At 70.7% G+C, this 56,324-nt stretch carries 50 protein-coding genes (2 of these 50 running past the window's edge); 23 read left to right on the top strand and 27 right to left on the bottom strand.

Translation table 11 applies throughout. The annotated features are described in order from the left end of the window. Positions 1 to 60 carry the final stretch of an SGNH/GDSL hydrolase family protein gene (locus tag ACZ6S6_RS18745; protein WP_469706267.1) on the top strand. It extends 837 nt beyond the left edge of the window, so 60 of the gene's 897 nt are visible here — the last part of the coding sequence; the start codon falls outside the window, past its left edge; its stop codon occupies positions 58 to 60. A gap of 154 nt (positions 61 to 214) precedes the next feature. On the opposite strand, the gene ACZ6S6_RS18740 is transcribed toward ACZ6S6_RS18745, so the two are convergent. After that, positions 215 to 1,876, bottom strand: coding sequence for a serine/threonine-protein kinase (locus ACZ6S6_RS18740; protein WP_469706266.1), 1,662 nt, complete (start codon positions 1,874 to 1,876; stop codon positions 215 to 217). Positions 1,877 to 2,694: 818 nt separating this feature from the next. Between ACZ6S6_RS18740 and ACZ6S6_RS18735 the strand changes: the two genes are divergently transcribed. The 3 genes from ACZ6S6_RS18735 (at position 2,695) to ACZ6S6_RS18725 (ending at position 6,158) form a co-directional block, all read left to right on the top strand. Beyond that, entirely contained in the window at positions 2,695 to 4,128 is a 1,434-nt protein-coding gene (locus ACZ6S6_RS18735) for a hypothetical protein (RefSeq protein ID WP_469706265.1), read from the top strand. Positions 4,129 to 4,488: 360 nt separating this feature from the next. After that, the gene (locus tag ACZ6S6_RS18730; protein WP_362958525.1) at positions 4,489 to 5,658 is read left to right on the top strand and encodes a hypothetical protein; all 1,170 of its coding nucleotides are present in this window, start codon (positions 4,489 to 4,491) and stop codon (positions 5,656 to 5,658) included. Beyond that, entirely contained in the window at positions 5,655 to 6,158 is a 504-nt protein-coding gene (locus tag ACZ6S6_RS18725) for a hypothetical protein (protein WP_469706264.1), read from the top strand. Before ACZ6S6_RS18730 ends, ACZ6S6_RS18725 begins: the two co-directional genes overlap by 4 nt. Positions 6,159 to 6,233: 75 nt before the next feature. On the opposite strand, the gene ACZ6S6_RS18720 is transcribed toward ACZ6S6_RS18725, so the two are convergent. Further along, complete coding sequence (locus tag ACZ6S6_RS18720; RefSeq protein WP_469706263.1) at positions 6,234 to 8,270, bottom strand: tetratricopeptide repeat protein; 2,037 nt, start codon at positions 8,268 to 8,270, stop codon at positions 6,234 to 6,236. A 274-nt stretch (positions 8,271 to 8,544) separates the two neighbouring features. On the opposite strand from ACZ6S6_RS18720, the gene ACZ6S6_RS18715 reads away from it, so the two are divergent. Then, complete coding sequence (locus ACZ6S6_RS18715) at positions 8,545 to 11,886, top strand: AfsR/SARP family transcriptional regulator (protein WP_469706262.1); 3,342 nt, start codon at positions 8,545 to 8,547, stop codon at positions 11,884 to 11,886. A gap of 147 nt (positions 11,887 to 12,033) precedes the next feature. Here ACZ6S6_RS18715 and ACZ6S6_RS18710 read toward each other — a convergent pair whose 3' ends face one another. Beyond that, positions 12,034 to 12,669 (bottom strand): TetR/AcrR family transcriptional regulator, encoded by a 636-nt coding sequence (locus tag ACZ6S6_RS18710; RefSeq protein WP_469706261.1) that lies wholly within the window; start codon positions 12,667 to 12,669, stop codon positions 12,034 to 12,036. 115 nt (positions 12,670 to 12,784) lie between these two features. On the opposite strand from ACZ6S6_RS18710, the gene ACZ6S6_RS18705 reads away from it, so the two are divergent. Beyond that, positions 12,785 to 13,705, top strand: coding sequence for an alpha/beta fold hydrolase (locus ACZ6S6_RS18705; protein WP_469706260.1), 921 nt, complete (start codon positions 12,785 to 12,787; stop codon positions 13,703 to 13,705). Here the strand turns inward: ACZ6S6_RS18705 and ACZ6S6_RS18700 are convergent. Beyond that, a complete protein-coding gene (locus ACZ6S6_RS18700; RefSeq protein WP_469706259.1) occupies positions 13,702 to 14,685 on the bottom strand; it encodes a hypothetical protein in 984 nt (327 codons plus the stop codon). The two genes, ACZ6S6_RS18705 and ACZ6S6_RS18700, sit on opposite strands and share 4 nt — an antisense overlap. A gap of 185 nt (positions 14,686 to 14,870) precedes the next feature. After that, the gene (locus ACZ6S6_RS18695) at positions 14,871 to 16,640 is read right to left on the bottom strand and encodes an FG-GAP repeat domain-containing protein (protein ID WP_469706297.1); all 1,770 of its coding nucleotides are present in this window, start codon (positions 16,638 to 16,640) and stop codon (positions 14,871 to 14,873) included. A 983-nt stretch (positions 16,641 to 17,623) separates the two neighbouring features. Between ACZ6S6_RS18695 and ACZ6S6_RS18690 the strand changes: the two genes are divergently transcribed. Then, on the top strand, positions 17,624 to 18,004 hold the full coding sequence (locus ACZ6S6_RS18690) for a DUF4259 domain-containing protein (RefSeq protein ID WP_469706296.1): 381 nt from the start codon (positions 17,624 to 17,626) through the stop codon (positions 18,002 to 18,004). Between the two features lie 188 nt (positions 18,005 to 18,192). On the opposite strand, the gene ACZ6S6_RS18685 is transcribed toward ACZ6S6_RS18690, so the two are convergent. From ACZ6S6_RS18685 to ACZ6S6_RS18675, 3 genes are all read right to left on the bottom strand, one after another. Further along, the gene (locus ACZ6S6_RS18685; RefSeq protein ID WP_469706258.1) at positions 18,193 to 18,975 is read right to left on the bottom strand and encodes a polysaccharide deacetylase family protein; all 783 of its coding nucleotides are present in this window, start codon (positions 18,973 to 18,975) and stop codon (positions 18,193 to 18,195) included. Positions 18,976 to 19,215: 240 nt separating this feature from the next. Next, on the bottom strand, positions 19,216 to 19,632 hold the full coding sequence (locus tag ACZ6S6_RS18680) for a hypothetical protein (RefSeq protein WP_469706257.1): 417 nt from the start codon (positions 19,630 to 19,632) through the stop codon (positions 19,216 to 19,218). A 309-nt stretch (positions 19,633 to 19,941) separates the two neighbouring features. After that, complete coding sequence (locus ACZ6S6_RS18675) at positions 19,942 to 20,322, bottom strand: MerR family transcriptional regulator (RefSeq protein WP_469706256.1); 381 nt, start codon at positions 20,320 to 20,322, stop codon at positions 19,942 to 19,944. A gap of 147 nt (positions 20,323 to 20,469) precedes the next feature. Here ACZ6S6_RS18675 and ACZ6S6_RS18670 point away from each other — a divergent pair, with 147 nt between their 5' ends. Both ACZ6S6_RS18670 and ACZ6S6_RS18665 read left to right on the top strand, forming a co-directional pair. Then, on the top strand, positions 20,470 to 20,628 hold the full coding sequence (locus ACZ6S6_RS18670; protein ID WP_469706255.1) for a hypothetical protein: 159 nt from the start codon (positions 20,470 to 20,472) through the stop codon (positions 20,626 to 20,628). A gap of 15 nt (positions 20,629 to 20,643) precedes the next feature. Further along, on the top strand, positions 20,644 to 21,600 hold the full coding sequence (locus ACZ6S6_RS18665) for an alpha/beta hydrolase family protein (RefSeq protein WP_469706254.1): 957 nt from the start codon (positions 20,644 to 20,646) through the stop codon (positions 21,598 to 21,600). Between the two features lie 87 nt (positions 21,601 to 21,687). On the opposite strand, the gene ACZ6S6_RS18660 is transcribed toward ACZ6S6_RS18665, so the two are convergent. The 3 genes from ACZ6S6_RS18660 to ACZ6S6_RS18650 all read right to left on the bottom strand — a co-directional run bounded on the left by ACZ6S6_RS18660 (position 21,688) and on the right by ACZ6S6_RS18650 (position 25,029). Further along, positions 21,688 to 22,389: a hypothetical protein gene (locus tag ACZ6S6_RS18660; protein WP_469706253.1), complete on the bottom strand. Its 702-nt coding sequence runs from the start codon at positions 22,387 to 22,389 to the stop codon at positions 21,688 to 21,690. Positions 22,390 to 22,455: 66 nt separating this feature from the next. Next, the gene (locus ACZ6S6_RS18655; protein WP_469706252.1) at positions 22,456 to 23,736 is read right to left on the bottom strand and encodes a family 16 glycosylhydrolase; all 1,281 of its coding nucleotides are present in this window, start codon (positions 23,734 to 23,736) and stop codon (positions 22,456 to 22,458) included. 144 nt (positions 23,737 to 23,880) lie between these two features. Then, positions 23,881 to 25,029, bottom strand: a complete 1,149-nt coding sequence (locus ACZ6S6_RS18650) for an ROK family transcriptional regulator (protein ID WP_362958408.1) — start codon at positions 25,027 to 25,029, stop codon at positions 23,881 to 23,883. Positions 25,030 to 25,188: 159 nt separating this feature from the next. On the opposite strand from ACZ6S6_RS18650, the gene ACZ6S6_RS18645 reads away from it, so the two are divergent. From ACZ6S6_RS18645 to ACZ6S6_RS18630, 4 genes are read left to right on the top strand one after another with little or no spacing between them, the layout of a single operon-like run. Continuing rightward, entirely contained in the window at positions 25,189 to 26,490 is a 1,302-nt protein-coding gene (locus ACZ6S6_RS18645; RefSeq protein ID WP_469706251.1) for an ABC transporter substrate-binding protein, read from the top strand. Continuing rightward, positions 26,483 to 27,427: a carbohydrate ABC transporter permease gene (locus ACZ6S6_RS18640; protein ID WP_362958403.1), complete on the top strand. Its 945-nt coding sequence runs from the start codon at positions 26,483 to 26,485 to the stop codon at positions 27,425 to 27,427. The genes ACZ6S6_RS18645 and ACZ6S6_RS18640 overlap by 8 nt, the downstream gene beginning before the upstream one ends. A gap of 1 nt (position 27,428) precedes the next feature. After that, a complete protein-coding gene (locus tag ACZ6S6_RS18635) occupies positions 27,429 to 28,235 on the top strand; it encodes a carbohydrate ABC transporter permease (RefSeq protein WP_469706250.1) in 807 nt (268 codons plus the stop codon). Between the two features lie 13 nt (positions 28,236 to 28,248). Further along, entirely contained in the window at positions 28,249 to 29,514 is a 1,266-nt protein-coding gene (locus ACZ6S6_RS18630; protein ID WP_362958397.1) for a Gfo/Idh/MocA family protein, read from the top strand. Positions 29,515 to 29,826: 312 nt separating this feature from the next. Here the strand turns inward: ACZ6S6_RS18630 and ACZ6S6_RS18625 are convergent, their stop codons facing one another. Then, on the bottom strand, positions 29,827 to 32,919 hold the full coding sequence (locus tag ACZ6S6_RS18625; protein WP_469706249.1) for an FG-GAP repeat domain-containing protein: 3,093 nt from the start codon (positions 32,917 to 32,919) through the stop codon (positions 29,827 to 29,829). A 290-nt stretch (positions 32,920 to 33,209) separates the two neighbouring features. Here ACZ6S6_RS18625 and ACZ6S6_RS18620 point away from each other — a divergent pair, with 290 nt between their 5' ends. Both ACZ6S6_RS18620 and ACZ6S6_RS18615 read left to right on the top strand, forming a co-directional pair. Beyond that, positions 33,210 to 34,328, top strand: coding sequence for an NADH:flavin oxidoreductase (locus tag ACZ6S6_RS18620; RefSeq protein ID WP_469706248.1), 1,119 nt, complete (start codon positions 33,210 to 33,212; stop codon positions 34,326 to 34,328). A 169-nt stretch (positions 34,329 to 34,497) separates the two neighbouring features. Beyond that, positions 34,498 to 36,051 (top strand): hypothetical protein, encoded by a 1,554-nt coding sequence (locus ACZ6S6_RS18615; protein ID WP_362958516.1) that lies wholly within the window; start codon positions 34,498 to 34,500, stop codon positions 36,049 to 36,051. Between the two features lie 15 nt (positions 36,052 to 36,066). On the opposite strand, the gene ACZ6S6_RS18610 is transcribed toward ACZ6S6_RS18615, so the two are convergent. From ACZ6S6_RS18610 to ACZ6S6_RS18600, 3 genes are all read right to left on the bottom strand, one after another. After that, positions 36,067 to 36,303, bottom strand: a complete 237-nt coding sequence (locus ACZ6S6_RS18610; RefSeq protein ID WP_362958389.1) for a helix-turn-helix domain-containing protein — start codon at positions 36,301 to 36,303, stop codon at positions 36,067 to 36,069. Next, positions 36,303 to 36,890: a DUF2975 domain-containing protein gene (locus tag ACZ6S6_RS18605; RefSeq protein WP_362958386.1), complete on the bottom strand. Its 588-nt coding sequence runs from the start codon at positions 36,888 to 36,890 to the stop codon at positions 36,303 to 36,305. Before ACZ6S6_RS18605 ends, ACZ6S6_RS18610 begins: the two co-directional genes overlap by 1 nt. 81 nt (positions 36,891 to 36,971) lie before the next feature. Continuing rightward, positions 36,972 to 37,415, bottom strand: coding sequence for an ATP-binding protein (locus ACZ6S6_RS18600; protein ID WP_362958383.1), 444 nt, complete (start codon positions 37,413 to 37,415; stop codon positions 36,972 to 36,974). Between the two features lie 243 nt (positions 37,416 to 37,658). Between ACZ6S6_RS18600 and ACZ6S6_RS18595 the strand changes: the two genes are divergently transcribed. After that, positions 37,659 to 38,522, top strand: coding sequence for a helix-turn-helix domain-containing protein (locus ACZ6S6_RS18595; protein ID WP_469706295.1), 864 nt, complete (start codon positions 37,659 to 37,661; stop codon positions 38,520 to 38,522). Beyond that, positions 38,519 to 38,740, top strand: coding sequence for a DUF397 domain-containing protein (locus tag ACZ6S6_RS18590; protein WP_469706247.1), 222 nt, complete (start codon positions 38,519 to 38,521; stop codon positions 38,738 to 38,740). Before ACZ6S6_RS18595 ends, ACZ6S6_RS18590 begins: the two co-directional genes overlap by 4 nt. A gap of 81 nt (positions 38,741 to 38,821) precedes the next feature. Here the strand turns inward: ACZ6S6_RS18590 and ACZ6S6_RS18585 are convergent, their stop codons facing one another. The 3 genes from ACZ6S6_RS18585 to ACZ6S6_RS18575 form a co-directional block, all read right to left on the bottom strand. Next, positions 38,822 to 39,415, bottom strand: a complete 594-nt coding sequence (locus tag ACZ6S6_RS18585; RefSeq protein WP_469706246.1) for a GNAT family N-acetyltransferase — start codon at positions 39,413 to 39,415, stop codon at positions 38,822 to 38,824. Positions 39,416 to 39,498: 83 nt separating this feature from the next. Next, positions 39,499 to 40,239: a peptidoglycan recognition protein family protein gene (locus tag ACZ6S6_RS18580; protein ID WP_469706245.1), complete on the bottom strand. Its 741-nt coding sequence runs from the start codon at positions 40,237 to 40,239 to the stop codon at positions 39,499 to 39,501. A gap of 67 nt (positions 40,240 to 40,306) precedes the next feature. Further along, positions 40,307 to 41,050: a polyprenol monophosphomannose synthase gene (locus ACZ6S6_RS18575; protein ID WP_362958371.1), complete on the bottom strand. Its 744-nt coding sequence runs from the start codon at positions 41,048 to 41,050 to the stop codon at positions 40,307 to 40,309. A 282-nt stretch (positions 41,051 to 41,332) separates the two neighbouring features. Between ACZ6S6_RS18575 and crcB (ACZ6S6_RS18570) the strand changes: the two genes are divergently transcribed. Genes crcB (ACZ6S6_RS18570) through crcB (ACZ6S6_RS18560) form a run of 3 tightly spaced genes read left to right on the top strand, consistent with a single transcriptional unit; the run spans position 41,333 to position 42,467 of the window. Further along, the gene (gene crcB, locus ACZ6S6_RS18570) at positions 41,333 to 41,749 is read left to right on the top strand and encodes a fluoride efflux transporter CrcB (RefSeq protein ID WP_469706244.1); all 417 of its coding nucleotides are present in this window, start codon (positions 41,333 to 41,335) and stop codon (positions 41,747 to 41,749) included. Then, positions 41,746 to 42,096: a DUF190 domain-containing protein gene (locus ACZ6S6_RS18565; protein ID WP_469706243.1), complete on the top strand. Its 351-nt coding sequence runs from the start codon at positions 41,746 to 41,748 to the stop codon at positions 42,094 to 42,096. The genes crcB (ACZ6S6_RS18570) and ACZ6S6_RS18565 overlap by 4 nt, the downstream gene beginning before the upstream one ends. Next, positions 42,093 to 42,467, top strand: coding sequence for a fluoride efflux transporter CrcB (crcB, locus tag ACZ6S6_RS18560; RefSeq protein WP_362958362.1), 375 nt, complete (start codon positions 42,093 to 42,095; stop codon positions 42,465 to 42,467). Before ACZ6S6_RS18565 ends, crcB (ACZ6S6_RS18560) begins: the two co-directional genes overlap by 4 nt. Before the next feature lie 76 nt (positions 42,468 to 42,543). On the opposite strand, the gene ACZ6S6_RS18555 is transcribed toward crcB (ACZ6S6_RS18560), so the two are convergent. From ACZ6S6_RS18555 to ACZ6S6_RS18520, 8 genes are all read right to left on the bottom strand, one after another. Next, positions 42,544 to 42,855, bottom strand: a complete 312-nt coding sequence (locus ACZ6S6_RS18555) for an SCO5918 family protein (RefSeq protein ID WP_207317954.1) — start codon at positions 42,853 to 42,855, stop codon at positions 42,544 to 42,546. Between the two features lie 50 nt (positions 42,856 to 42,905). Beyond that, the gene (locus ACZ6S6_RS18550; protein ID WP_362958356.1) at positions 42,906 to 44,483 is read right to left on the bottom strand and encodes a DEAD/DEAH box helicase; all 1,578 of its coding nucleotides are present in this window, start codon (positions 44,481 to 44,483) and stop codon (positions 42,906 to 42,908) included. 431 nt (positions 44,484 to 44,914) lie between these two features. Next, a complete protein-coding gene (locus ACZ6S6_RS18545) occupies positions 44,915 to 45,118 on the bottom strand; it encodes a cold-shock protein (protein WP_015609674.1) in 204 nt (67 codons plus the stop codon). Between the two features lie 406 nt (positions 45,119 to 45,524). Beyond that, positions 45,525 to 48,554, bottom strand: a complete 3,030-nt coding sequence (locus ACZ6S6_RS18540; RefSeq protein ID WP_469706242.1) for an alpha-mannosidase — start codon at positions 48,552 to 48,554, stop codon at positions 45,525 to 45,527. Positions 48,555 to 48,676: 122 nt separating this feature from the next. Then, positions 48,677 to 49,930 (bottom strand): glycoside hydrolase 5 family protein, encoded by a 1,254-nt coding sequence (locus ACZ6S6_RS18535; protein WP_469706241.1) that lies wholly within the window; start codon positions 49,928 to 49,930, stop codon positions 48,677 to 48,679. 77 nt (positions 49,931 to 50,007) lie between these two features. Next, positions 50,008 to 50,868, bottom strand: a complete 861-nt coding sequence (locus tag ACZ6S6_RS18530) for a carbohydrate ABC transporter permease (RefSeq protein ID WP_362958347.1) — start codon at positions 50,866 to 50,868, stop codon at positions 50,008 to 50,010. Next, entirely contained in the window at positions 50,865 to 51,779 is a 915-nt protein-coding gene (locus tag ACZ6S6_RS18525; RefSeq protein ID WP_469706240.1) for a carbohydrate ABC transporter permease, read from the bottom strand. Before ACZ6S6_RS18525 ends, ACZ6S6_RS18530 begins: the two co-directional genes overlap by 4 nt. A 6-nt stretch (positions 51,780 to 51,785) precedes the next feature. After that, positions 51,786 to 53,072 carry an extracellular solute-binding protein gene (locus ACZ6S6_RS18520; RefSeq protein ID WP_362958342.1) on the bottom strand — a complete coding sequence of 429 codons (1,287 nt, stop codon included), beginning with the start codon at positions 53,070 to 53,072 and terminating at the stop codon, positions 51,786 to 51,788. A gap of 410 nt (positions 53,073 to 53,482) precedes the next feature. Here ACZ6S6_RS18520 and ACZ6S6_RS18515 point away from each other — a divergent pair, with 410 nt between their 5' ends. After that, the gene (locus tag ACZ6S6_RS18515; RefSeq protein WP_469706239.1) at positions 53,483 to 54,547 is read left to right on the top strand and encodes a LacI family DNA-binding transcriptional regulator; all 1,065 of its coding nucleotides are present in this window, start codon (positions 53,483 to 53,485) and stop codon (positions 54,545 to 54,547) included. A 31-nt stretch (positions 54,548 to 54,578) separates the two neighbouring features. On the opposite strand, the gene ACZ6S6_RS18510 is transcribed toward ACZ6S6_RS18515, so the two are convergent. Next, positions 54,579 to 54,908, bottom strand: a complete 330-nt coding sequence (locus ACZ6S6_RS18510; protein WP_362958337.1) for a MerR family transcriptional regulator — start codon at positions 54,906 to 54,908, stop codon at positions 54,579 to 54,581. A gap of 655 nt (positions 54,909 to 55,563) precedes the next feature. Here ACZ6S6_RS18510 and ACZ6S6_RS18505 point away from each other — a divergent pair. Beyond that, positions 55,564 to 56,010: a hypothetical protein gene (locus ACZ6S6_RS18505; protein ID WP_362958510.1), complete on the top strand. Its 447-nt coding sequence runs from the start codon at positions 55,564 to 55,566 to the stop codon at positions 56,008 to 56,010. 4 nt (positions 56,011 to 56,014) lie between these two features. Beyond that, positions 56,015 to 56,324 carry the 5' portion of a toxin gene (locus tag ACZ6S6_RS18500; protein ID WP_362958335.1) on the top strand. The gene runs 251 nt beyond the window's last position, so only the first 310 of its 561 coding nucleotides appear in the window; its start codon is at positions 56,015 to 56,017; the stop codon falls past the right edge of the window.

The following is a 56,324-nucleotide window of genomic DNA, read 5'->3' as shown; positions in this document are numbered from 1 at the left end:
CCGAACAGGTGGGGCCAGTACGCGATGGCCTACGGCGCCTACAACCAGCTCCGCAACTAGGACACGGGCTCCGCGCACTTCGAAGGGCGGAGGTCTCTGTCTCGTCACCCGCTCCAACGGCAGAGCCCCGGGCCACTGGCCCGGGCTCTGCCGTTCTCCACGCACCTCCCGGCTTCCCGCGCCCGCTGGTGGACGGGGTCGATCGGGCACCTGCCTAGGCCGCTCCCCGCCAGATCGTCAGGTCGCCCTGGAGGAAGGCCATTTCAGGTACCGCGGTCGACTTCGTCGTGATCACGAACAGCGCGATGTCCCCCGTGGGGCCCTTGATGCAGATTTCGCTGCCGTTCGCCGAGCCGGCGAGCAGGACGCGGTGGTTCTTTCCGTGCTTGAGCAGCCGGCGGCACTCCTCGACGGTGCCGCCCAGCTTGCCGTACAGGGGGACGAACACGCTCGTGTCGCTATCCAGTTGGCAACCGGCCGACTGGCAGCCGAAACGGATGTCCCCCGTGCGGCCCTTCGCCTCCGCGTCCGGGTCTTTGAGGTTCACCGAGTTCTTCGCGTCCAGCGTTACCAGGGTGTACGGCTCGGGCCTCGGCTCCCGGGGCGAGGCCGACGACGACGATGAAGTCCCGGCCTCAAGGCCACCGGCGCCCGAGTCCGAGGAGCCTGAGGAGTCGGAGGAGTCGGAGGAGTCCGGCGAGGACCGCCGTGTGGAATCCGGCGACCGTGCGGCCGGTCCCGTGGCGGACACCGACGGGCCGGCCGTGTCCCGGTGATCGCCCCGGCTCCTCGCGTCCATGACGCGCCAGGCCAGGGCCGTCAGCAGTAGCGCGCCGCCCGCCAAACCGACGACCATGATCCGCGCGGCGCGCCGCCTGCGAACCTCCCCCTCCGCCCGCATCGGCCGCAGCACCCCGGTCGGGGATTGCGGATACGCGATCAGCGGCTGCGGCTGCGCCGGGGTGGGGTCGGGCACCGGTGGCGGGACCACGACCTCAGGACCGCTGACCTCCCGCCACACGGCCGGCGCCCCGCCCGCGTCGGCCTCCGCTCCCAGCCGCTGCCGACACCACTCCACGACCTCCGCCGGAGTGGCCCGCTCCGCCGGATCGGCGGCCAGGCAACGGGCGAACAGGGGCCGCAAGGGTTCGGGCAACAGGGACAGTTCGGGTTCGGAGTGCACAATCCGGTACAGCACGTAGACACCTGGGCCGTCGCCGTAGAGCGGCCTGCCCAGCGCCGCGAACGCCGCCGTCTGGGCAAGGGCGAAGACATCGGTCGCCGCCGTGACCTCTTGGCCGGACGCCTGCTCCGGGGCCATGTACGCGGGCGTGCCGACCGTTTGTCCCGTCGCCGTGTACGAAGTTCCGTCGGCGGCCAGCGCGATGCCGAAGTCGATCACGCGCGGCCCGTCTGCGGCCAGCAGCACGTTCGCCGGCTTGAGGTCCCGGTGCACGATGCCCTCGGCATGGATGGCCTGCAACGCCTCGGCCATCCCCGCCATCAGCCACAGCACGGCGGTCACCGACAGCGGACCGCGGCGGGCCACGGCCTCCGACAGGGACGGCCCGGGTACGTACAACGTGGCCAGCCAGGGCGGGACGCCATCCGCGTCGGCGTCGATCAACTCGGCGGTGTACGCCCCTCGGACCCGCTGGGCCGCCCTGATCTCCCGGCCGAACCGCCGCCGGAAGTCCGGATCGTCCGCCAGTTCCGGCCGCACGACCTTGATCGCCACGGGCCGGCCGCCCGGGGTGTGCGAGAGGTAGACCCGGCCCATGCCTCCCGCCCCCAGCCGGGCGGCGAGCCGGTAGCCCGCCACCATGGACGGGTCGGCCGCCTGAAGCGGCTGGAAGACATCCGTCACATCATTCATCGGCCCGCTCCCCCACTTTGCTGCATTGGCCAACGGCAGCAGCCTAAGGGGCGGGGCAGGGACATGACCTTGTGGATTCGGGGCGGGGGCCGGGATGGTGGTGATCCGGCGGTATGTCCCCGAGGCGACGGGTGGCCCCTGAGATGTAGTGGCGGGAGCGCGGCCGTCCCCGCCGCGGAGACCGCCCAGCACGACAAGGACGTCGCGATCAGCCCGCGCGCATGGCCGCTTCGGCCCCCGCCTGTCGCTGCTTGTGTCCGCGATGGGTTCCGGACGGCGTCCTTCCAGGTCCCCGAACGCCTTGCCGCCGCCCGCCGTGGGCGGTACTCCGAACTCGACGAGTGGTCACCGTTGAAGGACCGCGAGATGAACGGTCCGGCCCAGTCGTTGCTGCAACGTCCGCAGCACTGCCCCCAGTACGACGGAGTCCTCGGGCAGCACTCGCGCGGCCATCGCCTGCAACCGTCAACCGTCCACCGGCGGGGTGACGGTGGCCAACGCCGTCGACTGGCTGACGGCGGGCGCCTTCACGGCCAGTGTGGGCAGCGACCTCTACCGGGGCCGCCGGTATCGGGGCCAACGTCGCGCGCCTGCGCGCGGCCCTCGACGACCAGGAGGCCCTGTCCGGCGGATGACCGGGACTGTACAGCTTCCCGCAGGGCTTCGATCGCGTGCGTGTCAGCACACCGGCCGGTCCGGGAGTGGACCAGTTCTCCCGGAAGGGTGGTGCCGGGGGCACGGCGCCGGGACGATGGGGCCGCGGGTATCCCCCGCCACGCTTCGTTCCGCGAGGCACCGGCACTGACCTGAGGGGGGCCATGCGCAGCTACGGGCGTGTGGTGATCGGCAACCTCGGCTGCGCCGTGATCGTCTGTTTTCCGGTGCCGCTCGCCCTCCTCGTGGGATACGGCGCCTGGCGTGCGGGCGACGACTGGGCTTGGATCGCGTTCGCCATCGGAGGGGCCGGCTCGGCCGCGATCCCTCCGCTGACCCTCCGGTTCACGCGCCAGGCATTCCCCCGGATCACGCGCGGGGACCAGCTGAAGGACCGAAGCGTCTCGTACGGGGACGACACCTTCGTGCTGTGGGCCCCCCGGTCGGAACGGGGCTCGGCACAGGCGCGAGTGGTGCGGGCGGACGTCCTGGAGGCGTCGCTCGTACGCTACGACCCCGAGGGCGGTGGGACCTTCACCACCTACGGCGGCAACCTGGCCCCCGACGAGTTCACACCGTTGATCAGGATGCGGCTGCACGTGCGCGACGGCGAAGAGACCGGGGCCTCCGGGCCGTTCGACGTCACGGTCCGGTGGCGGGTGCCGTCCTTGTGCCTGTCGGCGGTCACCGCGGGCCGGCTGGCCGTGCTGATCGATCCGGGCCGTCCTGCCGACCCGGCCGATCCGCGGGTCCCCGGACGGATCACCCCCCTCTGGCCGCGCAGCGCCCTGCTGGCGGGCACGAGAACCTGCCGAGTGATCGACCTCGACGGCCGGGTGACCCAGGTGACCCGGCACCCCGTGCGCCAGTTGCGCCAGATGCGGATCTCCCGGGAGGCCGGGGGCATCGAGATGGCCGGCGACACGATCGATCTGCGCCGCCTGGACCCGGCCGTCGCGGCGCGCTACACCGCAGTGGCCGAACAGGCCCGCGCCGCCCCCGAGGACCGGGCGCCGGTGACCGAGCCGGGCGAGGAGTCCCGGTGGCTCGTGGACAGCCTTCCGGGTGAGGCGGCGGGGTTCGGTTCCGTCAGCCGCCGGTGGTCGCGCCGCGGGGGTGTGCTGGTGCGGGCCCGGTTCCTGCAGATGACCGCCACCCACACCTTCCAGCACCACGGGCCGGTCCTCGACACGGTGCTTCGCGTCCATCCCGCCGACGGCACACCCCCGTTCGACGCCGCCCGGCGGCTGACAGTGCCGATGAGCTACCTCGCCGTCCTGCACCGCACCCGGACGGTGGTCCTGTACGCCGCTCCGAACGGCCGGTCGTTCGTCGTCGACTGGGCCCGCACGGGCCTCCTCGCCGGCACCACCACGGCCACGGTCATCACCCCCGACGGCCGGGAACTCCCCGTCACGGGAGGCCCTGAGGTGATCCCTGAGGTGATCTGGGCCCTGATGAACCTGCTGGCATCCCGGGGCCTGTCGAACCCGGCTCCCGTCCTGGACCTCCGCAAGCGGCGCATGAGCGGGGCGGCCGGGGCGGTGATGGACGCGCTACGGAACAGCGCCTCCACGGTGGGTACGCAAGACCGGTAACGGCGCTGCCAGGCACGTGTCCTGTGCGGGGACCGGTCCCGCAGCCGCCGTACGAGTGTGAACCACGGCACGTGCGCCGCGACCGCCCCTCGAAGACAGCGCCCACAGCGCTGTCGGCTGCCACGCAGAACGCTGCAAGGTTCTCGCAAGGGTCCGTCGAGCCTTCCGTCCCCCCTGCCGGGCATCCCGTTGACAGAAGCAGTTCGTGTCACTCGGAGAGAAGTCAACAGGGGGGACGCCATGACGGCGTTGAGTACGACGGGATCGAGCACGACCGGACCGAGTACGACCGAGGCGAACAGGTTCGAAACAGGCACCATCGAGACGGACGTGGCCGAGTCACGGCAGTGGCTGACCCTGGTGGGGCGCAAGAAGGTGCTCGCCGTCATCCACACAGTGACGTACGGGAAACGACTGCTCGACGTCCTTTCCCTGCTGGAGGCCGACTTCCGGCTCCAGGTCGTCTTCACGGCACCGCCGCACGCCTTCGGCGACGACGTGCCCGCCTTCCTCGCGAGGCTGGGGAGCGTGGTGCTGCCGTGGGACCAGGCGACCCGCATGACCTTCGATCTCGCGCTCGCCGCCGGGCCGCGCGGCGTGCAGTACATAGACGCGCCGCTGATCACGCTGCCGCACGGGGCCAACTACCTGAAGCGGGTGATCGGCGGTGCGAACGCGGGCGTGGCAGGGCTGCGCAGGCAGGATCTCCTGCCCGGTGGGCGGCTGCCGGCCGCCGTGGTCGTGCCGCACCACGCCGAGCTGAGCGAGCTGGCGCGCGACTGCCCGGAGGCGCTCCCGCTGGCACACGTGATCGGCGATCCCGTTCACGACCGGATCACCGCCAGCCTGCCGCTGCGTGCCGCGTACCGCCGCGCGCTCGGGCTCGCCGAAGGACAGAAACTCGTCGTCGCGGTCTCGACCTGGGGAGCGCAGTCGTCCTTCGGCCGGTTCGACGCGCTGCTGCCCCGGCTGATCGGCGAGCTGCCGGCGGCGCGCTACCGTACGGCACTGCTCGTCCACCCCAATGTGTGGGCCGGGCACGGCGCTTATCAGGTCAGGTCGTGGCTGGCGCGGTGCGGTCAACTGGGAATCGCGGTCGTGCCGCCCGAGGCGGACTGGCGCAGCGTCCTGATCGCGGCGGACTGGATCATCGGTGATCACGGCTCGGTGACGCTCTACGGCACGCTCACCGGGGCGCCGATGCTGCTGGCCACCTCACCGGAGCGGGAGATCAATCCCTCGTCGCCCGCCGCGACCCTCGCCGCCCGCACGCCGACGCTGTCCCCCACCCACCCCTTACTGGACCAACTCGACTACGTGGCACGGGAGTACCGGCCGGAGGAGCAGGCCTCGATCAGGTCGCGCATCACCTCGGAGCCCGGCCGGTTCAACCGGAACATGCGCAGGCTGATGTACGCGATCCTGGGGATGGGCCAGCCCGCGCACGAGCCGGTGACCGTCCCGCTGCCGGAGCCGGAGCCGCTTCCGTCGGCCGCGTGGGCGCCGGGACGCGGGGAGGCGTCGGCATGAAGCGCTTCGTCGTGGTCGAGGCGAGCCCCTTTCCGGATGTGCTGCGCGCCCGTTGCGCCGACGCGTCGTTCAGCGTGCGGCTGAGCCCTGCGGACCGTGTCCACAGCCCATCGGTCATTGACGAACACCTCGTCGTGGACGTGGACGCCTGCCGGGACGGCTCCCTGCTGGACTGCGCGGACGTACTCCAGGGCAGCCGGGCCCACTCGGTCGCCGACGCACTGCGCCGGTTGGCGCAGCTCACCTCGGCCCACCCGGCGTGCGGGATCGCCGCGGTGCCCGTGACCGGTGCCGGAGGCGGAGGCAGAGGCGGAGGCGCGGGCGGCTGGGCCCTGGCCGGCGGCTCCGACCGGTCCGTGATCCTCGTCCCGTACGGCCCCTACCGGCCGTATCAGCCGACCGCGGAGCCGTCGTTGCTGCCGTCGTGCCTGCACGCCTGGCTGGTGGCGGGGCGCTCGCTGCGGGAATGGCCGTACGCCCACGACGCACCCTCCGGCTGAGCGGCACAGGCACCCCTCACCCACCGGGACCGGGCCGTCGACCACGGCCCGGTCCCACGGTCCCACCTTGCCGGATCACCCGCCCCCGCCGACGCCCCCGCCGAGCCGGAGCGCGTCGGCGGGGCTCGTGGTCTCGAACAGGGCGAGGGCCCGCGCGAGGAAATCCTCCGCCGCCGTCGCGTCCCCGTGCTCCGCGGCGCTCTCGCCCAGCATCTCCAGGGTGCGCGCCTGCCAGAAGGCCGCTCCGGACCCGGTGAAGACCGCCAGAGCCTCGTTCATCCTGGCCACACCCTCCGCGTACGCGCCCGCCACGACACCGGCGCGCCCCAGCAGGGCCAGGGCCCGCGCGGCGTCGTGCGGGTCGTTCACCGCCACCATCGCGGCATGGGCGCGGGTGAAGCAGTCGACCGCCTCGTCCGGGGCGCCCGTCGCGAGTGCGATCTCGCCGAGGGTGGTACGGGCGAGCGCCGCGCCTCGCGGGTAACCGCAGCCCTCCCACACGGATATCGCCTGGTTCAGGTAGGTCACGGCGTCGGCGGTCCGCCCGGCCTCGCGGTGGCACGCGCCGAGGCCCAGCAGCGCCTGGCCCTCGTCCCGTACGTCACCGGCCTCGCGCGCGGCCCGCAGGGAGTCCCGGTACCAGGTGGTGGCCTCCTCGGTGCGGCCGGCGGCGCCCAGGCCGATGGCCCCGGAGTTGAGCATCTGGCGCTCGGCCGTCTTGTTCCCGGCCTGTCGGGCTGCCTCCAGGCCGATCTTGTGGGCCTCGATCCAGTCGGCGTAGTGGCGCAGCCGTAGGAAGAGCGGCCACAGGGCGTCCACGAGCATCCAACTCGTGTCGTACCAGCCGCTGTCCGCCGCGAGTCGTACGGCACTCAGCAGCTGCGTCCGATGGGAGTCGAGCCAGTCGAGCGCGGCGACGTCGTCGGCGAACGGCAGCGGGAGATCCGGCCGGTGAACGTAGGTTCTGGGGAGCGTGAACTGCACCGGCGTCAGTCGTTCCTGCGCCGCCGTCGCCGTGTGCAGGCTCCAGTCGCAGAATCGCCGCAGCGCCTCCTCGCGGGCGGCGCTCGTGTCGTCCTCCAGGGCGCGGTCGTGCGCGTGGATCCGTAAGAGGTCGTGGAAGCGGCAGCTCTCCGGGCCGACGTCCTCCACGAGATTCGCCTCGACCAGCTCGTCGAGCCGGCGCTCCGCCCAGTCCAGCGACTCACCGCAGGACGCGGCGGCGGTCATCGCGTCGAAGGTACGCACGGGCAGCAGACCGAGCGTCCTGTACAGGCGCGCGGCATCGCGGCTCAGCACCGCGTACGACGCGTCCAGAGCTTTGCGCACTGAGGTCTCCCCTTCCACTTCGAGCGCGGCCAGCCGGCCACCGCCCGCGTTCCTGGCGAGGGCGTCGGCAAGCGCCCCCACCGACTGTCTCGGCCGGGTCGCGAGCCGGGCGGACGCCAGGCAGACGGCGAGCGGGAGGCCCGCGCAGAGGGCCACGAGCCGGTGGACCGAGGAGAGTTCGCCCGCCACGCGGTCCGCGCCGATCCCACGGGTGAGCAGTTCGACACCGGCGGCCGTACCGAGCGCGTCGAGCTGATGAAAGCCCGCTCCCTGCATGCGCAGGCCGGTCAGCCTGCGGCGGCTGGTGACGACGACGAGGCCGCCCGGCCCGCCGAGCAGCAAGGGCCGGATCTGGGCGGCCGTGAACGAGTTGTCCAGCATGATCGCTATCCGCCGGTCGGCGGTGAGGGACCGCCACGTGGAGGCCAGTTCGACCGCGTCCGTGGACGGTGGTCCGGAGCCCAGCGCCCGGAGGAACTGGCCGAGGACCTCCGCGGGCCCCACCGGCTCGCCCGCCGAGTGCCCCCGCAGGTCCGCGTACAGCTGCCCGTCGGGAAATTCGGTGCTCAGCGAACGGAGCCATTTGGACACCAGGGTCGTCTTGCCGATTCCGGCCGGACCGCTGACGACGATCAGCGGCGACCCCGTGCCGCGAAGGCCGTCCAGCGAGGCGAGATCCCGCTCCCGGTCGGTGAAGTGGGCCGGGACGGGCAGCAGTTGGCGCGGGGGCGGGGGCCGCGTGGGCGCCGCCGGCGCGGGGTGGACATGAATGCCGCCGTGCACCTCACGGGCCTGGACGGTGGGACCGTACAGTCTGGCCTCGCCACCGATCTCATTCCTGTGAGGCCCTTGCGAAGCCGTACTCGAATCACTCATCCATCCGCCCCCCGCAGATCGATTGCCAATGACGCGAACCCTTTCGAGTCCTACCCCGGCGCGACTTGGAATGACCATCAGGAATAAGAACGGATCGCGCCAAGTATGGCAACGGTGTATGGCGATATTCGCCGTGTGATGTCATGCTCGTGATCCATCCGACGGACCAGCGGGGGCGCTGGTGGAATTCCAGATTCTCGGACCGGTGGGGCTGCGGCTGAACGGGCACTGGCTGACCCTCGGATCGGACAAAGAACGGGTGTTACTGGCCGCGCTCGCTCTTGATGTGGGCCGTCCTGTCGCGATCGGCCAGCTGATGGACCGGCTCTGGGACGGCGACCCTCCCGCACGCGCACGCGAGAACGCGCACACCTACGTCTCGCGCATCCGCCGACGGCTGCGGGCGGCCGGTACGGGGCCGGGCGCACCGACCATCGTCGGCAGGGCGCACACCTACACCCTGCGGACCGCGCGTGACTCCGTGGACCGGCAGCGCTTCCAGCACTTCGTCGATTCGGCGTTCACCGGTGACGGTGACGCACGGACGGTGGAACTGCTCTCCCGCGCGGAGGAGTTGTGGCAGGGCGAGGCACTGGCGGGGCTGCCCGGGTTCTGGGCGGCGACCGTACGACGGGCGCTCGCGGAGACACGGCTGAGCGCCAGCGCGTCACGCATCGCGGCCGGACTGAGGCTGGGGCGCTTCGCCGAACAGATCGGCGAACTGTCCGCGCTGGTCGAGCGGTACCCCGGGGACGAGACCCTGCTGGGGCAGCTGATGCTCGCGTACTACGGCGGCGGACGGTACGCGGACGCGCTCCGGGTCCACCAGCGGGCCCGGCAGTCGCTGATGACGGAGTACGGGGCACTCCCCGGCGTCGAGTTGGACATGATCCACCAGGGCGTGCTGGCCCGCGCACCGGCACGGGAGCTGGCGCACGGGGGCGGTGGTACGGGGCGGACGGCCGGTCCGCTCGCGGCTGCTGGTGGTGCTGCGGCTGCTGCGGCTGCTACCGGTGCTGCCGGTGCTCCTCCAGTGCCCGCGCCCGAGGCGCCCGAGTCTGCGGCGCCCGTCTCTGAGCCGCCCGTGCCTGCCGGGCTCCCGCCCGATGTGCCGCCGCGCCGGAATCTGCCCCAGCAACCGCCGCTCGTGGGGCGTCGGTCGGAGTTACGGGCCCTGACCTCGATGATCGTCGACAAGGGCGCGCAGGGCGGATCGGTCGTCGCCGTGGAAGCGGTCAGCGGCATGGCTGGGGTAGGAAAGACTGCGCTGGTCATCGCCACTTCCCACCTGCTCGCCGAGAGGTACCCGGACGGTCAGCTGTACATCGATCTGCGCGGGCATTCTCCCGCCCAGGAACCGCTCACCGCGAGGGCGGCGCTGGCGACGCTGCTGAGGCTGCTCGGTGCGCCGGCCTTCTCCATTCCGGCGGAGCTGGAAGGGCGTACGGCCCTGTGGCGGACCATGCTGGCCGAGCGCCGCATGGTCATCATCCTGGACGACGCGACCGGACCCGAACAGGTCGGCCCGCTGCTGCCGAGCGGTTCGCCGTCCCTGACGATCATCGCCAGCCGCCGGCATCTGACCGGCATCCCCCAGGCGCTGTCGGTCCCGCTCGACGTCCTGTCGAAGGAGGACGCCATCACCCTCTTCCGCGGCTTCGCGGGAGAGGAACGCACCCGCGACATCGCGGAGACCGCGCGGATCGTCGGTCTGTGCGGGTACCTCCCCCTCGCGATCGAACTGGTGGCACATCGGTTCCGGGCCCGTACGTCCTGGACGCTGGGCGTCCTCGCCGAGCGCCTCGCCCGAAGTCCCGGGCGGCTGGCGGAGATTCGCACGGCGGATCAGGAACAGGAGATGACACGGGCGTTCGCTCTCTCCTACCGGACTCTCACCGCGCAGCAACGGACCGCGTTCCGCTGTCTCGGGCTGTATCCCGGACCCGATTTCACCGCCGATGCCGCAGCCGCCCTGCTGGGTCTGCCGCAGGACACGACGGAGCGATTACTCGAAGGCCTGCTGGCGTGTCACCTACTCCGGGAGCCCGTGCCGGATCGCTATCGCTACCACGACCTGCTGCATGAATATGCCTATGGTCTATCCAGCTCGGAGGACAGCGAGCAGGACCGCCATCAGGCCGTCGCCCGCCTGACGGATTTCTACGTCACGACGGCCGACCTCGCGGATCGGTTGGCATATCCCTGGCGCATACGACTGGATTCATCGACGCCGATCCTGCCGACGCCTCGGCCGCCTCTGCCGGACGCCGCGGCCGCACGGTCCTGGCTGACCGCGGAACGCGCCAACCTCCTGGCCACCGAGGACCACGTCCGCCGCAACGGCGACCCCGCGCTCGCCGCCCAACTCGCCTGCACCCTGGCGGGGTTCCTTCAGGCGGAGTGCTACTGGCAGGACGCCAAGAAGCTCCTGCGGCACGCCGTCGCCCACTGGGACCGGACGAACGACAACGAGCCGGCGCTCTGCCGTGCCCTCATCGACCTCTGCGCGGCGGACTCGACCCTCGGGGACTACGCGGAGGCCGCGGAGGCGGGAGAACGGGCGCTGGAACTCGCGCGGGAGCTGGGCGACGGACCTGCCGAGGCCGAGGCGCTACGCGTTCTCGGCACGCTGAACTGGCATCTCGGCGAGAATCGCAAGGCTGTCGTCCTGCTGCAGAAATCCCTCGCCATCAAGTCACTCTCGGGCGACATCTGGGACAAGGCGCGCAGCCGAAACAATATAGCGGTGGCCATGCTGTTCCTCGGGGAACGCGCTCAGGCGCTCGTGCATTTCCGCGCCGCGTTATTCGGTTTCCGAGAGGCGGCCGACAAGAACGCAGTCGCCAAGACGCTCAACACCATGGGAGAATTACACATGCAGGCGGGTGAATTGATTGCAGCCCGTCGTTCGTTCGAGGAATGCCTGTCGTTTCTGGAAGTCGACGGAAGCCGGCACGAGCGCGCAACCGTACGCACTATTCTGGCCGAATCCCTGACGGAGGCGGGTGATTCCGCGGCGGCCCTTGTCAGGTTCAGGACGGCTCTTTCGGAGTTCCGGTCGCTCGGTGACCGGAAGGGCCAGGCCGAGGCCCTGGTCGGGATCGGCGAGGCGTACTGGCGGCTGGGGAGTGCCGAGGAATCCGGTCGGCACCTCCTCGAAGCACTGAAGATCGCACAGAACATGGGAACGGCCCACCAGGAGGTCCAGGCCCTGCGCCGCCTCGGGCGGGCGGACTTGGCCGAAGGCCGCCTGGCCGTCGCGACGGACCGGCTGCGAGCAGCGGTGGCTGTCGCCGCCCGCACGCATGACGTCGACGAGGAGACCGCCGCGCGGACGCTGCTGGCGGAGGTGCGACTCGCGGCGGGAGATGTCGATGAAGCGCGCATGACATTGCGACAGGCATTCGAACTAATTCGACATCGAGGCAATGTCGATGCACGCAGAATCAGCCACCGCCTGAATGACATCGAACGAATATTTGATGATGGCCCGAATGCCCGCTCTGTGGCGCACGACGAATAAGGAACAATCTCGCACTCACATCCGGATGCCTTTCTCACGTTCGCTCTTTGGCACCCTTCCGGCCCCCGGACGTAACCAGCTCCTGAAGGAAGGCTCAGGTCAGCGACCTGGGCCTTTTTGGTTGCCCAGGCACGCCTTGACAGGACGTCAGCTACGACCGGCCGAGTGCACCGACGCCTCGGCGGTCCGAAAGATCCGGTCCAGATGGTGACGGAGCACCGCGAGGGCCGACTCCGGACTTCGCTGGCCCACGAGGATGCTGGTGCCCATGGTCGCCGTCATGGCGAGCAGGCTGATCGCCTCCGTACGCGCGGCGGCACCAGGATCGGCCAGGCCTGACGCCTGAGCCTGTTCGAGCAGCCCGGTCAGGGCGTCCTCCGCGGCGTCGGGTTTGTCGATGAAGGGCTGGGCGGCCAGCGCCTCGTCGGTCACGGACAGGATCGAGTAGGAGCTGTACAGGAGGTGGAAGGTGCGCCCCTCCTCGTCGGTCGGAAGGGAGGCCAGCAGCAGCGCCTCGATCGTCGCGCGCGGGCCCGGGTCCGTACCGGCGGCGCGGAGGCGGGCAGCCACCCGTGCGGTGAAGCGGTCGGTCAGGTGCTGGAGCCCGTAGAAGAGCAGTTTCTCCTTGGTCTCGAAGTAGTACTGCACGAGCCGGAGTGACACGCCGGCCTCGGCGGCCACATCCCGCATACCGACAGCGTGCAGCCCTCGCCGTCCCGCGACCCGGATGAGCGCCTCGGCGATCTGGTCGCGCCGTTCCTCGTGGTCCACGCGCTTCGGCATGTTCTCGTGTCTCCGCCGGTCGGTGATGGGTCGGTGGGCTCTTTTCATGGTACCGCCGTATCATCATGATGGTACGGTCGTATCACGAAGAACGGATCTTCCAGGAGGTGCCACCGTGCCCGACAACACGACCCGTGTACGCCGCGACGTCGGCCACTACGTCAACGACACCCTGCGCGACCGGTACTTCGCCGCCTGCGACGCGCTCTACGCGAAGGGCGCGCCCGCCCGCTCCGAGGCGGACGTGGAGACGAGCTTCGGCACCACGCACGTCTACCGGTACGGCCCCGCGGACCCCGCCGCCGAGTCCCGTACGCCGGTGGTACTGATCCACGGTGCGGGCGGCTGCTCGGCCCAGTGGTACCCCAACACCCATGCGCTCAGCGCCGAACGCCCCGTCTACGCGCTCGACACCCCCGGTGACCCCGGCCGCAGTGTCCACCGCGAACCCATGTGGCAGCCCGAGCACGCGGCCCAATGGATGGACGAGGCCCTCGACGCGCTCGGCCTCGACCGGGTCCATCTCGTCGGCTCCTCCTACGGAGGCTGGCTGGTCATCAACCAGGTGCACCTCCGCCCCGGCCGGATCGCCTCCGTCACCGCCCTCGACCCCGGCGGCCTGGAGAAGGTGGGCCTGCGCTTCTTCGTGTGGATCTTCGCCGGCCTGTTCGCGACCTTCGCCCCCAAGGCGCTGCGCCCGCGCCTCGCCTCCTGGCTGGAACAGCCGGTACTCGTCGTTCCCGAACTGCGCGCGATGGTCCGGGCGAGCGTCCGTGCCTTCCGGATACGCCGCCCCGCCCCGCTGCCCCTGTCGGACGAGGAACTGGGCTCGATCCGGACGCCGTTCTACCTCGTCATGGGCAGGCGCAGCCTGCTCGTGCACCCGAAGCGGCAGCTGGAGCGCGTACCGCGTGTCGTCCCCGGCGCCCGCGCCGAAATCGTCGCGGCGACCGGCCACGTACCGCAGATCGACCACCCCGACCTGGTCAACACCCGGATGCTGAGCTTCATGGACGAGGCCGACCCGACTCCCTAGAGAGCGGTGCCGGGCGGCCGTAGCCGGTCGTGGAGGACCGCGAAGGCCGTGCAGGTGAGGGGGCAGACCACCGCAGCGGTGACCAGGATGCCGATGAGCACGGGGGCGAGGATGCCGGCGTAATACGCGGCGAAGAAGTTGCCCGTGGCCTGTTCGAGGAGGTCGCGTACGAGCGGGCGCAGAGGCAGGGCGAGTTGCACCACCAGCCGGAGCATCCCCGCGGTGAGCGCGGTCAGCGGCAGTGCGAGGGCGAGGACGCGGGCCGCTCCGGCACGCGTCCACGTCAGCGACCAGGATCGGCGCAGGGCCGCGCGGGCGCCGAGGCCGTCCGCCGCGGCGGCCGGGGCGAGGGTGAGCGCCAGGCGCAGCAGCACAGCGGCGAACCCGGCGACCACGGGTGAGGCCTTGACGAGTGTGTAGGCCCACGAGCCGCGCTCCAGGGGCAACGGGGTGTCGAGCTGGTAGCCGGTGAGACGGTGCGCCACGACTCCGGCGAGCAGCGGCAGGGACCATGCGATCAGGCCGCGCAGCGCGTACACGGCGAGCACCGGTCGCAGCCGCGCGGAGACCGCGGCACGGGCCGGGTCCCCTTCCAGCGGATCTCCAGCCCCTGCCGCCACCGCTCGGGAGGACACGGCCTGCAGAGCGGCGCTGCCGGTGCCGAGGAGGAGCAGGAAGAGCGGGAGCGTCCAGAGGGCGACCCGTACCAGGTCGGTGAGGTCGTGCAGGTAGGGGTCCTCAAGGTAGTGGTACCAGATGCGTTGGTTCCGCATACGCGTGAAGACGGGCCAGGCGAGCGCGAATATGGCGGTCGTCATCAGGAGTGCGGCCAGTCCGGACAGGCCGACGACCCGGATCGTCGCACCCCCCAGCGTGCCTCGGTGCCGCCGCAGGACGGCAAACGCCGTTGCCGTGATCCCGCGTTGCGGGCTGCCGCTCGTCGGTGGCAGCGTGCGGTCGTGCTGCGTGGTGCGCGTCATGGGGCGAGCCTTCTGTACGTTCCGGATCCGTTCCTGCGTCCCTGGCAAGGACGCAGGACGGGCGGGGTGCCGTTCTCCGGTCCGGAGGGCGATACCGCGTTTCGAGCCGCCGGTCGCGGACCCACGCGGAAGCGCCCTCTCCCCCGCGGAGCAGGGGAGAGGGCGCTTCGGGCAGAGCGGAGGGCTCAGAAGATGCCGTTGTAGATGTCCCAGCCGTAGCCGATCTTCACGCGCTTGTCGACCTTCCCGGTGCCGGTGGACGTGTAGCGGTACACGTCGCCCTTGCCGTCGACGCCGACCAGATCGGCCTTGCCGTCACCGTTGAAGTCACCCGGCGCGGCGAACAACTTGTAGATGTTGTACCCGGTACCGATCTTCACCCGTGCCTTGAAGGGCGCGGACGCCTTGCCCGTGCCCCGGTACAGGTACAGATCGCCCTTGGTGTCGCGGGCCACTATGTCGGAGAGCCCGTCGCCACTGAGGTCACCGGCGCCGACGATCATGTTGTACGTGTCCCAGCCGTAGCCGACCTTGAGCTTGGTCGCGAACTTGGAGCCGAGACCGTTGCCCTGGTACAGGTACACGTCGCCCTTGCGGTCGCGCGCCAGCAGGTCTCCCTTGCCGTCACCGCTGAGGTCGCCCGGACCGGTCAGGCTGGCGTAGACGTCCCAGCCGAGGCCGATGAAGTGGGGCCCGGTGAACAGCTGCCCCTGGTACAGCAAGGTCTGATCGGGCAGGCCGTCGTTGTCGAGCGACGAGGCCAGCCCCCGCGACCCCGTGTTCCCGCCGCCGCTGGGCTCGCCGCTCTCGTTGCCGGTGGCTCGGGGGAAGAACTGTCCGTTGTTCCTGGACTCGTACCCCCAGAGGTAGCCCGCGTTGGTCCGGGCCTCGATCTCGTGCTTGCCGAAGTCCGGGTTGCCGCCCGCGCCGACGAGCAGCGACGCCTTGCTCCACCCGGTGCCGGCGGAGACGGGCGTCGTGAGGCTGCCGTACCCGGTGGACCGGTAGACGGAGATGTCGCCGTTCTGCTTGCGGGCGATGACGTCACCGAGACCGTCCCCGTCGACATCGTCGACACCGACGAGCTGGTTGAAGGCGTCGAAGCGGTAACCGGTCTTCCAGCGGGCCTTGAAGGGCTTCGTGATGTCGCCCGTACCGGCGTAGAAGTACAGGTCACCGGCCGGGGTCCGGGCGAAGATGTCACCGATGCCGTCGTTGTTCGAATCGTTGACAGCCACGATCTGGTCGTAGGCGTCCCAGCCGTAGCCCACCTTGACGCCGGCCTTGAAGGGCGCGCTGTCGACTTCTCCGGTGGACTGGTACGCGTAAATGTCGCCCGAGGGCGTACGCGCCAGCAGGTCGCCGCGGCCGTCACCGCTCAGGTCGCCGGTGGCCACGACCTTGTTGTACTTCTGCCAGCCGTCGCCGGACCAGGTGGATTTGCTGGTTCCGTATGCGTCCAGGCTCCGGTGCAGCGACAGCTTGCCCACCGCGGACAGCGTGAGGATTTCGGGCTTGCCGTTGCCGTCGAGGTCGCCCGGCGTGATGATGTCCTTGGCCAGCTCGTGGTAGTCGTCGCGGTGGATCGTGTACCGGAAGGCACCGTTCCAGTAGTTCCGGATGACGTTCAGTTCGCCGTCCGCGCTCCGGTACATGAGGTCGCTGTGCCCGTCGCCGTCGACATCGAAGCGCGGCTTTGCCGGAAAGACCGCAGCCTCGGCGCCCGCGGCCGCCCCGGGCTTCTTCGCGGTCCGCTTCGGCAGGACGAGGGTCGGCTGCGAACCCTGGTCAGGGGTGAAACGCGGTGCGGTGCCACGCGGTGCGGGCGCCGAGTCGTCGGCCGAGGCCGGAGCCGGAGCCGCCAGCAGCATGCCGGCGGAGAGAACGAGCGCGGTGCAGGCCGCGGTCCGCCGCGCGCGCTTCGAGCGCGCGGGAACGGAACGGCCGGGTTCCACAGAAGACAAAGCCCCCCCAGGGGTACGTGGTGGAACCGGGAGAAACGCGGTCACGGACGCATGACATGCACGTCGTGCGTGGTGAAGGGTTCCCAGGATGTTCACAGACTCTACAACTGTGACTCCCGGGATCAGGGTCGTTTGTGACGAATCGGGTTGCGCCCCGGCCGCGCCACCGGACGCGTCACCACCGGAGGCATCACCTCCACGGCGGGAAGGCCCGCCTGTTGAGACCGGGTGCCGGCGTCAGAGTGCTCTGACATCATGCGGCCGTGATCTCCGCGGACGGCGACCTGCTGACCGGCCTCGACGAAGTGGACTGGGCGCACCTGAACCACGTCTACGGGACGGCCGCCGACATCCCCGGCCAACTGCGCGCCCTGTGCGGGGACGACATCGCCGCGTGGCGCGCTGAGGCCGCCGAGAACTTCTCCGACAGGCTTCTTACCCTGCACGACGAGGAGTTGGCGTCCGAGCAGGACGAACAGCGACGCCGGAACCTGCGGGACACCCGGGACTGGTTGGCGGCCGGCAACCCGATCGATCCGCGTGACTCCCCAATGCGTTCGTACGACGCCGTACGTGCCGAACTCCCTGCCCTGCGCCCCTTCCTGGACGCCCAGGACGGCCTCGTACGCTGGGCCGCCGCCACGGCCCTCGCGCAGACCGCCCGCAGCGGCGGCGCCGCACTCGACGACCGGGCCGTCGCCGTACTCGCTGCCACGGCCCCCGCGCCCGTACCCGCGACCGACTTCGGCGGGGGCGACTTCCACGGTCACACCGCCGACGTTCTGCTCGCCCTTCCGCCCTCCCCCACCGCACGCGCCGCGGTCGCCGCCTGTCCGCCGTCCGTCAGCGCGTCACAACGGGCGTCCATGGCGAAGGCGGTTCTGCCGGACCTGTTCCGCGGCCGGTCCCGGCTGTCAGTGCCCTCTGCTGTGATGGCGGACGGAAACGACGACGCACGACGCGGAGGCGGAACAGTGGGCACGTGGGGCGCGGGCAACTTCGACAGCGACACGGCGGCCGATCATCTCGCGGAGCTGGCCGACCGGCTGGTGACCGAGGTGACGGAGGCGATGGCCGGCGATCCGGTGGAGCTCGAACCGGACGAGTACTGGGGCGTGACCGTCCCCTGCAACCTGGAGCTGCTCCTCCTCCTGGACCGGCAGGGATGGGTGGGCCCGGCCCTCCCGCCGCCCGAGGTGATCCGGACCTGGCAGAAGACGTTCCTGGCGGTGTGGGAGCGGACGATCGACGGCCTGGAGCCGAATCCCGCGTACAAGGACGAGCGCAGGGCGGTACTCAACCAGACGTTCGAGCGCCTGGCCGAGGCGTCGGCGGCAACGGCTGCGGCGGAGTAGAGGCGTCCGGACACTGCACGGGGCGAACGCGACCCAACAGCTCCGCCGCGCCGGTCCGCTGAGTCCGCCGCACCATATCGGCGTCAGCCCCAACGCCGTGCTGAACGACGTGACCATGCCGTGAAGAGGGGCAGGCCCTCTTCGGCGACCTCCACCGTGCCGCGTCCGGTGGTGGAGGAGAGCCTCGCTTACCGCACGGGGAAGCCGAAGGAGTATCCCTGCTGCCTCAGCCAGGGCAGTACCTGGCGCAGAGCGGCCAGGGTCTGGGAGCGGTCCCCGCCCGCGTCGTGGAAGAGGACGGTCGGCCCGTTGGAGATCTCGCTCTTGACGGTGGCGACCATGGTGTCCACACCGGGATGCTCGAAGTCCTTGGTGTCGACGTTCCAGCCCAGCGGCCGCATCCCCCGGGACGCGGCGAGGTGCCGGCTGTACGGGGTGAAGGCGCCGCCCGGAGCCCGGTAGTACTGCGGCCGGACGCCACCGGACGCCTTGGTGATCATGCGTTCGGCGTCCAGGATCTCCTGGGACTGGTACGCCTCGGACTTGGTGTCCATGGCGGTGTCGTGCGAAACGGTGTGGTTGCACAGCCGGTGGCCACCCGCCACGACCGCCTTGACCAGGTCCGGGTACGCCTGGGCCTGCGTGCCCACCATGCAGAACGTGGCCTTCACACCGCTGTCCTTCAGCAGTTGCAGCACCTGCGGCGTCCAGGTCGGGTCCGGTCCGTCGTCGATGGTGATGTTGACGCCCTTGGCGCCGCGGTCCGAGGCGTGCGCGATGTCCTCCGCCACCTTGGCCGCCTTCCCGTCCTGGGCCCGGCCGTCCGGCGAGGAGACACGCGCCTGCGGCTGCCGCCCTCCGGCGGTCTCGGCCTGCGCGGTCCACACCGAGGTCGCGGCGGCCAGCGCCGTCACTCCGAGTGCCGCCCCCAGAAGCCGGCTGTGCCATCCCCTTCCCTTGTGCTTCGCCATGTCCGCCCGCCCCTTTTGCCGTCTCCGCCGATGCCGTGCACCCATCAAGACACACGAACGCCCCCACAAGATCCCTCGGTTACCGATCGCGGACAAATCTGCAGGGGGCCGGCGACATTCGGAGGAGTTCCGCGACAGGGAGACAGGGACGGGCATCAACCAGCTAGCCGCTGTCCGGACGCGGATGGCCACGCGGGTCTGATCGCCGCGTCCGGGACGCCCTGTTCCGCGCGACGGCCCTCAGTCCTCGGGCTGCGCCGTCATAACGGTCTGCGTCTCGGGTGAACGCGTCTCGGGTGAACGCGTCGCGGATGTCGGTGTCTCGGGTGATTGCTTTACGCCCGGTGCTCGCCGCACCACGGCGATGGATACCGCCCCCAGCGCACAGGCGATGCCGGCCACGAGGTAGGCGAGGTGGTAGCCGGTGAGCCGGCCGTCGCTGGTCGCCGCCACGAGGACCATGACCGCCACTCCGACGCTGGCGCCGATCTGCTGTGCCACGACATTCACCGCGCCGGCGACCGCGTGCCGTTCCGGCTGGACGCCGATAAGCGCGGCGGACATCATCGAGGGGAAGTTCAGCCCCTGGCCGATACCGCTGATGACGAGGCCGGGCAGCACGTACAGCGCATAGCCGCCGTGGTGCGGTGTGGCCATCCACAGCGCTGTTCCCCCGCCGATCAGGACGAGCCCGACAGACGGGCCCTCGCCCCGGCTTCGTCCGGTCGTCCGGGGTGCGCGGCCCCGGCGGTGGCCACGGTGCGTAAGCCGGACGCGTGGGCGTCGGCCAACTCCCCTTTGTGGTTCATGCATTTCATGCCGAGCAGCTTGCGATGCCACTCGCCCACTGTCCAGGCCACCCCGACTTACCGGCCATGGCGTCCGGACCGTCGCGCTCCCGGAGAAGCGCAAGACAGCGAACCAGTCACTCGGGGTGGGGTGTAGCCCTGGCCGCGCCGTGCGGGTCTATGCGTTCGCGTCCCGTGGGCAGGGGGCGCCGGTGTGCATGTTGGAAGAGGCTCCGCCGATAACGGAGTCGAGCCTGTCCCGGGTATGGGTGAGATCCGCGATGCGCCGGTCGAGGTGGTCGCGTTCCGTGGCCAGGCGCTGGAGGAGTTCAGGGGTGGCCTTGCCGTCGATGACGCAGGGCGTCAGCTCGGCGATGGCCTTGCTGCTCAGTCCGGCGGCGTACAGCCGGCGGATGAGGCGGATCCGGTCCACGGCGGTTTCTGCGTAGTGGCGCTGGCCGCTGCCGCTGCGCTCGGCGGTGAGCAGGTTCTGTTCCTCGTAGTACCGCAGGGCCCGGGTGGTGACGCCCGTACGGCGGGCGAGTTCCCCGATCCGCATGCCCACCCCTTTCCGCGTGTTCCGCATCACACGCCCTTGCCCTTCACGTCAACGTCAGGTTTTACCGTAGCCCAGGTGCCCCGATGGCGGGCGAATGATCCCGTTAGATCCCGTATCGGGATGAGTCACACGACGAACGGAGTGTCCATGAGTCAGGACACCGCACCGGCCCGGCGGGTGATCGGCGTCGAGGAGCACGCCCGGACCCCGGAACCGCGTCGCGTCCTTCTCCGGTGGGGCGGTGACGCGGTGCGCCGCCACCCCGACCGCTTCGCGGCTTTCGCCACGCTGCCCGTCAACCCCTGAAAGGCAGACACACACATGACCACGCACCACATCACCGGCCTCACCGGCCTCACCGGCCTCACCGGCCCCGCCCCCACTGCGACGGTATCCGTCAGGCCGCTCGTGCTGAGCGCACCGCAGCGCGGCGAGGACCTGCACGTCCGCATCACCGCCCCCACCGCCGGCACGCGCCTGCCCGTCGTGCTCTTCGCCCACGGCTTCGGCTCGGACCTGGACGGCTACGCCCCGCTGGTCGACCACTGGGCGTCCGGCGGCTTTGTCGTCATCCAGGCCACCCACCTGGACTCCAAGCGGCTCGGCCTGCCGGCCGATGACCCTCGCCGGCCCCGGATGTGGCGCTACCGCGTACAGGACATGCGGCACATCCTCGACGAACTCAACACCCTGGAGGCGGGCGTGCCGGGCCTGGAAGGCCGCGTCGACCACAGCCGCGTCGTCGCGGCCGGGCACTCCTTCGGCGGCCAGACCGCCGGCATCCTGGTAGGCCTGCGCGTCATGGACCCGCAGACCGGTGCCGCCGAGGACCTGTCCGATTCCCGGGTCATGGCCAGCGTCCAACTGGCCACCGCGGGCAAGGGCGGCGACGAACTGACCCCCTTCGCTCACGACAACCTTCCCTGGTTGCGCGATCAGGACTTCTCCCATATCACCGCCCCCGGCCTCGTCGTCGCCGGAGACAAGGACGACCTCCCGCTCTCCACCCGGGGACCGGCCTGGACGGCCGACCCCTACACCCTCAGCCGCGGCGACAAGAGCCTCCTGACCGTCCACGGCGGCGAGCACTTCCTCGGCGGCATCTCCGGCTACCAGGCAACGGAGACCACCGACGAGAACCCCGACCGGGTCGCCCTCGTCCAGCAGGTCACCCTCGCCTACCTGCGCCACGTCACCGGAATCGACCTCACTGGCTGGAAGAACGCCCAGACGGTTCTCACGGGCGGCCACCCGCTGGGACGCCTCCAATCCAAGTGACCCCGCCACCCGCAGCCGCGTGTCCTCCTTGAGCGAGCGCGACGGGTGCAGGGCGCCGGCAGGCGGGGCGGCCGGGCGCCCCTTCCCTCAGGATGATTCCGGGCGCGGAGCCGTCTTCGTCAGGGGGCTCTTCCGGATCGCTGTGATCCTCCACTTCCCGTCCTGCTTGGCCAGGCTCACGCTGCGGTGCTGGGTGTACGGGGTGTTCAGGGCGAAGCCGCCCTTCTTCAGGTAGCCGGGGGTGGCGGCCGTGAACTCCATGACCGTGTCCATTTCGGCCTTGGCCGTCGCCCGGTCCTTGTAGAGCGTGGAGCGGTACCAGGCGGTCTTCACCTGGTGGGTGGTCAGCCGGTTGGTGCGGTAGAGGGCCGTCAGCTGCCGGTCGTACCCCTGGGCCTTGAGCTGCTTGGTGAACTCCGGCGTGTAGAAGGCGAATTCATTGTCGGCGCTGCTCGTGCCGTCCGCGAGGGTCCGGTGGTCGCGGTTGTCGGTGGCCGCCGAGTGCAGGGCGACGGTCCTGCGGACGGCGGTGACATCCGGGTCGTCGTCCGGCAGCGACCTGATGGTGTCGCCCCGGTCGTCGATGAGCGCCCAGAGGGAGCGGCCCGCCGGGCCCGTGGGCGGACCCCCTTGCGGGGTGCGGGCGGCCGGGGCGGTGGCGCCGGCGGGGGTCGGCGCGTGTGCCGGGGCGGAATCGCAGCCGCTCAGCACGAGGACCAGGGCGGCGGCGAGGGCGGCCGGGAGAGCGGCACGGGAAGCAGCGGGGGCGGGGGCTGTGGGCTGGCGCATCGGGTCGCTTCCAGGAGGGAGGCGGGCGCGCCCCACGGCGGGGCGCGCCCGGAGGTCAGGCGGGGGTCAGAGGGCGGGTTCGCGCGTCCACTGGCTGGCCCAGTACGTCGCGGGCACGGAGCCGTACTGGACGGATCCGGTGGCGCCTTCCGTGTGCATGTACTGGCCGGTCTGACGGTTCTTGAAGCGGATGCGGCCGTCGGCGTTCTCCTCGGTCCACTGGCCGCTCCACCAGGTGGCCGGGAACGTCCCGTACTGGACGGTGCCGGTGGCGTCCTCCGTGTTCAGGTACTCCCCGGTGGCCCGGTTCTTGTAGCGGTAGTGGCCGTCGGTGGATTCCCGGGCCCACTGCGAGGTCAGGTCGGTGGCCGGCACGTCGCCGTACTGGAGCCGGCCGGTGCTGTCCTTGATGTGCATGTACTGGCCGGTCTCGCGGTTCTTGTACCGGTCGTACGTCTGCGGGTAGCCGCCGTCCTTCTTCCAGACCCGCAGGTAGTCGACGTTCCACGACTTGGGCCAGACGTCGTTGTGCTGGCCGGACCCGGCGTCGGTGTACAGGCCGAGGATCATGCCCATGGGCATGTTGGGTGCGTCGTTGATGGTCTTGAAGAGCTGGTTGTCGTAGTAGAACTTCAGCTCGGTCGGGGTCCACTCCATGCCGTAGACGTGGTATTCCTGCGTCGGCTTCCCGCTGGGCACCGGGTCCTCGGAGGAGTTCCAGGAGCCGAGGAAGTCGGGGTCTCCCCAGCCGTAGGCGGCGATCCGCCAGGTTTCGGGCTTGCTGAAGAACGTCTCGATGAAGTCGATCTCGGAGTTGGCCGAGGCGCTGGAGGTGTCGTCGGTGCCGACCAGCCAGAGCGCCTGATGGCCCCCGCCGCCGACGTTCGAGAACTTCGCCCGCGTCTCGAAGTAGCCGTACTGGGTGGAGTATCCGTCGAACTTCGGCTCGTGGTGGTCGTTCGGCATGTCGTAGTTGAAGCGGTGCCACCAGTCCTGGTTGAAGGTCTGGATGCTGGAGATCTTCACCGTGCCGTCGTACTGGGGGTTCCAGGCCGGGGTGTCCGGGTCCAGGCGCTCGGTGAGCACGCCGTCGGCGACGGTGTAGCGCGCCTTGGCGTTCTCCCGCTCCGGGGTCCAGTGGGGCAGGTAGTACGGCAGCCACTTGTCCTCGTCGAGCGAGGTGCCGTCGAACTCCTCCTGGAAGTCCATGGTGTAGCCCGGCTTCGCGACCGGGCTGGGCGGGAAGTCGGCTGCGTGGGCGCTCTGTCCGCTCAGCGCGGTGCCCATGAGGCAGAGTGCGGAGGCCATTACGCCGGTGAGCAGGGTCCGCAGGGGACGACGTCTCACAGTTGCTCCTTAGGGGATCTTTCATGGCTCTTTCGAAGGTAACTTTCCTTCGAAAGCGTGCCCGCAATGTGCCGGTGAGCCCCGGGGGCTGTCAATGCCTTGCCCACGCCTCGCGCCATGCCTCGGGTCAGAGGTGACCTCGGGTCAGGAGTGCAGGACCCGGTCGACGGTCACCCGCATGCCGGCGCGCACCAGATCGCGCGCGGCCTCCACCCCTCCGACGCTCACCACGTCGTCCACCAGGGCCGTCAGGGCGAGCGGGGGCGCCTCGTAACAGATCTCCGCCAGCCGGCTCCGGATCGGATCGAGCACCACGGCACCGGACTTGGCCAGGCCGCCGCCCAGCACGATCAGCCGAGGGTCGACGGCCAGCACCATGGCGCCGATGCCGTTCGCGAGGGTGCGGGCGTAGGCGTCGACCGCGGCCCGCGCCGCCGGGTCCCCGTGCGCCGCGCGGGCGAAGGCGAGCGCCCCCGCCTCCTCCTCGCTGTCGCGCGGCGAGCCGGACGCCGCGAAGAGCTTCGCAGGGGCGTCCTGCCAGCCCAGCTCGGGGTGGCGCCCGATCTCGCCCGCCGCCCCGGTCCGCCCGGTGAACGGGAGCCCGTCGACCAGTACGCCCACGCCGAGCCGGCTGCCCATCTGCACGTAGAGGATGTCGGGGGTGCCCTGGGCCGCGCCGATCCGGTGCTCGGCGAGTGCGGCCAGGTTGGTGTCCTTCGCCGTCACCGCCGGACAGCCCAGCCGGTCGCTCAGTTCACGGGTGAGCTCGACACCCGTCCAGCCGGGGATGGCGACGCTCAGGCGTACGGTTCCGGCGCTGTCGACGATGCCCGGCGTACCAGCGCCCACGGCCCACAACGGGGTTTGCGGCGTGGGGAGTTGCTCGCGAACGAGCGCCACCGCCGCGTCGATGCGCCGTTCCGGGGTGTCCTCGGCGAGCAGCGGCGCGTGCGCCGTCACGGCCGATTCCCCGGCGAGGTCCGTCACCCGCGCCCAGACGCCGTCCACGTCGAAGCGGAGTCCGGCGAGGCGGCCCGCGTTCCGGTCGAAGGCGTAGCGCTGGGCGGGCCGCCCCCCGGTGCGGACCGTGTCCTGCCCGTCCGGCTTGAGCAGCCCGGCCTCCAGCAGGGCGGTCGCGATGCCACGCACGGTCGGCCGGGAGAGCCCGGTCACCCGCGAGAGCGCGTTGATCGTCAACGGGACGCCGTCGTACAGGAGATGAAGCACCCGGCTGGTGTTCAGATGCCGGAGGGAGCTCTGGTCGCCGCCGGGCGGGACCTCTGCGTCGCTCATCGAATCCCCTTGCCGGTCCCTGCGTGCCGGGACGGACTCTGTGTGACTTGCGCCACTTTGATAGAAAACTTTCTTACTAAACCTCGGATACACGGCTAGTGTCCCGACTCGTCATCCTGCCACATGGCGCCTGCGCCTTACCCGAAAGCGATCAACCCGATGAAGCTCAGAACAATGCTGGCCGGGACCGTGTTCGTGGTGCTCTCCGCGACCTCCTGCGCGCCGGGCGCCGGCAGCGACGCTCCGGCCGAATCCACCGGCCCCGTCAAGACCGGCGTGCCCAAGGAGAACGTGACCCTGAGGCTGGTCTCCACCCCGGAATCGGGTGCGGCCGTCAAGACGATCATCGAGGCGTTCGAGGCCAAGCACCCCAACGTGCAGGTCAACTACCAGGACACCAACTACGACGACTACAACAAGAGCCTCAACCTCTCCCTCTCCTCCGACCAGTCGCCGGACATCGCGCTGCTGAACTCCGTGGGCACCACCGTCAAGGACCACCTCGTCCGCGACCTCTCGCCCTACGCGAAGGCGTACGGCTGGGACACGACGTACGCGAGCACCCAGCTCAACCAGTGGCGGGTGGCCGCCGACGGTTCCACGCTCGGCGAGGGCAAGCTCTACGCGGCGCCCGCCGGATTCTCGCTCGTCGGCGTCTACTACAACAAGGCGAAGGCCGCGGAGCTCGGCATCTCCAAGCCCCCGGCCACGATGGAGGAGTTCGAGGCCGCGCTCGCCAAGGCCAAGAAGGCGGGTGAGACGCCGCTCCAGCTGGGCAACGCCGAGGGCCACGCCTCCTTCCCGATCCAGCTCGCCGGCCAGTCCGCGGACGGGGCCGAGGCCGCCGCGAAGTGGACCTTCGGGCACAAGGACACCACCTTCGACACCGCGGGCAACCGGGCCGCCGTCACCAAGGTCGGCGAGTGGGCGAAGAAGGGCTACCTGCCCAAGAGCGCCAACGGCACCGACCTGCAGACCGCGACCGACAAGTTCTCCAAGGGCGAGGGCCTGTTCTTCGTCGACGGGAACTGGGACGCCGCGAAGATCGGCGCGAAGCTGGGCAAGGACGCCGGGTTCTTCACCTTCCCCGGTGAGCACGCCACCGCCATCGGCACGTCCGTCGCGTACGCCGTCTCCACCCGTTCCAAGCACCCCGACGCGGCCGCGGCCTTCCTGGACTTCCTGCACTCGCCCGAGGCGTCCGCCGCGCAGTTCAAGGCCGGCTTCATGCCCGCGGACATCAAGGCGGCCAAGCCCGAGAAGGGCACCGTGATGACCGACATCGTCGCCGCCTGGGCGAAGGTCAACGCCGAGAACGGCCTCGTGGGCTTCAACAACAACGCCACCGCCACCATGAACGACAAGCTCACCGCCGGCACCCAGGAACTCCTCGCCGGCAAGACCGACACCCCCGGCTTCATCAAGGCCATCCAGGGCGAGTGGGCCGCCACCCATGGCTGATGTACTCGTCGGCGGCGGGCGGGTGGCCAAGGACGCCACCCGCCCGGTGCACGCGGCGAGGCCGTCCGCCAACCGCGCGGGGCGGCACCGTCTCGTCCCGCTCCTGTACGTCCTGCCGGCCTTCGCCTTCTACGGCGCCTTCGTCATCGCACCCTGGGCGCACAGCGTGTGGCTCTCGTTCTGGAACTGGAACGGCGTCGGCGTCGCCACCTGGGCGGGCCTCGACAACTACACGGCGGTCTTCAGCGAACCCGCCCTGCGCAGCGCCCTGCTCCACGCGTTCGTCTTCATCCTCTTCTACACCCTGATCCCGGTGAGCCTCGGGCTCGTGCTGGCCGCGCTGGTGGCCTCCGTGCCCTGGCGGGCGATGCCGGTGATCCGTACCGTCATCTTCCTCCCCCAGGTCCTCCCGCTCGTCGCCGTAGGCGTCGTCTGGAAGTGGATCTACAGCGAGGACGGGCCGCTCAACCAGCTCCTGCGCGCCGTCGGCCTCGGCGACTTCACCCGGGCCTGGCTCGGGGACTTCTCCTGGGCCCTGCCGACCGTGGGCCTCATCGGCACCTGGGTCTCCACCGGCCTCTGCTTCCTGCTGCTGCTCTCCGGCATCGGCAAGATCGACCCGTCGCTCTACGAGGCGGCCTCCCTCGACGGCGCCGGCCGGCTGCGCCAGTTCTGGCACATCACGGTGCCGGGCCTGCGCAAGGAGATCGGCGTCGCCTGCACCGTCACGGTCATCGCCGCCCTCGCGGGCTTCGACGTCGTGTACGTCATGACGGGCGGCGGACCCGGCTACTCGACCATGGTCCCCGGCGTCCAGGTCTACCAACTCGTCTTCACCGCGGGCCGGGTGGGCACCGCCTGCGCGCTCGCCACCGTGCTGTCCGTACTCACCTGCGCGGTCATGTACGTCCTGAACAGGCTCACCCGGGAGCGATGAAATGTCCAAGCACCTGCCCCGGCTCGTCCTGATCCTGGCCGCCGCGTCGGTTCTCTTCCCCTTCCTCGCGCTCTTCAGCGCCGCCCTCCAGCCCCAGACCGAGCTGTCACCGGGGCTGAAATGGCCGTCCGACCCCCAGTGGGGGAACTTCGCCACCGCCTGGACCACCGCGGGCTTCGGCTCGCTGCTGAAGTCGAGCGCCTTGATCGCGCTCGGAGTCGTACCGATCGCCCTGATCCTCGCGACGCTCGCCGGATACGGCCTGGCGGCCATGCGGCTGCGCGTCAAGGGACCCCTGTTCGCGATCCTGATGCTGGGCATGGCGCTGCCGTACGAGGCGATCGTCATCCCGCTCTACTACGACCTGCGGTCCGTGGGCCTGCTGAACACCTACTGGGCGGTGATCCTGCCGCTCATCGGTCTGTTCATGCCCTTCGGCGTCTACTGGATGCGCACCCACTTCGAGTCCCTGCCGCAGGAGCTCACCGAGGCCGCGGCGGTCGACGGCGCGGGCAGCTGGCGGACGCTGACCAAGGTGCTGCTGCCGACCGCGGGACCGGCGCTCACCACGCTCGGCCTGCTGTATTTCATGTGGTCCTGGAACCAGTTCCTGCTCGCCCTTGTCCTGATCCAGGATCCGGCGATGCGCACCGCGCCATCCGGACTCGGCAAGTTCGTCCAGCAGTTCGGCCAGAACATCCCGCTGCTGTCCGCCGGCACCATCATCGTGATCACGCCGATCGTCCTGCTCTACCTCTTCTTCCAGCGCCACTTCATCAAGGGCATCCTCCAGGGTGCCGTCAAGTAATGAGGACTTTTCCGTGACCGTCACTCTGGCGATCGTCGGCGCCGGGGCCCGGGGGGCCTCGTACGCACGCATCGCAGTCTCCGAGGGCCTGGCGACCGTCACCGCCGTGGCCGACCCCGACCCCGTCCGACGACAGGCCCTGGCCGAGGAGTTCGGCCTCCCGGAGGCCAACGTCTTCCAGGACTGGGCCGCGCTCGCCGCCCGGCCCAGGCTCGCCGACGCCGCCGTCGTCGCCACCCCCGACCGGCTGCACGCCGACCCGGCCGTGGCGCTGGCCGACCTCGGGTACGCCCTCCTGCTCGAAAAGCCGATGGCACCGTCCGAGGCGGACGCCCGCCGCATCGTCGAGGCCTCCGTACGCAACGACATCCTGCTCGGCGTCTGCCATGTGCTGCGCTACACCGCGTACTCGGTGAAGCTGAAGCAACTGATCACCGAGGGCCGGATCGGCGACATCGTCAGCGTCGAGCATCTGGAGCCGGTCGGCTGGTGGCACCAGGCCCACTCCTACGTACGCGGTCAGTGGGCGGTCGAGGCGCAGTCGTCCTCCATGCTGCTGGCCAAGTCGAGCCATGACATCGACTGGCTCGGCCACCTCGTCGGCCGCCCCGTCGAACGGGTCTCCTCCTTCGGCGGCCTGCACCACTTCCGGCCCGAGAACAAGCCCGAGGGCGCGGGCGACCGCTGTGTCAGCTGCCCCGTCGAACGCACCTGTGTGTACTCCGCGGTCCGTATCTACGAGCGGTTCCTCGGGGACCCGGTGTACGAGCAGTGGCCGCTCGGCGTGCTCACCGACGACGTCTCCCCGGCCGGACTGCACACCGCGCTCGCGGAAGGGCCCTACGGCACCTGCGTCTACGCGGGGCACAACGACGTGGTGGACCACCAGGTCGTGAACCTGGAGTACGAGGGCGGGGTCACCGCCTCGTTCACCATGACCGCCTTCACGGCCCTCGACTTCCGCAAGACCCGGATCTTCGGCACCCACGGCTCGATCGAGGGCGACGGGCGCCGGATCACGCTGCACGACTTCCTCACCGACACCCAGGAGACCTTCGACCTGGACCCGGACGGCGGGGCGTCGGCCGCCGACGGACACGGCGGCGCCGACACCGAGCTCCTGCGGGCCTTCGTCGCGGCGGTCGCCAGCGGGGACCGTTCACTGGTGGGTTCGGGGCCGTACGAGACCCTGGAGTCCCACCTGGTCGTCTGGGCCGCGGAACGGGCCCGGCGGGACCGGACGGTCGTGCGGATGGAACCGGCCGCCACCCGGTCCTGACCCGCCTCCCGCTCAGCGCCGCCCCGGTACGCCCCGAAGGCGTACCGGGGCGGGCGTCATTCCGGCCGTCGCGCAGTGTGCACGGTCCGCCGTCACCAGGTCACCGGCAGGGTGCGCGGGGCCCTGGTGGTCTGCCCGGTCCGCCAGCGCGGCGGACCGGCGGCGCGCAGGCCCGGCAGGCGCCCGGCAGAAAGTGACCCACCGGAAGCGTCTTCCCCCAGCGGGCGGTCCACTCCCTGTCGAGGTCCGGCAGGGCGCGGCCAGCCGGTGACGCCATGGGCAGCTCCCGAGGACGGCCCCGGTCCCGGGTCATCAGTACAGGCCCTTGTAGGCGCTCCAGCCACTCGTGCCGATGGTCACCGGGCCGGCGAGGGTGCCGGCCGCGGTGCTGCTGTGGCGGTACAGCTTGCCCGTGGTGTCCCGGGCCACGATGTCGGGGCGGCCGTCACCGGTGATGTCGCCCATGCCGACCACCGTCGTGTACGAGGCGCCCCAACCGGAGGCGATCCGCACGCGGGAGGTGACGGCGCCGGCGGCCTTGCCGTAATAGCGCCACAGGCCACCGGACTTGTCGACGCCGAGCAGATCGCCCCTGCCGTCACCGTTGAGGTCGCCGGCTCCGACGATCTTCGAGTACAGCTTCCAGTTCGTTCCGATCCGGACCTTGGTCGCCAGCCGGTGGGTGGCCGTTCCGGCGTAGAAGTACATGTCCCCGGTGGTCGTCTGACGGGCGATCATGTCGATGAATCCGTCACCGTTCACATCGCCGGGTGAGGTGAGGACGTCGTACTGCGCCCAGCCCGAGCCGATGACCGTGTACGGCGACGAGGCGGACACGGTCACGCCGCAGCCCGGCCGGTACGCGCGCAGCTCGTTGCCCTGGCGCACGAGCACGTCGTCGCAGCCATCCCCGTCCGTGTCCCCGAACGGGACGAGCAGCGCGGTGGCCGGGAACTTGGCACCCGTCGCCGCCTGCCGCGCGCGCAGGCCCCCGGTACCGGTGCCCTGGTAGGAGTACACGAGTCCGGCGGAGTTCAGGGCCAGCAGCTCGCCGAAGCCGTCGTCCCCGATGAGGTCCCGCCACACGTCCGCCCCGCCCTTGAGCCGCACCGTGCCGGTGACGGACAGGGGGGCGCCCAGCCCGTCCTGCGGTGCGACGGAGAGCGACCAGTCGTAGCGCCCGTTCGGGAAGAACGCGTTGCCGGGGCGGGACGGGTCGACGCCGTGCCAGCCGGCCCGGAGTGCGCCCTGCGCGGCGCCGCCCCGCACCGTGTCGACGACCTTGCCCGTGATCCCGCTGCGCACGGTGAGAGTCCACTGCGCGGAGGGCTTCGACAGCAGGACGTCCGTGAGCGCGCCCGGGGTGGCGTCCGGCCCGGTCGCCGTCACGGACGTGGCGTTCTCCGCCCGCGTCAGGAGCCGCAGAGGCTGCGCGGTCGCCCCGGACGGCACCAGGTGCACCCGCTCCTGGGTGTCCACGTACGCGGCGTTCGTACCGGACTTGTCCACGGTCCAGCGGACATCACGCTGCGAGACCCCGGTGTCGGGCAGCGCCCCGATGTCACGGCCGACGGCCTTGCCGCCCGTGACCGTGGTCAGGGTCAGCCGGCCCGCCGCCTTGTCGTGCGTGACGACGAAGCCGTCACCGAGGCCCGCCTCGCCGGACGGCACCGGCAGCGACTTCTTCGCCGTCCGGTCGTACACCCCGGCCCTGCCGCCGGGTCCGCAGCTCCAGTACAGCCAGCGGCCGACCGCCTGCAGTTCCTCCGGGACGCAGCCCGCGTCGGTGGTGAGGGCCGCCGTCGCCTTCCTCGTACTCAGGTCGAAGCCCGTGATGCTGCCCGGAGTGCTTCCGGCGGTCAGCAGCACGTCGTCCCACAGGGCGGCCGCGCCCTTCGGGCGGGTCACGGGGCCGGCGGAGTCGTCGAGCCGGTACACGTACTGCTGGTCGGTACCCGCGTAGATCACGTAGTCACCGGACACGTCGGTGATCCGGCCGCCGGCGGGGACGGCGCGGTCGTGGAACCCGTTCGGGCCGTGGACCCGGAGCCGGTCGTCGTCCGACGGCTGCCCCCGTTCCAGCCAGGCGATCCGCCCGTCGGCCGTGCCCCGGACCGTGGAGCAGCCGGCATCCGGGTCCGGGCATTGAGCCATGACCACGTCGGGCTTCGTGAACGTGGAACGTGCGCCGAACTCGGGGATGCCGGTGGTGGCGACGGTCCGCAGATAGGCGCCCCGCCGGCCGCTGCTGGGGTCGGCCACGACGAGCCTGCCCTGTTCCAGGGACAGGCCCTGGATCCCGACGACCGGCTTGGGGAGCGGCTTGACCTGGGTGACGACGGGCCTGCCGTCGGCGCCGGGAGCAAGGCGCTGGATGCCCCAGTCCTCAGCGGTCGTGCGGCCCACCACCACCGCGGATCCGTCGGGCGCCGAGGAGACGCCGGGGTTCGACGAGGCGACGACGGTGACGCTCTCGCCGCCGGTCAACGGCTGGGCCAGGATCGCCGTACCGGGACGGTGGACCAGCCATTCACCGACGAGGGCCAGGTCGTTGGCGGGGTTCCTGACGTCGGGGCCGCCCAGCGTCAGCTCGGCCGGGGTCGCCGACAGGTCGGAGCGCGGCAGCACCAGCACCTTCGGGTTGCTGGGGAAGTACAGGACGACATGGTCCTTGGACATTCTCGCCAGGACGTTCGCCACGGGGATCGGCTGCGTCCAGCTCTGGACCCGGCCGGTCTCCCGGTCGACGGCCACCATCCGGCGCGTGTCGTCCCACTGGGCGACGAACAGCAGACTGCGGGCGTCCGCCGCGCGGGGCAGCGCCAGCCTCAGGCCTGCGGGCATGCCGCTGACCGTCACGTCACGCGTGGTGCCATCGGGATTCGGGGTGAGCAGGTGGATGACCCGCATCGACAGCCCGTCGTCCGAGGTGCCGTGCCTGAAGGCGACGACCGTGGTGCCGTAGACATCCATCAACTGCAGGCCGTCCGGCACCTGGACCGTTTCCGTGGTGCCGCCGGCCGCGTCCCACAGCACGATCCGGTCGCCGTCGTCGCGCGCCAGGACATCGGTGCCCGTCCCCCGGCCCCGCACGGGAACCGGGCCTGCGGGCACGGGGGTGGAGCTGCCGTCCGCGTAACGCGTCCAGACCAGGCCCGTGCGGCCTTCCAGCTGGTGGAAGACCCCCTCGGCCCCGGCCCCGTCGGTCCCCGACTGCGTGCCGGCGTAGAACATCGACGCCGACTCATGGGTATCGCGCGTGGCAGCCGGCACCACGGTCTCCTGCGGTGTGTCAGCCGCCGAGGCCGACTGCGGCATCGGCCCCACCGACAGACCCGTCGCCACCACGACCGCGACCCACGCCCCGACCGTCCTGCGTGGACGCACGAAAACACGACGACTCATCTACCAGACCCTCCCCAGGACCCACGAGGGAATGCGCACCGTCACACGTGCCGACCCGGCCCCCAGCCGGCGCATCTCCCCCAGAGGTCGCCCATCGTATAGCCGTTCCCCCGGGGCTCGGCAGGCGTGCGTCGCACCGTTGGACCAACGACATCGCCCGGCCGTCGCGGCACTCCCGGGAGACCTTGACCACATCGGGACCGGAACGGGGATGCCACGGCCGCGCCCCGATGTTGGCGACCGGTGGACTCCCCGAGCCTATGAACCCGAGCCTATGAAGAGGACATGAAGTGACAGACGTGACCGCCGGCCGTGCAACGGACACCCTCGCGCGCCCCTTCTCGGCGCGCGGGCTCACCTCGCGCAACAGGATCGCCATGGCGCCGATGACCCGGCAGTTCTCCCCGGGCGGTGTCCCGGACCAGGACGTGGCGGACTACTACGAGCGGCGGGCCGCCGGCGGTGTGGGGCTGATCATCACCGAGGGCACCTACGTCGACCACGCGTCCGCGGGCACCAGCGACCGGGTCCCTCGGTTCCACGGCGAGGACGCGCTCGCGGGCTGGGCGGACGTCGCGGACTCCGTGCACCGGGCGGGCGGCGCGATCATCCCGCAGCTGTGGCACGTGGGTGTCACGCGCGCCGAGGGGGCCCCGCCGGTGGTGGACGCGGAGCCGGTCGGGCCCTCGGGCGTGTCCCTGGCGGGTGAGCCCAAGGGCCGCGCCATGACGCAGCAGGACCTCGACGACGTCATCGCCGCGTTCGCCGGCGCCGCGGCCGCCGCCGAGCGCCTCGGCTTCGACGGTGTCGAACTGCACGGGGCGCACGGCTACTTGATCGACCAGTTCCTGTGGTCCGGCAGCAACCGCCGCACCGACGCGTACGGCGGCGACATCGTCGCGCGGACCCGGTTCGCGGCGGAGATCGTGGCGGCCTGCCGCGCGGCCGTGTCGGACGCCTTCCCTCTCTTCTTCCGGATGTCCCAGTGGAAGATGGACGCCTACGAGGCGAAGCTCGCACAGACCCCGGAGGAACTGGACACCCTGCTCACGCCGTTGGCCGAGGCCGGTGTCGACGTCTTCCACGCGTCCACCCGCCGCTACTGGCTGCCCGAGTTCGACGGCTCCGACCTGAACCTCGCCGGCTGGGTGAGGAAGATCAGCGGCAGGCCCACGGTCACCGTCGGATCGGTCGGCCTGGACGGTGACTTCTTCAGCGCCTTCCAGGGCAACAGCTCCGAGGTCACCGGCATCGACCAGCTGCTGGACCGGATGGAGCGCGACGAGTTCGACATGGTCGCCGTCGGCCGTGCGCTGATCGCCGACCCCGAGTGGGCCGCGAAGACCCTCGACGGGCGCACCGGTGACATCACGCCGTTCGGCGCGGAGATGCTGAAGACCCTGCGCTGACCCGGCGGCCGCCTCGGCCCTTGTCCGGCATGGTGCAAACGGGAGGCCCTAGGGTTGCCGGGTGGGTGTCAGCGGGGAAGTGCGAGCGAGTACGAATGACGTCGGCGATCGGCTGAGGGGCGACCGGGACGGGGAACCGGCCGCCCCGCCGTGGTGGCGGCGGCAACGCGTGCCGCTCGTCGCCGTGGGTGTCGTGGTCCCGCTGTACGTCGTGTGGGCGCTCGTCCTGGCCACCGGCGGCGGCGACCTGGCCGCGCAGCTCGCCTGGTCGGGATTCACCGCGCGCCACCCGGGTTCGGCGTACAACCTCTCCTGGTACGGCGGGATCCACACCGCCGGCTACAGCGTCTTCTCCTCCTACCTGATGGCCTTCCTCGGCGTCCGGACGGTCTCCGTGGCCGCCGGGATCGCCGGCTCGTGGCTCATCGCCGTGCTGTTCGTACGCACCGGGATGCGCCGGCCGCTCGCCCCCGCGGTCCTCGCCTCGCTCGCCCTGTGGTGCAACGTCGCGTCGGGGCGTACGACGTTCGCGCTCGGCGTCGCGATCGGGCTCGTCGCCTGCCTGTACGCCCACCGCGTCGTGGTCCCCGTCGTGGCGGGGGCGCTGGCGGCGATGGCCAGTCCGGTCGCGGGGCTGTTCCTCGTGGTGGCGGGGGCGGCGTACCTCCTCGACCGGCAGTGGCGGAGGGGCGTCGTCCTGATCGTCCCGTTCTTCGCCGTCGTGGGGACCGTCGCGCTGCTCTTCCCCGGCGGCGGCGAGCAGCCCATGCACAGCGGCCGGCTGTGGATGCCGCTCGTCGTCTGCGCCGCGCTGGCCGTCGCGGCGCCGCCGGGGCGCGAATGGCGCGTGCCGCGTTACGGCGCCGTGGTGTACGCCGTCGGCGTGCTCCTCGTCTTCTTCGTCGCCTCCCCGATCGGCACGAATGTCGAGCGGCTCCTCGGTCTCGTCGCCGTCCCGGTGCTGCTCGCGGCGCTCCTGGCGCTCGTCCGGGAGAAGGACTGGACGCGCACCGTCGTGATCGCCGTGGCTCTCGGGCTGTCCGCGAACTGGCTGGCCGACAAGACCCTGGACGACCTGAGGGTCTCCGACCACAAGCCGTCCTGGGCCGCCCGCACGGACGGCGTCGTCGGCGAACTGCGCCGCCTGAACGCCGATCTCACCCGTGTGGAGGTCGTCCCCGCCCGCAACCACCGGGAGGCGACCGTCCTGGCCCGCCACGTGAACATGGCGCGCGGCTGGAACCGCCAGCTCGACGTGGAGCGGGGGCGGCTCTTCTACGACGGGACGCTGTCCCCGGCCACCTACCGTGCCTGGCTGGACCGTTGGGCCGTGGGGTACGTCGTGCTGCACCACGGGAAGCCCGACGGCCCCGCCGAGGCGGAGGCGGCCCTGGTGCGGAGCGGGCTGCCCTGGCTGCGGCGGGTGTGGCGGGACGACGGCTGGAGCGTCTACCGGGTGCGGAACGCGGTGCCTCTGGTGCCGGCGCCGGCCTCGGTCGTGAGCGGCAGCGAGGCCGATCTGGTGGTCCGGGTGCCGGAGGCGGGCTCGGTGACCGTACGGCTCGCGTACTCGCCGTGGCTGCGCGCGCGCCAGGTCGGCGGGCGCGGCACCGGTGGCTGCCTGCGGCAGGACGGCGACTGGACCCGGCTCACCGTGCCGAGGGGCGGCACCTACCGGCTGGACTCGGCCTACGGGCTGTCGCGCGACGGCGGCGGCTGCTGAGCCGGGGCCGGACACTCACTGGGCAGGCTCCGCGGGCTCGTGGGTGATCAGGTCGCCCGGCCGGCAGTCGAGGACGTCGCAGATCTTCGACAGGGTCGAGAAGCGGATGGCCTTGGCCCGCCCGTTCTTGAGCACGGACAGGTTGACGACGGTGATGCCCACCCGCGCGGACAGTTCGGTGAGTGTCATACCGCGCTCGACCAGGAGCCGGTCGAGGTGGATGCGGATCGAGTGGAGTTCCTCTTCCGGCATCAGATGGTCCCTTCGAGGTCCTCTCGCATGCGTACACCCTCGCGCATGATCTTCCCAAGGATCACACCGGCGAGGCCGGCGAGCACGAGCACCAGCGGTCCGGAGACCGCCGGCCCGGAACCCACGACCGGCGCCATGCTCCCGACGAGCCAGGACTGCGACCACCCGACGACGAGCCCGGCCAGCGGTGTGCCCACGGTGACGAACCAGCCCAGAGCGGTGAGCCGTCGGGCCACCGCCTCGGTGAACGGCCCCTGCCGCAGCACGGCCGTCAGCAGCCGGGAGAAGAGCAGCAGCGCGAGGGCGCCGAACAGCAGCCAGGGCAGTTCGCCGCCCAGGTCGGCCGCGCGCTGCCCCACGGAGGGGCTGTCCTGGCAGAGCCGCGTGAGGCTGCCCGACGCGTCCACCCCCTTCGCGACCGGCAGGCCGTCCGGCGCCAGCCGGGCATTGGCCCAGAAGCCCGTCTCCACGCAGACCGCCCCGTCGTCGAGCATGCGCGTGATGCCCGTACCGAGGAAGGCGAGTCCGCTGAGGATGGCCAGCCCGAAGGTCACCGAGGCCAGTGCGCTCGTGAGTCGCGTGTTCATCGCACCCCTATCCATCGATTATCGATATGCTCACCCTAGAGGAGCATATCGATAATCGACAAGTACACGGTCGCGGCGCGATCACGGCACCTTCACCTCCGCCCACACCGCCTTGCCGAACGGGATGTCCTCGACTCCCCAGGCGCCGGGGCACAGTGCGTCAAGGATGATCAGGCCGCGCCCACGATCGCGCTGATGGGACACGGGCCGGAGCCGGGGGTGTCGGCGTACCGGGTCGTGCACCTCGACGCGCGTCCGGTTCTCGTCGGCGTCGAGCACGACGCGCACGGAGTCGCCGGGTTCGGTGCCGTAGCGGATTGAGTTGGTGACCAGTTCGCACGCGACCAGGGTGACTCCCTCGACGTAGTCCTCGGATACCCCCGGAACGTGGTACGAGACGAACGCACGCACGAAGTCCCGGGCAGCTTTGGCGGATTGGGGCTCGCCTGCGAGTAACAGAACGGGCGGCGGCCCAACGGGCGGTGCACAACATGCAGGCGAATCAGTCCACCACTGTTCGATCATGCGTGTCCCCTCACGGGTGGCCTTCGAAGCGCGCACGAGCGTTGTCGCACACTCCAAGAAGTTGCGATCTTTCGTCACAGCAGAGTGCCCGCTCGGCTACGTATTGTGCAAGCTTAATCGCAGCACTGTAGAAATTTACATCTATCGATAGGAGCTGAAACATCAGTGCGAAGTGCGCAGGTGACAGGCGATGAGCCGTCACGGCAGACTGTCGAGCACACCAGCAAAGGGGAGGGCAAAGAAGTGAGTGCGCCTACAGTGCGCCGTCGGCGCCTCGGTGCGAAGCTGCGCGCACTGCGCGGCGAACTCACCCTCGAAGAGGTCGCCGAGCGATCCAAGGGCCAGTTCGTCTACTCGAAGCTTTCGAGAATCGAGACGGCTCGCAGCGCGTCCAAGGCCAAGGACATCGACGCCCTGCTCGATCTGTACGCCGAGGTCGGTCGCGAGGTGAGTGACGAACTGCGTGCTGCCCTGCTGACGCTCACCAAAGAGGGCGCCCAGCGCGGCTGGTGGCACTCGTACCGGGGCGTTCTCACGCCCGTGTACGAGGATCTGATCAGCCTGGAGACCGAGGCGGAATCGATCTCGTCGTGGCAGCTCGGTGTGATCCCCGGCCTGCTCCAGACCGGCGAGTACGCTCGCGACATCATCCGGGCAACGGCCATGTCCGAGGCGGTCGAAGCGCGCGTCGACGCCCTGGTAGAGGTACGACTCGCGCGACAGGCAGTACTCACCCGCGAGGAGCCGCTCGCCCTGTGGACGATCATCGCCGAGCAGTCGCTGCGCTCCACCTCCGATACTGACGGCCTCATGCGTGAGCAGCTTGGCCGGCTCCTCACCGTGGGGAAGCGGCCGAGCATCAACATCCAGGTACTGCCCGCCAATGCTCCTTTGCACGTGGGGCAGTTGGGGAGCTTCACCGTTCTGGGCTTTGGCCCTCACGCAGACCTCGACGTGGTTCACACGGAGGGGCTGACCTCAGCCCTGTATGTCGAGGAACGCGAGCAGGTCGCCGCTCACCGGGATGCCTGGCAACGGCTGAGTGCCACCGCGCTTTCCGTTGAGGCGTCGGCGGACCTCATCACAGAGATAAGGAAAAGCACATGAGTCACATCCACGACGCCTCCCCCCTGCCTGTGACCTGGTGGAAGTCCTCGTACAGCGACAGCGGGGCGCAGTGCGTCGAGTGCGGCATCGTCGATTCCGGGACCGTGGCCGTCCGCGACAGCAAGGACCCGCACGGCCCCGCGCTGCTGTTCTCGCGCACGGCCCTGTCGTCGTTCGCCGCGGCCGCCGGCGCGGGCCGGTTCGACGCTGCGGAGTAGCGCGGGGGGCGGCGCTTTACATGGCAGCGCCCGGCTGGGACCAACCGGCCGGGCGCTTCCATGTACGGCGACGGCTCACCGTCAGAGCCACCCCGCCAGCCGGGCCTTCGCCTCCGGCCACTCGTCGGCGAGCAGCGAGAAGTAGACCGTGTCACGCCAACTGCCGTCGTGGCGGCGGCGGTGCCGCCGCAGCACTCCTTCGCGCCGGGCCCCGAGGCGTGCGATCGCCGCCTGGGAGCGCTCGTTGAGCTGGTCGGTCTTCAACTGCACGCGCCCCATGCCCAGTTCCTCGAAGGCGTGGGTGAGCAGGAGCAGCTTGGTCTCGGTGTTGACCGCCGACCGCCAGTGCGCACGGCCGTACCAGGTCCGGCCGATCTCCAGGCGCTCGTTGGCCACGTCGACGTCCATGTACGTGGTCCAGCCGACAGCCTGGCCGCTCGCGCGGTGGATCACGGCGAACGGGACGTACGCGCCCCGCCGTGCCGCCGCGAGCAGGGCCGCCAGCTTCTCGCCGAGCTCTTCCCTGGTGCGGGGCGTCGGTCCGCCCTGCCAGCGCCAGACCTCGTCGTCACCGCCGCCCGCGGCGAAGAGGCCGTCGAGATGGTCCGGGGCCAGCGGCTCCAGGCGGACGTGGTGGCCGGTCAGGGTCACGGGAAGCGGGGGCGCGGCAGACATGCCGGAACCCTAGCCCATTTCGAACTAGGCAGAAAATGAGTACGTACTAGTGCAATGATCCCCGGCGGGGGTGGCCCGGCCGTTCACCGCCCCTTGCGCAGAGCCGCCGTCGCGGCCCGGATCGCGGGCAGCGTGGCGTACAGCGCCTCGCCCGGACAGTCGGTCTGGTACGCGTCACGGTGGCCCGATATGACGTGCAGTACGGCGGCCGTGCCCTTCGGGAACCTGCTCGCGTCGTTCGTCGAGACCAGCCGCACCGTCCCGCGCGGATCGACGCCCGGCATCAGCTTCCACGCGGCCACCTTCGCCAGGGCCCGCACGAGGACCGGCGGCACCGTGGCCCCGCTTCCGTAGTCGCCCAGCACCGCGATGCCCACGCTGTCGGCGTTGAAGCCCGTGGTGTGCGCGCCGCGGACCGAGCGCCGGATGCCGCCCGCCCGGCCCTCGTAGATCGTCCCGCACCGGTCGACGAGGAAGTTGTAGCCGATGTCGTCCCAGCCGTTGCCCTCGATGTGGGACTCCTCCACCGCCCGCAGCATCCGCGGCACGTCCGCGCAGTCGTAGTCGTTGGACTCCCCGGTGTGGTGGATGAAGACCGCCCGCACCGGGCCCGTGTACACCGCCGGCTCCCTGACCATGCGCTCGTCCGCACGCCAGACCGCCCGGCTGACGATCGCCGGCTGCCGCGCCCCGTGCGGCACCGGGCGCGGCCGCCCGTGGGCGGCCGCCGACGCGGGCAGCGCGAGCCGCACCGGGGCGTCCCGCGGCACCAGCAGGGCGAGCGGGAGGACCGCGGCACCCAGCACGACTCGACGGGGCCACATGGGACCACCCTGCGGCCTCGCCGCCGGGCCCGCAGATGCGGTGGCCGATCGGGTGAACGGCCGGAGGTCAGCCCTTGTGCCGGCCCAGGAGCAGCTTCCACGGGGCGATCGCGGACTCGATCTGCACCCGCAGACCGAGCTTCGACTCACCGCTGACCCGCTCCTCGAACCGGATCGGGACCTCGACGATCCGCAGCCCGCGCCGGACCACGCGGTGGTTCATCTCCACCTGGAACGAGTACCCGTTGCTGCGCACCGAGGGGACGTCGATCGCGTTCAGCGCCGAGGCCCGCCACGCCTTGAACCCGGCGGTGGCGTCCTTCACCCCCAGCCGCAGGATCGCGTTGACGTAGAAATTCGCCCACGCGGACAGCGCCTTGCGGTGCCAGGGCCACTCCGTGGCGAGCGAGCCGCCCTCGACATAGCGCGAGCCGATCACCACCGCGGCGTCCTCGGCGAACAGCGTGTCGACCATGGCCGGCACCCTGGACACCGGATGGGAGAGGTCCGCGTCCATCTGGATCACCACGTCCGCGCCCTCGGCGAGCGCCCGCGCCATCCCCGCCACATAGGCCCGGCCGATCCCGTCCTTCTCCGTCCGGTGCAGCACCCCCACGACGCCCCCGGTCTCCGCGGCGAGCCGGTCGGCCACCTCGCCCGTGCCGTCCGGGGAGTTGTCGTCCACCACGAGAACGCGCAGACCGGGCAGGCCCAGGTCCGTCAGCAGGCCGACGAGGACCGGCAGGTTCGCCCGCTCGTCATAGGTGGGTACGACCACCACGATCCTCGGAGGCGTCTTCTCCACGGCCATTCCCTCGTGTCGGTCCTGTCGGTCCCTCGTGACACCGCGATCCGCGCGGACGGCCGCGCGAGCCTAACACCGGGGCCCTCCCCGCTCCGGGAGCCGCAACGGGCCCGGCACGCCCCATCGGGGACCGCGCGATAATCTGGAGGAAGCGGGGGCCGGTGACGGCCGCCGCGCGGCGGTGGGGCCCGCCGTACCCGAACCGCGGCCGCGATCGCGCCGCCAACGGTCCCTACTTGCGCACGAGCGCGCCCGCGTCCGGCGGGCGCCCCGGCAGGTAGGAGACGTGTGCCCACGAAGTCCCTGAACCCGCAGGCCCCGGTCGTCGCGGTGATCGCGCTCGGCGGGGCGACCGGCGCGTCCGCGCGCTACGGGGCGTCGCTGCTGTGGCCCACGGCGGGTGACGGGTTCCCGTGGACGACCCTCGTGGTGAACGTCATCGGCTGCGCGGTGATCGGCGTGTTCATGGTGGTGATCAGCGAGGTGTGGGCGGCCCACCGGCTGGTGCGGCCGTTCTTCGGCACCGGGGTGCTGGGCGGGTTCACCACCTTCTCCACCTACGCCGTGGACATCGAGCGCCTCGTCGACGGGGACCGGGCCCGCAGCGGCCTGGCGTATCTGGGACTGACACTGCTCGCGGCCCTCGCGGCGGTGTGGAGCGCGGTGTGGCTGACACGCCGCGTGCTGGCGTGGAGGCAGGCATGACGACACCGAGGACCGAACGCGCCCTGCGGCTGACCGTCCTGGTCGGGGAGTCCGACGGCTGGCACCACCGGCCGGTCTACGCCGAGATCGTGCACCGGGCGCACGCGGCGGGGCTGGCGGGCGCCAGCGTGTTCCGCGGGATCGAGGGGTTCGGCGCCTCCTCGATGATCCACACCCAGCGGCTGCTCTCGCTGAGCGAGGACCTGCCGGTGGCGGTGGTGATCGTGGACACCGAGGAGAAGGTGCGCGCGTTCCTGCCGCTGATCGAGGAGCTGACCGGCGACAGCCCGGTCGTCCTGGACGCCTGCGAGCTGGTGCGGCGGGGCGAACCGGAGGAGCCCCGGTGAACTGGCTGCTGGTGATCGCCGGCGCGGCGGTCGGCGCCCCGCTGCGGTACCTGACCGACCGGGCGGTGCAGTCCCGGCACGACACCGTGTTCCCCTGGGGAACGTTCACGGTGAACGTCACGGGCTGCCTGGTGCTGGGGCTGCTGACCGGTGCGGTGACGGCCGGCGCCGCCTCCTCGCACGTACAGCTGCTGCTCGGCACCGGGCTCTGCGGGGCGCTGACCACGTACTCGACCTTCAGCTACGAGACGCTGCGGCTGGCCGAGGACGGCGCACGGTTCTACGCGGCGGCCAACGTGGTCGCGAGCGTGGTGGCGGGCCTCGGCGCGGTGTTCGTCGGCGTCACGCTCGCCGAGGCGCTCTGGAGCTGACCGCCGCGGGACGTACGACGCACCGAGGCCCGGCTCCCCCGAGGGGGAGCCGGGCCTCGGCAGGTGGTGCGGTGGTTCAGGCGTCCTGTCCGGGGGTCCCCAGCGCGGCCGAAGCGGCCTCCATGGGGCTGAGCTCCACCGGAGCGGACGGGGCCGGTACGGACCGGCAGGTGAAGCCGAGACGCCCCAGCGCCCTGGTCACCTCACCGGCCGTGAAGTCGCGGCGGTCCTGCCGGGTGATCACTTCACCCACCTGCTTGACCGGATAGACACGACGGCTGATGATCACCGATTCCCCGGTGACGGGTTCGGGCTTGATGCCCTTCATCGAAGCCTCGACCTCATGCTTGAACAGGTCGAAGGGGAAGCGGGCGATGACGCAGCGCATAGTGCCTCAACGGGGTCGGGGGACGGAACCGGACGGGAACGCGGGCGAGGTCAGGCGGCACGGTTGCCGGATGACCGGCGCTGCGCACCGCCACCCCGCGGCTGGGACGACGAGGACGAGGACGACGAGGACGAGGACGAGGTGCGCCGGGCCTGGGCCGGACGGCTGCGGCGGCCGCGGGACGACGATCCGCCCTTGGGCCGCTCCGACACCGGCGAGGTGATGATAACCGGCACGCCCGAGGGCGCCTGCGCACCAGTGATCCGGCTCAGCTCGGCCTCACCCGAGCGTACCTGGGCGATCTGCGGGGTGATCCCGGCGTCGGCCATCAGGCGCGTCATCTCGCGGCGCTGGTTGGGCAGCACCAGCGTGACGACACTGCCGGACTCCCCGGCACGGGCGGTACGGCCGCCGCGGTGCAGGTAGTCCTTGTGGTCGCTCGGCGGGTCGACGTTGACGACCAGGTCGAGGTTGTCGACGTGGATGCCGCGGGCCGCGACATTGGTGGCGACGAGCACCGTGACGTGCCCGGTCTTGAACCGGGTCAGGGTGCGGGTGCGCTGCGGCTGCGACTTCCCGCCGTGCAGCGCCGCCGCCCGGACCCCGCTGTTGAGCAGGTGGTCGGTGAGCTTGTCCACGGCGTGCTTGGTGTCCAGGAACATGATCACGCGGCCGTCGCGGGCGGCGATCTCCGTCGTGGTGGCGTACTTGTCGGCGCCGTGGACGTAGAGCACGTGGTGCTCCATCGTCGTCACCGCACCGGCGGCCGGGTCGACCGAGTGGACGACCGGGTCGTGCAGGTAGCGGCGCACCAGCAGGTCGACGTTGCGGTCCAGGGTGGCCGAGAACAGCATCCGCTGGCCCTCCGCCTGCACCTGGTCGAGCAGCTCGGTGACCTGCGGCATGAAGCCCATGTCGGCCATCTGGTCGGCCTCGTCCAGGACGGTGATGGAGACCCGGTCCAGCGAGCAGTCGCCGCGCTCGATCAGGTCCTTCAGCCGGCCCGGAGTGGCGACGACGACCTCGGAGCCGCCGCGCAGCGCGGCCGACTGCCGGCCGATCGACATGCCGCCGACGACCGTGGCCATCCGCAGCTTGAGCGAGCGGGCGTACGGGGTGAGCGCGTCGGTGACCTGCTGCGCCAGTTCCCGGGTGGGGACGAGCACCAGGGCCAGCGGGCGGCGGGCCTCGGCGCGCCGTCCCTCGATACGGGCCAGCAGGGCCAGACCGAAGGCGAGCGTCTTGCCCGATCCGGTACGGCCGCGGCCCAGTACGTCACGGCCGGCCAGCGAGTTCGGCAGCGTGGCCGCCTGGATCGGGAACGGCACCGTGACGCCCTCGTTGGCGAGCGCCGACAGCAGCGGCGAGGGCATGTCCAGATCGGCGAAGGCCTCCACGGCGGGCAGCCCCGGGGTGATGGTCTTCGGCAGGGCGAACTCGCCCTGCTTGGCGGCGGGCCGGCGGCCGTAGCCACCGCCGCCACCGGAGCGCTGGGCCGGGGCGCCGAAGCGGCCCTGGCCGCCCTGGCGGGCCGGGGCCTGCGAGCGGAAGCCGCCGCCGCCCGAACGGGAGCCGCCGGAGGCGCGGGAATAACGGTCACTGGAGCGGGCTGTGCGGTCGCGGTTCATACGGAACCCTTCCTCGATATGGCGCGTATCGAGGAATTCATTGCGGCGACGAGCGGCACAAGAATCGCAAGAACGGGCCGTTGGCATACGTGAACGAAGCCCGGCAGCCGGTCTTGAGCCGATACGGGCCCGGCCGAACCGGGTCCGGTGCTTCGCAATGACACGACGAGCGGGCCCGCGGAGCGGTCCTACAGGTCACGTCACGGGGCTCCGGCGGGCCGGTGTTCCGGTCCGGGAGCCATGGCGGATCGTCCGCCGCACGGTGAAGATCTTGGTACGGGGCGCCTGCCCGGCAGCTCGTGGCGGTGGTGCACCGGCACGGCATCGCTCGGGGGCGGGCCCGTAAAAGCAACGAGCTGGGGCCCGCACCCCAAGGTGCGGGCCCCAGCTGCGCGAAAGCATCTCAGCGCGTGAGCGCCGGAGCGATCAGGTTACGCGGGGGTGATGTTCTCCGCCTGCGGGCCCTTCTGGCCCTGCGTGACGTCGAAGTTCACCTTCTGGCCCTCCTGCAGCTCACGGAAGCCGCTGGCGGCGATGTTCGAGTAGTGGGCGAAGACGTCAGCGCCGCCACCATCCTGCTCGATGAAGCCGAAGCCCTTTTCCGCGTTGAACCACTTGACGGTGCCAGTAGCCATGTTTTATCTCCTTCTGGGGCAGAGCCCGGGGACTCGCACTGTGCCAGTCCCACGTCGCCGCGATGATTACCCCATCCGGATAATGAACCGGAAATACAAAAGTGCACCCACTCAGCCCATTTAGCTGAGGAGAGCACTTGGAGTCTTTGGGAACCACAACTGCAACTGAGATCTACAGTAGCACAATGAATGCGGCCGGGCGCGGCAAGTAATTACACTCCACCCGGCGTGCCATAAACCCTCATCGCACATTGCGTAAAATTCTGTGCTTGTCGCTGTAGATATTCGCCGCCGTACGGGGCAGTGCTCCGGCCCCCCGTGCGGCGATCTCCCCCCTGATTCAGGACCAGGGGGGAGATTGCGGACAGGTCCGCCGCTCGCGACGGCCGCGAGTCCGGCCTCGGGCTCAGCCGCGGGCGAACCTCAGCGTGATCAGCTCGAACGGCCGCAGCGACAGCTGGACACCGCCGTCAGCGAGCTCGGGCACCACCGCGTCGGCCAGCGGCCGCTCCAGCAGATCGGTCACCGCGACGCCGGCGGCCTCGAATCCGGCCGCGAGCCGGACCCTGGCGCGGCCGCCCGCCGACTCGTAGAGCCGCACGACCAGGTCGCCGCTCGCGTCGTCCGCCAGCTTGACCGCGCTGACCACGACCGCGTCGTTGTCGACGGCCACCAGCGCAGCCACCTCGCGGTCACCGGTCACCCGGCGCTCCGGCAGGTTGATGCGGAAGCCCTCACGGACCGCGTCGACGACCGCGGCGCCCGGCGCGAGCGCGTGCCGGAAGCGGTGCACGCCCTGGTCGGTCTCCGGGTCGGGGAAGCGCGGGGCGCGCAGCAGCGACACCCGCACGGTGGTGGTCGTGCCCGCGTCGCTGTCGCGGACCGTGCGGCTCACGTCGTGCCCGTACGTCGAGTCGTTGACCAGGGCCACGCCCCAGCCCGGCTCCTCCAGGTGGACGAAGCGGTGGTTGCAGGCCTCGAACTTGGCGGCCTCCCAGCTGGTGTTGGTGTGGGTGGCCCGGTAGAAGTGCCCGAACTGCGTCTCGGAGGCGTACCGCTCGGCGTGGATGTCCAGCGGGAACGCCGCCTTGAGGAACTTCTCCGTCTCGTGCCAGTCGACCTCGGTGTCGATGTCGAGCCGCTTGACGCCCGGCGCGAGGGTCAGCAGCTGGGTGACCTTCGAGTCTCCGAAGCCGCGGACGATCCGTACGGACACGGCGCCCCGGTCCTCGACGGGGGTGAGCTCGTCGAGGTCCGTCAGGTCGGTGACGGTGTTGCGGTAGAACTCGTCCACGTCCCACGCGTCCCACATGTTCGGGAAGTCCGGGTGGATCTGGAGCAGGTTCGCGGCCTGGCCCGGGGCCACCGTCTCGCGCCCGGCGCCGATGTCGTACGCCGAGACGACCAGTCCGCGGGCGTCGATCTCCACCCGGAGCAGGCCGTTGTCCAGGACGAACCCGCCGCCCCCGCGCGGTGCGAGCGTGCCGCCGTCGGCAGCCGTGACGGGCGCCGCCGCACCGGCCGGGACGCCGCCGCGGGTGTGCGGGGCGGAGTTGAAGAGCAGGGTCGCCCCCGCCGCGGAGTCACCGGCCAGGGCGCGCTGCGCGGTGTCGACGATGCCGTTCAGCTCCTCGGCGACGGCCGCGTACGTCTTCTCCGCCTCGCGGTGCACCCAGGCGATCGACGAGCCGGGCAGGATGTCGTGGAACTGGTGCAGCAGCACCGTCTTCCAGATCCGGTCCAGCTGCTCGTACGGGTAGGCGGAGCCGGTCCGCACTGCGGCGGTGGCGGCCCACAGCTCGGCCTCCCGCAGCAGGTGCTCGCTGCGGCGGTTGCCCTGCTTCGTCTTCGCCTGGCTGGTCAGGGTGGCGCGGTGCAGCTCCAGGTAGAGCTCCCCGACCCACACCGGTGCGTTCGGGTACTCCGCCTCCGCCTTGGTGAAGAAGTCGGTGGGCGTCTCCCAGGTGACCGTCGCGGACCCTTCCAGGCTGCGCATCCTGGCCGCCTTCGCGATCATCTCGCGGGTGGTGCCACCGCCCCCGTCGCCCCAGCCGGTCGGCGCGAGGGAGTGCCGCGCGACTCCCTTGTCCTTGAAGTTCTTCGCCGCGTGGGCGATCTCGCTGCCCTTCATGGAGCAGTTGTAGGTGTCGACGGGCGGGAAGTGCGTGAAGATCCGGGTGCCGTCGATGCCCTCCCACTGGAAGGTGTGGTGCGGGAACTTGTTGGTCTGGCTCCACGAGATCTTCTGGGTCAGGAGCCACTTGGAACCGGCGGCCTTGATGATCTGCGGCAGACCGGCCGCGAAGCCGAAGGTGTCGGGCAGCCACGCCTCGTCGTTCTCGATGCCGAACTCGTCGAGGAAGAACCGCTTGCCGTGCACGAACTGGCGGGCCATCGCCTCGGAGCCCGGCATGTTCGTGTCGGACTCGACCCACATCCCGCCGGACGGCACGAACCGCCCGTCCGCCACGGCCTGCTTGACCTTGGCGTAGACCTCGGGGCGGTGCTCCTTGATCCAGGCGAACTGCTGGGCCTGCGACATCGCGAAGACGAAGTCGGGCTCGTCCTCCAGCAGGGCCGTCATGTTGGACGTCGTACGGGCGACCTTGCGGACGGTCTCGCGCAGCGGCCACAGCCAGGCCGAGTCGATGTGGGCGTGGCCGACGGCGCTGATGCGGTGCGCGGACGGCTGCGCGGGCGTCGCGAGGACACCGGCGAGCTGCTCGCGGGCGGCGGCCGCGGTGCCGTTGACGTCCTGGAGGTCGACCGCGTCGAGCGAGCGGCCGATGGCGCGCAGGATGTCCCAGCGGCGGGCGCCGTCCACCGGCAGCTCCTGCATCAGCTCACCCAGCACCTCCAGGTCCTGGACGAGGTTCCACACGTTCTCGTCGAAGAGGGCGAGGTCCATCCGGGCGAGGGTGTACTGCGGTTCGCCGCCCGCGGTCTCCTTGTCACCCAGCCGGGTCGGCAGGAAGGGGTGGTAGTCGAGGATGACCGGGTTGGACGCCGCCTCGATGTGCAGCAGCACCTCCTCGCCGCCCTCGGCGGGGGCGCCGACGCGCACCCACTGGTTGCGCGGGTTGAGGCCCTTCACCGGGGTGCCGTCGGGGCGGTAGACGAGGCCCTCGCACTGGAAGCCCGGCATGTTCTCGTCGAAGCCGAGGTCGAGCAGCGCCTCGACGGTCCGGCCCGCCCAGGCCTCGGGGACCGTCCCGGAGACCCGGAACCAGCAGGTGCCCCACGGGGCGCCCCACCGGTCGCCGACCGCGATCGGTTCGGTGGCACCCGCCAGACCCTCGGCGACCGGGACGGGCTCACCCGGTGCGTTCCAGACGGCTACGTCCAGCGGTACGGATTGCGGGTATACGGCCGGCCGGATGCGCTCGTCCAGGACGCGCTTCAGACGGGCTTCGACCAGGCTGCGGTCGTCGTGCATGAGGGTGGCTCCGATTGGGGTGGGGTGCGGGTGGGGTGGTTACCAGCGGTGCGCGACGGCGGCGGGGGTCCCGGCGCCCGCGCGGACCGTGGCGCGGTGGGCGGCCGCGGACCGGGACGCCGTCATCGGACCTGGCCGGGTGCGACGACCTCGGTGATGCCGCGCGCGGCCAGGTGCTCCGCGTCGCCGGCCTTGCTCGCGAGGACGGTCGTGGGGCGTACCCCGTCCGCGGTGAGCCGGGCGAAGGCCTCGAAGACCTCGCCGCCCGGGGCGCAGGCGGAGCGGCGGGGCGCGGTCGTGTCGTCCCCGGTGTCGACGACGAGGGCCGTGGTCCGGGGCGCGGGCCGGCGGGTCCTGCCGCGCTGTTCCCCGACGATCCGGGCGATGGCCCGGCCGGCCGGTTTGACCTGCCGGTCGTTGGTCAACAGGCCGAGCCCGTATTCGAGTTCGGGGAAGTCGGCCAGCGAGCGGGACACGTCGTGGGAGCACCACCAGGTGACGCCCCAGACGTCCTCGCAGTCCAGCGCGTTCTCGACGGTCGCCGCGGTGAACCCGGCGGCGTGCTCGGCCGGGATGAGCGGGGCGGGGGCGCCGACCTCCTGGAGCCAGACCGGCCGGTGCGGGTCGAGGGCCCAGGCCTTGGAGAGCTCGATCAGGTAGGCGGCGTGGTGCTCGGTGGCGGTGCCGGTGCGGCCGTGCCGCTGGGCGGTGCCGTTGAAGACCCAGGAGTGCACGGCGGTGACGGCCCCGGTCCGGGCCGCGTGCGCGGGGGTGAAGGCGTGGTCGTCCTGGTACCAGGAGGCGTCGTACTCGGCGTGCAGGTGGAGCTTTCCGGGCGCCCCCTCCTCGCAGGCCTCCAGCATCCGGGTCAGCCAGTCGCCCGCCTGCTCGGGGGTGACGCGGTCCGGGTCGGGGTGCGGCTCGCCCGAGAACTGGTTGATCTCGTTGCCGAGCGTCATCCCGATGAAGTGGGGCCGGTCGGCGAGGGCGGCGGCCAGCGTCCGCAGGTACTCGGCCTGCCCGGAGACCACGTCGGGGTCGGTGAAGATGTTGCGCCGGTGCCAGGTCCGGGTCCAGGCGGGCAGGAAGTCGAAGCTCGACAGATGGCCCTGGAGCCCGTCCACGCTGACGTCGAGCCCGCGTTCGGCGGCGGCGTCGGCCAGCTCGACGAGCTGCTCGACGGCGCGCGGGCGGATCAGGGTGCGGTTGGGCTGGAAGAGCGGCCAGAGCGGGAAGACCCGGATGTGGTCGAGGCCGAGACCGGCGATCGAGTCCAGGTCGGCGCGCACGGCGTCGAGGTCGAAGTCCAGCCAGTGGTGGAACCAGCCCTGACTGGGCGTGTAGTTGGCGCCGAAACGCAGCGGGGAGGAGCTCATACGGAACAGGGGTCCTGGTTCTGTGGTGCGGGGCGGCGGTCGGTCGCGGCCTGTGCGGCGGATCGGGGTCGGGCGGGTCAGCCCTTGACGGCGCCTTCGCCGACACCCCGGAAGAAGAAGCGCTGCAGACCGGCGAAGAGCACGATGAGCGGGAGCACGGCGATGATCGTGCCCGCGGCGACGAGCCGTTCGTCGTTGGCGAAGGTGCCGTGCAGATAGTTCAGCCCGATGGTCAGGGTGAAGTTCTCCGGGTCGCTGAGGACGATCAGCGGCCACAGGAAGTCGTCCCACGAGCCCATGAAGGCGAAGATCGCGACGACGGCGAGGGTGCCCTTGACCGAGGGCAGCGCGATCCGCAGGAAGCGCTGCCAGACATTGGCGCCGTCCACGAAGGCCGCCTCCTCCACCTCCTGGGGGAGGTTCAGGAAGGCGTTGCGCATCAGCAGGACGTTCATCGCCCCGATGGAACCCGGCAGCAGCACCCCGAGCAGGGTGTTGTTCAGCCCGAGATCACGCATGGTGGTGAACTGGGCGATGATGATGCCCTCGACGGGCACGAGCATGGCGAGGATGAACGCCAGCGTCGCGGCCCTGCGCCCCCGGTAGCGCAGCCGGGCCAGCGCGTAGCCCGCCAGTGCGGCGCCGACGCAGTTGGTGACCACGTTGGCGGCGGCGACCTTGACGGAGTTGAAGGCGTAGTCCCACACCGGGATGGTGTCGGCGACCCTGCTGTAGTTGTCCAGGGTCGGATCGCTGGGGAAGAACTTCGGCGGCGAGCTGAAGATGTCCTCGCCCGGACCCTTCAGCGAGGTCGAGAGCTGCCACAGGAACGGTCCTACGGTCAGCACCAGTACGGCGAGCAGCAGCACGTACCGCAGGACGAGCTGCCAGGGCGCGATGCGGCGCCCCTCGGCATCGGTGGTCTTCAGGAAGCTCACGCGTCCTCCTTGCGGTCGGCGCGCAGCACCAGGAGCATCAGGCCGACGGTGACGACGAAGATGACGACCGAGATGGCGGAGGCGTACCCGACCCGCCCGGTCAGACCGGTGCCGACCCGCTGGACGAGCATCACCAGGGTGGTGTCCTCGCCCGCCGGGCCGCCGGAGGGGCCGGCCATCAGATAGACCTCGGAGAAGACCTTGAAGGCGGAGACCGAGGACAGCGCCGCGACCAGCACCATGGTGGAGCGGATGGCGGGGACGGTGACGGTGAAGAAGCGGCGCACGACCCCGGCACCGTCCACGGACGCGGCCTCGTGCAGCTCCCTCGGTACGTTCGACAGCGCGGCCAGATAAATGATCATGTAGTAGCCGAGGCCCTTCCAGACCGTGACCGCCATCGCGCTGCCCAGCAGCAGCCACTGGTCGCTGAGGAAGCCGACCTTGCCGATGCCCACGGCCTCCAGGAGCGAGTTGATCAGCCCCCGGTCGTCGAGCATCCACACCCAGATCAGGCCGACGACGACGATGGACGCGACGACCGGGGTGTAGAAGGCGGAGCGGAAGAAGGTGATGCCGGGGATGTGCCGCTGGACGAGCATCGCCAGCAGCAGCGGCAGGATGACGAGGGCCGGGACGACGACCAGTACGTACAACGCGCTGTTGCGCAGCCCGGTCCAGAACATCTCGTCGTGCAGCAGCTCACGGAAGTTCGCCAGGCCGACGAACTTCCCCGGCACCAGGGTCCGCCGGTCCGTGAAGGCGTTGACCAGGGTGCTGAAGAACGGGTAGAGGCTGAAGGCGCCGACCACGATCAGTCCGGGAGCCGCGAACAGCCAGGGGCTGAGGGGCAGATGGCGGCTGATCCGGCGGGCGGGAGCGGGGCTGGAGGCAGGGGCAGGGGTAGTCACCAGGGCTCAGCTCTGCTGCAACAGCCGGTCACAGGCCTTGACAGCGTTGTCAAGGGCTTCCTTGGGGCTCTGCTTCCCTTGCAGCGCCTTGGCGATCTGGTTGCGCAGCTCGGTCTTCATCTGCTCGCTGAACAGCACCGGCGTGTAATTGACGGCCGTCTTCAGGGACTTGGCGGCGGCGACCCGGACGCGGGTCTCGTCGGTGCCGTCCTCCTCGGTGAAGTACGGGTCGTCGAGCGATCCTGCGGTGCTGGGGAAGATGGCGACCTTCTTCGCGAACTCCATCTGCCGGGTCGCGTCGGTCATGTAGTGGGCGAAGGCCACGGCGGCGGGCTGCCGCTTGGTCTGCGCGTTCACCATGATGCCCATGACGTACATGTTGGCCTTGCCGGTGCTGCTGACCTGGTCGGTGATCCCGATGTTCTTGTAGAGGCTCGGGGCCTGCTTCTTGAAGTTGGCCAGGTCCAGCGCGCTGCCGGGGTTCATCGCCACGGACTCGGTGAGGAACTTGTGGCCGGACGACTCCGGGGTCGCGGTCAGGGCCTGCGCGTCGAGCGCCTTGGCGTCGTACAACTCCTTGTAGTGGGTGAGGAGTTCGATGCCCTTGGCGTCGTTGAAGGCGAAGGCGGTGCCTTCCTTGTTCATCAGCTGTCCGCCGTAGCGGCCGAAGTCCTCGATGGTGGGCACGTTCGCGAGGGTGGCGACCTTGCCCTTGCTCTTCTCGGCCAGCTTCAGGCCGTCGGAGAAGACCTCGTCGTAGGTGGACGGCGGGTTCTTCGGGTCGAGTCCGGCGTCCTTGAGGAGGCGCTTGTTGTAGAACATCGGCCCGGTGTTGAGGTACCAGGGGAAGGCGAACGTCCCTTCCGTGCCCGGTATCTGGTGGCTCTGCCAGGCGCCCGGCAGGTACTCCTCGCGGTACTTCGGCGCCGCCTTGTCGAGGTCCAGTGCGATGCCCGCCTTGGCGAGCGGGGCCACCAGGTCGGGCGACACGTTGACGACGTCCGGCAGGGTGCCGCCGGCCGCGTCCGCGCTGATCTTGTCCGCGTAGCCCTCGCCGGGCCGGTCGACCCACTTGACCTCGGTGTCCGGGTACTTCTTCTCGAAGTCCGCGATCACGCCGTTGAAGTAGTCCTTGAAGTTCGCCTGGAGGTTCCAGGTCTGGAAGGTGATCTTGCCTTCGACCTTGCCCGAGGCGTCGGACGAGCCCGTCCCCGATCCACCTCCACAGGCACTCAACGGCAGGACAGTGGCGAGGACGGCGGCAGTGGCGACTGCTCTGCGAGAGATGCGCACGGTGAACGGCTCCTTTGCTCGGACCAGGCGTGCGGACGGCGAACCGGAGGTCGCGGACCGGCCGGATGCGTTCGCCCAGCAGACCCTGCAATGCGCGTGACGGAAAGTCAATACATTCCCCGCAATTAAGTCGATACTTTCGGCATACTCACAGGTCAGAGCGGTGTGACGGCACTTTGAAGATCGATGACTAATGCGCTTTAGGTGCTCTCAGCTCAAGCGCATTAGTTGCTGGAGCGCTTCGCTCGACCAATGGACCGGGAAGCCCTACGATGCCCCCGGGGGAAGCGCGAACCCGATGACCCACGCGAGCCACAGGGAACGCAGGAGAGAGGCACTCGGTGACACCGAAGCGGCCGCCGGCCGGGGACACCTCGCCGGCCAGACGCACGCCGGCACGACGGCCGACCATGAAGGACATCGCCCAGCGGGCCGGCGTGTCGGAGAGCGCGGTCTCCTTCGCGCTCAACGACCGCCCTGGGGTCTCGGCGATCACCAGGGACCGAATCCGGCGCGTGGCCGAGCAGTTGGGCTGGCATCCGAGCACCGCCGCCCGTGCGCTGTCGGGCGAGGGCTCGGCCACCGTGGGCCTTGTGGTGGCGCGTCCGGCGGCGAACCTGGGCGTTGACTCCTTCTTCCTCCAGCTGATCTCCGGCATCCAGGAGGTCCTGGCCGAGCGACGGCTCGGGCTGCTCTTCCAGGTGGTGGAGGACGTGACGGCCGAATGCGCGGTCTACCGGCGCTGGTGGGCCGAGCGGCGGGTCGACGGCGTACTCGTCGTCGATCCCCGAATCGATGACCCACGCGTCGGCCTGCTGGACGAACTGGGCCTGCCCGGCGTCGTCATCGGCGCCCTTCCCGGCAGCGACACCGGTCCCCACCCGGGCCTCTCGCAGATCCGCGCCGACGACGCGGGAGCGATGGCGGCCGTCGTCGGCCGGCTGCACGAACTGGGCCACCGGCGCATCGTGCACATCGCCGGACTGCCCTCACTCGCGCACACCGACCGGCGCATCCGGTCCCTGCGCATCGAGGCCGACCGGCGCGGACTGACCGAGGCCCACTCGGTGACCACGGACTACTCGGACACCGAGGGCGCGGCCGTGACCCGCCGGGTGCTGGAGCAGGACACCCCGCCGACCGCGATCGTCTACGACAACGACGTGATGGCCGCGGCCGGGGTGGCGGTCATCGCGGGCCTCGGCTTCCGGGTCCCGGCCGATGTGTCGGTGGTGTCGTGGGAGGACTCCGCGCTGTGCCGGCTGACCGCGCCGTGGCTGACCGCGCTGTCCAGGGACACGGTCGCGTTCGGGCGGCTCGCGGCGCGGGAGCTGACCGCGCTGCTCGACGGCGGCACGGCGCACACCATCCGGGTGCCGCTGCCCCGGCTCATCGAACGGGGCAGCACGGCGGCGGCAGTGGTGGAGGCGGAGGAGGAAGAGGCGGCGGCGAAAAGCCGGAAGGCGGCGCCCTGAAACGCGGCCCTCAGGGGCCGGGGGCCGGCGCTCAGGGGCCAGGAGTCGGCCTGCGCAGCTCCTCGTTGAGCCGGAGCGCCTCTTCGAGCTGGTCCTCCAGGATCACGATGCGGCAGGCGGCCTCGACCGGCGTGCCCCCGTCGACGAGCTCCCGGGCGCGGGCGGCGACGCGGAGCTGGTAGCGGGAGTAGCGGCGGTGGCCGCCCTCGGACCGCAGGGGGGTGATCAGCCTGGCCTCGCCGATCGCGCGGAGGAATCCGGGCGTGGCGCCGATCATCTCCGCGGCGCGGCCCATGGTGTAGGCGGGGTAGTCGTCGTCGTCGAGACGGTCGGTGGAATGCGGAGGGGTTTCGGGGGGCATGGGCACCTGCCGCGTGTCGCCGACTTCGTTGACCGTTGAAGAAAATCTCGTTGTGCGAGCCATCGTCTCTATCATAGCCGCGACAGATTTCCCTGGCCGGACGGGGGAAGTTATCTGAGCGGGCCGCCCTCGGGGCCGCCGGTCCGGCGCACGCTCCCGCCCTCTTCGGCCGCGCCCGCGGGGCCCGGACACCGCAACTGCCAAGAACACTGACCGGCGGGTCAGTTGATGACTGCGTGACCTCGGGCCATAATGCAGATGTAGCCCTTCACGCATCCCCCGTCGTGAAGGGCTACACCCCTGTGCACACCCTGCCCCCTGTGTGCACCCTCTCCCCGTCACGGGAGGCCCCGTTCGCGCAGGCGTCGCCGCCGAACTCACGGGCAAGGGGCTCCCCTCGTGGTCCCCTGCCCGTGTTTTTTTGAGTTAACAGTGACGTAGAGTATTTGCGCAACCCTGCTCCTGTACACAGTCGCAGGATGTGCCACTACGTCCCTGTTCGGAATGCGCTCACGCGCATCCGCGATGCGCTCATGGGCTCCCGCGCCGGGGGCGACGGGCCGGAGTTCGTTACAGTACGAGCCCGTTGACCGAATCGGGCACCGCGCGGCGCCGGACAGGCACCGGTGCGGGGGACGGACACGTGGGGGACCGGATGGACAGCGGCGAAGAACGCGCGCCGGAACTGCGGACGTTGCGGCAGAAGGTCGAGTACATGGTCGAGAAGACCTTCCCCGGCCGGAAGATCTCGGGGCGGGTCTTCGCGGACCTGGTCAAGGAGCGCGGCGGATCGCTCTCGCACAGCTACTTCTCCAACATCCTGGCCGGCAAGGTCACCCAGCCGTCCGAGGACATCCTCAAGGCGCTCGGCCTCGGCTTCGGCGTGGACTGGCGCTTCTTCAAGGAGGAGTCCGAGGTCGTCGACGACGTCGTCGACGGTCTGCAGTTCCTGGCCAAGCGGCGCACCGGGGAGATCAGCGGGCTGGCCGGACGGGGACTGGACGAGGAGGGACTGCCCCCGGAGCTGCTGCAGTTCGCGCTCGCCCTGCTGGAGGACGCGAAGAACCGGCAGCGCCCGGCCACCGGCGGACCACGGAGTTAGTCCCATGTCCCTGCGCAGACTGCGCAAAGAGTGCGAGGCCGGACTCGCCGGGCTCCCCCTGCCCGCGCCCTTCTCGATCGCCGGACTGGTGGCGAACATGGAGACGGCCGGCGGCCGCACCATCGTGCTGCACGAGATGCCCGACCGGCTGGCGCGCGTCAACGGCGCCTGCGGACTGCGGCTGAAGGCCGGCGGGACCAGCTTCGTGCTCTACCGCCGGCGCCCCACCGCGTACCAGACCCAGCACGTCATCCTGCACGAGCTGTGCCACGAGTGGTTCGACCACGGCACCTCGCTGGACGCCGAGCAGCTCC

This window comes from Streptomyces sp. NPDC048671 (assembly GCF_055587045.1).
This window is presented reverse-complemented; position numbering and strand designations above follow the sequence as displayed.

Excerpts from the sequence above, each read along its gene's own strand:
- ACZ6S6_RS18700 (WP_469706259.1), bottom strand. The coding sequence starts at position 14,685 with ATGACGCGCACCACGCAGCACGACCGCACGCTGCCACCGACGAGCGGC.
- ACZ6S6_RS18515 (WP_469706239.1), top strand. The coding sequence starts at position 53,483 with ATGAAGGACATCGCCCAGCGGGCCGGCGTGTCGGAGAGCGCGGTCTCC.
- ACZ6S6_RS18650 (WP_362958408.1), bottom strand. The coding sequence starts at position 25,029 with ATGAGCGACGCAGAGGTCCCGCCCGGCGGCGACCAGAGCTCCCTCCGG.
- ACZ6S6_RS18740 (WP_469706266.1), bottom strand. The coding sequence starts at position 1,876 with ATGAATGATGTGACGGATGTCTTCCAGCCGCTTCAGGCGGCCGACCCG.
- ACZ6S6_RS18535 (WP_469706241.1), bottom strand. The coding sequence starts at position 49,930 with ATGAGCTCCTCCCCGCTGCGTTTCGGCGCCAACTACACGCCCAGTCAG.
- ACZ6S6_RS18605 (WP_362958386.1), bottom strand. The coding sequence starts at position 36,890 with ATGAACACGCGACTCACGAGCGCACTGGCCTCGGTGACCTTCGGGCTG.
- ACZ6S6_RS18665 (WP_469706254.1), top strand. The coding sequence starts at position 20,644 with ATGACCACGCACCACATCACCGGCCTCACCGGCCTCACCGGCCTCACC.
- ACZ6S6_RS18585 (WP_469706246.1), bottom strand. The coding sequence starts at position 39,415 with ATGTCTGCCGCGCCCCCGCTTCCCGTGACCCTGACCGGCCACCACGTC.
- ACZ6S6_RS18640 (WP_362958403.1), top strand. The coding sequence starts at position 26,483 with ATGGCTGATGTACTCGTCGGCGGCGGGCGGGTGGCCAAGGACGCCACC.
- ACZ6S6_RS18600 (WP_362958383.1), bottom strand. The coding sequence starts at position 37,415 with ATGATCGAACAGTGGTGGACTGATTCGCCTGCATGTTGTGCACCGCCC.
- ACZ6S6_RS18660 (WP_469706253.1), bottom strand. The coding sequence starts at position 22,389 with ATGCGCCAGCCCACAGCCCCCGCCCCCGCTGCTTCCCGTGCCGCTCTC.
- ACZ6S6_RS18590 (WP_469706247.1), top strand. The coding sequence starts at position 38,519 with ATGAGTCACATCCACGACGCCTCCCCCCTGCCTGTGACCTGGTGGAAG.
- ACZ6S6_RS18635 (WP_469706250.1), top strand. The coding sequence starts at position 27,429 with ATGTCCAAGCACCTGCCCCGGCTCGTCCTGATCCTGGCCGCCGCGTCG.
- ACZ6S6_RS18540 (WP_469706242.1), bottom strand. The coding sequence starts at position 48,554 with ATGCACGACGACCGCAGCCTGGTCGAAGCCCGTCTGAAGCGCGTCCTG.
- ACZ6S6_RS18550 (WP_362958356.1), bottom strand. The coding sequence starts at position 44,483 with ATGAACCGCGACCGCACAGCCCGCTCCAGTGACCGTTATTCCCGCGCC.
- ACZ6S6_RS18685 (WP_469706258.1), bottom strand. The coding sequence starts at position 18,975 with ATGGCGAAGCACAAGGGAAGGGGATGGCACAGCCGGCTTCTGGGGGCG.
- ACZ6S6_RS18575 (WP_362958371.1), bottom strand. The coding sequence starts at position 41,050 with ATGGCCGTGGAGAAGACGCCTCCGAGGATCGTGGTGGTCGTACCCACC.
- ACZ6S6_RS18580 (WP_469706245.1), bottom strand. The coding sequence starts at position 40,239 with ATGTGGCCCCGTCGAGTCGTGCTGGGTGCCGCGGTCCTCCCGCTCGCC.
- ACZ6S6_RS18545 (WP_015609674.1), bottom strand. The coding sequence starts at position 45,118 with ATGGCTACTGGCACCGTCAAGTGGTTCAACGCGGAAAAGGGCTTCGGC.
- ACZ6S6_RS18610 (WP_362958389.1), bottom strand. The coding sequence starts at position 36,303 with ATGCCGGAAGAGGAACTCCACTCGATCCGCATCCACCTCGACCGGCTC.
- ACZ6S6_RS18645 (WP_469706251.1), top strand. The coding sequence starts at position 25,189 with ATGAAGCTCAGAACAATGCTGGCCGGGACCGTGTTCGTGGTGCTCTCC.
- ACZ6S6_RS18680 (WP_469706257.1), bottom strand. The coding sequence starts at position 19,632 with ATGGCCACACCGCACCACGGCGGCTATGCGCTGTACGTGCTGCCCGGC.
- ACZ6S6_RS18675 (WP_469706256.1), bottom strand. The coding sequence starts at position 20,322 with ATGCGGATCGGGGAACTCGCCCGCCGTACGGGCGTCACCACCCGGGCC.
- ACZ6S6_RS18505 (WP_362958510.1), top strand. The coding sequence starts at position 55,564 with ATGGACAGCGGCGAAGAACGCGCGCCGGAACTGCGGACGTTGCGGCAG.
- ACZ6S6_RS18555 (WP_207317954.1), bottom strand. The coding sequence starts at position 42,855 with ATGCGCTGCGTCATCGCCCGCTTCCCCTTCGACCTGTTCAAGCATGAG.
- ACZ6S6_RS18725 (WP_469706264.1), top strand. The coding sequence starts at position 5,655 with ATGAAGCGCTTCGTCGTGGTCGAGGCGAGCCCCTTTCCGGATGTGCTG.
- ACZ6S6_RS18625 (WP_469706249.1), bottom strand. The coding sequence starts at position 32,919 with ATGAGTCGTCGTGTTTTCGTGCGTCCACGCAGGACGGTCGGGGCGTGG.
- ACZ6S6_RS18670 (WP_469706255.1), top strand. The coding sequence starts at position 20,470 with ATGAGTCAGGACACCGCACCGGCCCGGCGGGTGATCGGCGTCGAGGAG.
- ACZ6S6_RS18510 (WP_362958337.1), bottom strand. The coding sequence starts at position 54,908 with ATGCCCCCCGAAACCCCTCCGCATTCCACCGACCGTCTCGACGACGAC.
- ACZ6S6_RS18735 (WP_469706265.1), top strand. The coding sequence starts at position 2,695 with ATGCGCAGCTACGGGCGTGTGGTGATCGGCAACCTCGGCTGCGCCGTG.
- ACZ6S6_RS18565 (WP_469706243.1), top strand. The coding sequence starts at position 41,746 with ATGACGACACCGAGGACCGAACGCGCCCTGCGGCTGACCGTCCTGGTC.
- ACZ6S6_RS18710 (WP_469706261.1), bottom strand. The coding sequence starts at position 12,669 with ATGCCGAAGCGCGTGGACCACGAGGAACGGCGCGACCAGATCGCCGAG.